Source organism: Pseudomonas sp. IPO3747 (assembly GCF_013385245.1).
GTDB lineage: Bacteria > Pseudomonadota > Gammaproteobacteria > Pseudomonadales > Pseudomonadaceae > Aquipseudomonas > Aquipseudomonas edaphica.
In genome coordinates this window covers 113,218-153,744 of sequence record NZ_JACAQL010000014.1, presented here as the reverse complement: position 1 = coordinate 153,744, position 40,527 = coordinate 113,218, and the positions used below count along the sequence as shown (strand labels likewise).

General features: G+C 61.4%; 34 protein-coding genes (1 of these 34 only partly in view). 23 read left to right on the top strand and 11 right to left on the bottom strand.

Annotated elements, in window-relative coordinates; all coding sequences use genetic code 11:
• Window positions 1-269: 269 nt before the first annotated feature.
• Both HX790_RS19150 and HX790_RS19145 read right to left on the bottom strand, forming a co-directional pair.
• Window positions 270-947, bottom strand: a complete 678-nt coding sequence (locus HX790_RS19150; protein WP_026013668.1) for a LuxR C-terminal-related transcriptional regulator — start codon at window positions 945-947, stop codon at window positions 270-272.
• Window positions 948-1,180: 233 nt separating this feature from the next.
• Window positions 1,181-2,425: a methionine gamma-lyase gene (locus tag HX790_RS19145; RefSeq protein WP_176991932.1), complete on the bottom strand. Its 1,245-nt coding sequence runs from the start codon at window positions 2,423-2,425 to the stop codon at window positions 1,181-1,183.
• A 123-nt stretch (window positions 2,426-2,548) separates the two neighbouring features.
• Between HX790_RS19145 and HX790_RS19140 the strand changes: the two genes are divergently transcribed.
• On the top strand, window positions 2,549-3,019 hold the full coding sequence (locus HX790_RS19140; RefSeq protein WP_017136655.1) for an Lrp/AsnC family transcriptional regulator: 471 nt from the start codon (window positions 2,549-2,551) through the stop codon (window positions 3,017-3,019).
• Between the two features lie 19 nt (window positions 3,020-3,038).
• On the opposite strand, the gene HX790_RS19135 is transcribed toward HX790_RS19140, so the two are convergent.
• A complete protein-coding gene (locus HX790_RS19135; protein WP_176991931.1) occupies window positions 3,039-3,809 on the bottom strand; it encodes a helix-turn-helix transcriptional regulator in 771 nt (256 codons plus the stop codon).
• 99 nt (window positions 3,810-3,908) lie between these two features.
• On the opposite strand from HX790_RS19135, the gene HX790_RS19130 reads away from it, so the two are divergent.
• Window positions 3,909-5,039 carry an MFS transporter gene (locus tag HX790_RS19130; protein WP_176991930.1) on the top strand — a complete coding sequence of 377 codons (1,131 nt, stop codon included), beginning with the start codon at window positions 3,909-3,911 and terminating at the stop codon, window positions 5,037-5,039.
• Here HX790_RS19130 and HX790_RS19125 read toward each other — a convergent pair.
• The gene (locus HX790_RS19125) at window positions 5,029-7,176 is read right to left on the bottom strand and encodes a TonB-dependent siderophore receptor (protein WP_176991929.1); all 2,148 of its coding nucleotides are present in this window, start codon (window positions 7,174-7,176) and stop codon (window positions 5,029-5,031) included. The two genes, HX790_RS19130 and HX790_RS19125, sit on opposite strands and share 11 nt — an antisense overlap.
• A 539-nt stretch (window positions 7,177-7,715) precedes the next feature.
• A complete protein-coding gene (locus tag HX790_RS19120; RefSeq protein WP_099550140.1) occupies window positions 7,716-8,612 on the bottom strand; it encodes a helix-turn-helix domain-containing protein in 897 nt (298 codons plus the stop codon).
• Between the two features lie 139 nt (window positions 8,613-8,751).
• On the opposite strand from HX790_RS19120, the gene HX790_RS19115 reads away from it, so the two are divergent.
• Genes HX790_RS19115 through HX790_RS19105 form a run of 3 tightly spaced genes read left to right on the top strand, consistent with a single transcriptional unit; the run spans window position 8,752 to window position 12,511 of the window.
• On the top strand, window positions 8,752-10,110 hold the full coding sequence (locus HX790_RS19115) for a glutamine synthetase family protein (protein ID WP_017135352.1): 1,359 nt from the start codon (window positions 8,752-8,754) through the stop codon (window positions 10,108-10,110).
• 23 nt (window positions 10,111-10,133) lie between these two features.
• Window positions 10,134-11,222, top strand: coding sequence for a polyamine ABC transporter substrate-binding protein (locus tag HX790_RS19110; protein WP_169987705.1), 1,089 nt, complete (start codon window positions 10,134-10,136; stop codon window positions 11,220-11,222).
• Window positions 11,219-12,511 (top strand): FAD-binding oxidoreductase, encoded by a 1,293-nt coding sequence (locus HX790_RS19105; protein WP_017135353.1) that lies wholly within the window; start codon window positions 11,219-11,221, stop codon window positions 12,509-12,511. The genes HX790_RS19110 and HX790_RS19105 overlap by 4 nt, the downstream gene beginning before the upstream one ends.
• A 116-nt stretch (window positions 12,512-12,627) precedes the next feature.
• On the opposite strand, the gene HX790_RS19100 is transcribed toward HX790_RS19105, so the two are convergent.
• Entirely contained in the window at window positions 12,628-13,518 is an 891-nt protein-coding gene (locus HX790_RS19100) for a LysR substrate-binding domain-containing protein (protein ID WP_017135354.1), read from the bottom strand.
• Between the two features lie 114 nt (window positions 13,519-13,632).
• Here HX790_RS19100 and HX790_RS19095 point away from each other — a divergent pair, with 114 nt between their 5' ends.
• From HX790_RS19095 to HX790_RS19085, 3 genes are read left to right on the top strand one after another with little or no spacing between them, the layout of a single operon-like run.
• Window positions 13,633-14,637, top strand: a complete 1,005-nt coding sequence (locus HX790_RS19095; protein WP_017135355.1) for an aldo/keto reductase — start codon at window positions 13,633-13,635, stop codon at window positions 14,635-14,637.
• A 17-nt stretch (window positions 14,638-14,654) separates the two neighbouring features.
• A complete protein-coding gene (locus HX790_RS19090; RefSeq protein ID WP_138452549.1) occupies window positions 14,655-15,452 on the top strand; it encodes an SDR family NAD(P)-dependent oxidoreductase in 798 nt (265 codons plus the stop codon).
• A 28-nt stretch (window positions 15,453-15,480) separates the two neighbouring features.
• Window positions 15,481-15,891, top strand: coding sequence for an SRPBCC family protein (locus HX790_RS19085; protein ID WP_017135357.1), 411 nt, complete (start codon window positions 15,481-15,483; stop codon window positions 15,889-15,891).
• Window positions 15,892-16,129: 238 nt separating this feature from the next.
• On the opposite strand, the gene HX790_RS19080 is transcribed toward HX790_RS19085, so the two are convergent.
• Together HX790_RS19080 and HX790_RS19075 are read right to left on the bottom strand one after the other, a co-directional pair.
• Window positions 16,130-17,524 (bottom strand): HAMP domain-containing sensor histidine kinase, encoded by a 1,395-nt coding sequence (locus HX790_RS19080; protein ID WP_099550136.1) that lies wholly within the window; start codon window positions 17,522-17,524, stop codon window positions 16,130-16,132.
• On the bottom strand, window positions 17,502-18,185 hold the full coding sequence (locus tag HX790_RS19075) for a response regulator transcription factor (protein WP_003219726.1): 684 nt from the start codon (window positions 18,183-18,185) through the stop codon (window positions 17,502-17,504). Before HX790_RS19075 ends, HX790_RS19080 begins: the two co-directional genes overlap by 23 nt.
• A gap of 411 nt (window positions 18,186-18,596) precedes the next feature.
• Between HX790_RS19075 and HX790_RS19070 the strand changes: the two genes are divergently transcribed.
• Window positions 18,597-19,502 (top strand): hypothetical protein, encoded by a 906-nt coding sequence (locus HX790_RS19070; RefSeq protein WP_017136412.1) that lies wholly within the window; start codon window positions 18,597-18,599, stop codon window positions 19,500-19,502.
• 161 nt (window positions 19,503-19,663) lie between these two features.
• On the opposite strand, the gene HX790_RS19065 is transcribed toward HX790_RS19070, so the two are convergent.
• Window positions 19,664-20,905: a multidrug effflux MFS transporter gene (locus HX790_RS19065; protein WP_176991928.1), complete on the bottom strand. Its 1,242-nt coding sequence runs from the start codon at window positions 20,903-20,905 to the stop codon at window positions 19,664-19,666.
• Between the two features lie 94 nt (window positions 20,906-20,999).
• On the opposite strand from HX790_RS19065, the gene HX790_RS19060 reads away from it, so the two are divergent.
• From HX790_RS19060 to HX790_RS19040, 5 genes are all read left to right on the top strand, one after another.
• Window positions 21,000-22,421 carry a PLP-dependent aminotransferase family protein gene (locus tag HX790_RS19060; RefSeq protein ID WP_176991927.1) on the top strand — a complete coding sequence of 474 codons (1,422 nt, stop codon included), beginning with the start codon at window positions 21,000-21,002 and terminating at the stop codon, window positions 22,419-22,421.
• A 26-nt stretch (window positions 22,422-22,447) separates the two neighbouring features.
• Window positions 22,448-22,786, top strand: coding sequence for a hypothetical protein (locus tag HX790_RS19055; RefSeq protein WP_138454360.1), 339 nt, complete (start codon window positions 22,448-22,450; stop codon window positions 22,784-22,786).
• Between the two features lie 96 nt (window positions 22,787-22,882).
• A complete protein-coding gene (locus tag HX790_RS19050; protein ID WP_176991926.1) occupies window positions 22,883-24,121 on the top strand; it encodes a TolC family protein in 1,239 nt (412 codons plus the stop codon).
• The gene (locus tag HX790_RS19045; protein ID WP_176991925.1) at window positions 24,114-25,343 is read left to right on the top strand and encodes an efflux RND transporter periplasmic adaptor subunit; all 1,230 of its coding nucleotides are present in this window, start codon (window positions 24,114-24,116) and stop codon (window positions 25,341-25,343) included. Before HX790_RS19050 ends, HX790_RS19045 begins: the two co-directional genes overlap by 8 nt.
• Window positions 25,340-28,450, top strand: coding sequence for an efflux RND transporter permease subunit (locus HX790_RS19040; RefSeq protein WP_017136417.1), 3,111 nt, complete (start codon window positions 25,340-25,342; stop codon window positions 28,448-28,450). The genes HX790_RS19045 and HX790_RS19040 overlap by 4 nt, the downstream gene beginning before the upstream one ends.
• Before the next feature lie 194 nt (window positions 28,451-28,644).
• On the opposite strand, the gene HX790_RS19035 is transcribed toward HX790_RS19040, so the two are convergent.
• Both HX790_RS19035 and HX790_RS19030 read right to left on the bottom strand, forming a co-directional pair.
• Window positions 28,645-29,553 carry a MurR/RpiR family transcriptional regulator gene (locus tag HX790_RS19035; protein ID WP_017136418.1) on the bottom strand — a complete coding sequence of 303 codons (909 nt, stop codon included), beginning with the start codon at window positions 29,551-29,553 and terminating at the stop codon, window positions 28,645-28,647.
• Window positions 29,554-29,635: 82 nt separating this feature from the next.
• Entirely contained in the window at window positions 29,636-29,839 is a 204-nt protein-coding gene (locus HX790_RS19030) for a hypothetical protein (protein WP_138450968.1), read from the bottom strand.
• Here HX790_RS19030 and iolC point away from each other — a divergent pair.
• The 9 genes from iolC to HX790_RS18985 all read left to right on the top strand — a co-directional run.
• Window positions 29,838-31,775: a 5-dehydro-2-deoxygluconokinase gene (iolC, locus tag HX790_RS19025; protein WP_176991924.1), complete on the top strand. Its 1,938-nt coding sequence runs from the start codon at window positions 29,838-29,840 to the stop codon at window positions 31,773-31,775. The genes HX790_RS19030 and iolC overlap by 2 nt on opposite strands.
• Window positions 31,776-31,951: 176 nt before the next feature.
• Window positions 31,952-32,842, top strand: coding sequence for a myo-inosose-2 dehydratase (gene iolE, locus HX790_RS19020; RefSeq protein ID WP_176991923.1), 891 nt, complete (start codon window positions 31,952-31,954; stop codon window positions 32,840-32,842).
• Entirely contained in the window at window positions 32,842-33,630 is a 789-nt protein-coding gene (iolB, locus tag HX790_RS19015) for a 5-deoxy-glucuronate isomerase (RefSeq protein ID WP_099550127.1), read from the top strand. Before iolE ends, iolB begins: the two co-directional genes overlap by 1 nt.
• A gap of 26 nt (window positions 33,631-33,656) precedes the next feature.
• On the top strand, window positions 33,657-34,478 hold the full coding sequence (locus HX790_RS19010) for a TIM barrel protein (RefSeq protein WP_138450970.1): 822 nt from the start codon (window positions 33,657-33,659) through the stop codon (window positions 34,476-34,478).
• A 164-nt stretch (window positions 34,479-34,642) separates the two neighbouring features.
• Window positions 34,643-36,574 carry a 3D-(3,5/4)-trihydroxycyclohexane-1,2-dione acylhydrolase (decyclizing) gene (gene iolD / locus HX790_RS19005; protein ID WP_176991922.1) on the top strand — a complete coding sequence of 644 codons (1,932 nt, stop codon included), beginning with the start codon at window positions 34,643-34,645 and terminating at the stop codon, window positions 36,572-36,574.
• A gap of 18 nt (window positions 36,575-36,592) precedes the next feature.
• On the top strand, window positions 36,593-37,603 hold the full coding sequence (locus tag HX790_RS19000) for a Gfo/Idh/MocA family protein (RefSeq protein ID WP_056859439.1): 1,011 nt from the start codon (window positions 36,593-36,595) through the stop codon (window positions 37,601-37,603).
• Window positions 37,604-37,696: 93 nt separating this feature from the next.
• A complete protein-coding gene (locus HX790_RS18995) occupies window positions 37,697-38,725 on the top strand; it encodes a Gfo/Idh/MocA family oxidoreductase (protein ID WP_176991921.1) in 1,029 nt (342 codons plus the stop codon).
• A gap of 352 nt (window positions 38,726-39,077) precedes the next feature.
• Window positions 39,078-40,007, top strand: a complete 930-nt coding sequence (locus tag HX790_RS18990) for a sugar ABC transporter substrate-binding protein (protein WP_099550124.1) — start codon at window positions 39,078-39,080, stop codon at window positions 40,005-40,007.
• A gap of 63 nt (window positions 40,008-40,070) precedes the next feature.
• Window positions 40,071-40,527, top strand: partial view of a sugar ABC transporter ATP-binding protein gene (locus HX790_RS18985; protein WP_176991920.1) — the 5' end (the start) only. Its footprint extends 1,097 nt past the window's final position; only the first 457 of its 1,554 coding nucleotides appear in the window; its start codon is at window positions 40,071-40,073; its stop codon lies beyond the right edge, outside the window.

Sequence of the window (40,527 nt, the reverse complement as noted above, 5' to 3'; positions counted from 1 at the left end):
AATCTGACAGGGATTTGGGGGGGTAAACCGGCAGGGATGCCGGTTTAGCGGCGCTGGGCCAAGGATGGCCCATTGCGGCGGCCCCCCAAATCACTGGCGGATTGCGGGCATGCCGAGCCACAGCGAGGCACCGAGTGTTGGGGCGAAGACTTTTTGGTTACTTTTGTGTCTCTCTCTACAAAAGTGACCCGCTGTAAGAGCGGAACCATAGGCAGCCGTTACCGCAGCAACGGATATGTACACCACCAAAAGACAACCCACAGCCTGATCTAGAGAGCCGTGGCGACGCCCTCATCACCCGCATACATCCACCGCAACAACGAATGCCGCCCGCTGATCCCAAGCTTGATCGCCGCCCGCTTGAGGTAGCTTTCAATAGTGTTGACCTTCAACGCCAACTGCTCCGCCAACTCCGGTGCAGTCCGCCCGGCCAGCAAACCCACACACACATCCAGTTCTCGATTGGACAAGGTCAACCCCGATTGCACCAGACGTTCTTCAATGCGCCGACGCAAGGTTTCAAGCCCTTGATTTTCCGCGACCACAGGCGATCCGCCCTGGCGACATGGCTGGATCGCAGTGATGTGTTTCTCGACCATGGGCAGAAGCAGCGTCGAAAAATCCTCCAGCATGCTGCGTTCCTGTGGCGAAAAACTTTCCGACTGATGCGAGCGATACACCGACAACACATAACGCACATCGTCCTTGCGGCGTGTGAGGTGCAATTGGGCAGCGGGTTGTTCTTCGCCCAGCGCCGTCACCGAGTCGGTGTAGACCGGGCTGATCCGGCGTCGGGTGTGCCCTTCGGCACTGACCTGCAGTTGGGTGATATGGGTAGCGTCCACTGCCAGCTGGGTCAGGATCAAGTCATGCAGCATGCGCGGGAAATGGCGGCTGCCGGTGCTGGCGATGACCTTGCCTATATGAGGGAACAGGTGTGAGTTCATCAGTTCGTCCATGAATGTTGAGTGCAGGTATTCATCCTTATAGCGACGGGGTTTAACAAGGTAACCAATGTGAATAACCTACAGTGATAATGCACCCGCCGAGCACCTATGCTAGTACAGCCAGGGAAATGCATGGGGATCCAATCGGCAAAAAAAACAGATTAAAAACGCATAACGGCGGTCGGACCAGTCCGACCACCGTCTGTAGGAAAGGATTACCTCAACCGTAGGCCCTATTTCACGGCGTGTTCTTCCACCACGGCGCGGCCCGGTGCCGCACGGGTGCATTTGACCAGGGCCTGGTGGATATCGGCCAACAGGTCGGCGATGTCCTCAAGCCCGACCGACAAGCGCACCAGGCCTTCGCTGATACCGTGTTGTGCGCGTTCTTCGGGGGTGTAGGTGGAGTGGGTCATGCTCGCCGGGTGCTGGGCGAGCGACTCGGCGTCACCCAGGCTGACGGCGCGGGTGAACAGGTTGAGGGCATTCATAAAGCGCCGGCCGGTGTCGATGCCGCCCTTGAGTTCAAACGCGATCATGCCGCCGGACTGCTTCATCTGCCGCGCCGCCAGGGCGTATTGAGGGAAAGAGCGCAGGCCCGGGTAAGTGACCCACTGCACGGCAGGGTGGGCCTGCAAGGCTTCGGCCACCGCCTGGGCGTTGCTGCAATGGCGGTCCATGCGCAGGGCCAGGGTCTTGAGGCCGCGCATCAGCAAGGATGCGTCCTGTGGCGACATCACCGCGCCGGTCAGGTCCTTGAGGCCTTGCAGGCGAATACGTTGTGCCAGCGCCTGGTTGCTCACGGCGATACCGGCGGTGATATCGCCATGGCCGCTGAGGTACTTGGTGGCCGAGTGCACCACCACATCGGCCCCCAGTTCCAGTGGCCTTTGCAGGTAGGGGGTGCAGTAGGTGTTGTCGACCACCACGGTGACATTTGGCTGTTGGTGCGCCAGCTCGGCCACGGCGGCGATGTCCACCAGACGCAGGTTGGGGTTGGCCGGGGTTTCGCAATAGACCATGCGGGTGGCAGGGGACAATGCCGCGCGCAGGGCGGCCAGGTCGGTGAGGTCGACGTGTCGCACCCGGATGCCGAACTCAGCAAGGCCATGGTGCAGCAGGGCAAAGGTGCAGCCATACAGGGTCTGGCTGACGATCACTTCATCGCCCGGGCGCAGCAGGGTCCAGAACGTTGCGGCAATCGCACCCATGCCGGAGCTGAAGGCCACGGCAGCTTCGCCGTTTTCCAGGGTTGCCATGCGTGATTCCAACAGTGCCAGGGTCGGGTTGGAAATGCGTGTGTAGAAGTGGCCGCTGACTTCCCCGGCAAAACAGGCAGCGCCATATTCGGCGGTGGGGAACGCGAAGGTGGCAGATAAATAGATCGGCGGTACGAGGGCGCCGTGATGGTCCTTGGGGTCGTAACCATGGTGGATGGCGCGGGTAGAAAAGCCGAATGTATTGTTTTTGTTGTTCATATCGGACGCTCCTTATTTCCTACAATGCTATGCTCATAACTAGAGTTGAACATTGCAAAAAACCCAGGAAAATCCCGGATTTCGGGGCGAATAATCGACAAAAACAACAAATAGAGGCACGTTATGCCCGTGAGTCTGGACCGCACCGACAAAGCCCTTTTAAACGCCTTGCAAGGTAATGCCCGCTTGACCGTGGCCGAACTTGCCGACCGCGTCGCCCTGACCACCTCGCCGTGCTGGCGACGGGTGCGCAACCTGGAGGAGAGCGGGGTGATCAGCGGCTATCAGGCGATTCTGTCGCCCAAGGCGCTGGGGTATGGCGTGACGGCGTTTGTCAGCATCATGATGGAAAGCCACACCCAGGAAATCGCCCGGGCATTCGAGCAACGGCTGCTGGAGATTCCCGAAGTTGTCGCCTGCCACAACGTGTCGGGGCGCTATGACTTTTTGCTCGAGGTGGTGGCCAAAGACCTGGAGTCGTTTGGCGAGTTTGCGCGTGAGGTGTTGCAGACGTTGCCCTGTGTTAAAGAAATCTACTCAAGTTTTTCCTATAAGTCGGTGCGGCCTTTACGGGTGATTCCGCTACCGGGCTGAAGCGGCCTCATGCACGCCCTCAGTCGACTTTCAAATACCCGCGTGGCGTGCTGCCGGTCATGCTTTTGAAGAAGGCGATCAACGCGCTGTCGCTGGCAAAGCCCAACTCGAACGCGCAATAGCCCTGGTTGCGTCCGATGGCAAGCAGTTCGATGGCCCGCATCAGGCGCCACTGCTGGCGCCATTGCTGATAGCCAAGGCCGGTTTCCCGCAGGAAAATCCGGCCGATGGTCTTGGTGCTGGCACCTATCTGTTTTTCCAGGGCTTGCAGGGTCGGCGGTAACCTTTCCAGATCGGCGAGCAAGGGCGCCAGGCGTTTGTCCTGGGGCAAGGGCAGGAGCATCGGTTGTGCGGTGGCCGCCTGGATTTCATCCAGGCACAACGCCAGCAAATGCGCGTAGCGGCCCGTTTGCCAATCGGTGTCGAAGGGCGCCATCGCTATGGGTTCCAGGACTGCGCGAAGCAATGGGCTGACCTCGATCACCCCCACCTGTGCAGGCAATTGATCGGCCAGTGCCGGGCTCAGATACACCGAGCGATAGTCCACGGTTTTGTGCATCACCGCGCGATGCGGCACGCCGCACGGTATCCACGCGGCGCGCGAAGGCGGCAGCAGGCACAGTTGGTTGTCCAGGGTGATACGGGTGCAGCCTTGGCGCGTGAACAGCAGTTGCCCGCGCTGGTGGCGGTGCAGGCCGGAGTCGTGATCACCGAGCAGGGCGGCGATGCCGATGACCGGCGCTGCCAGGTGGTCGGGATCGAAAGGGGCGTCGGCGGTGAGCCAGGCCATAGGTTGTCCGATTTGATGGGTAAATTGTCAAAGTCTGGATAATACCCCAATCCACAGTCCTTACACTTCTTGCGCTGTTTCAAGCAAAGGAGTTGGGGAATGAAGATTAGAATTTTTTTGCCACTGACCGTGGCCTTGCTGATGTTCCCGCAACTGGCCCAAACGCTCTACAGCCCAGCGCTGGAAGATATCGGCCGGGCGTTTGCGGTGGGGCCGGAGCGGGCCGGGCAGACGTTGTCGGTGTATTTCCTGGCGTTCGCTTTTGGCGTGGTGGTGTGGGGCCGGCTGTGTGATCGTTGGGGGCGGCGGCCGGTGATGCTGGCCGGGTTGGCTCTGTACGTGGCTGCCTCGGTGCTGGCCTTGGGCATGACCAGCTTCAACGGTTTGCTGCTGGCTCAGGCGTTGGCGGCGTTTGGCGCGGCGGTCGGTTCGGTGGTGACGCAGACCGTGCTGCGTGACCGTTTCAAGGGCGTGCAATTGGCCCAGGTATTTTCGCTGATGGGCATTGCCCTGGCCGCCAGCCCGGCCGTGGGCCTGTTCACGGGCGCCAGCCTGGTGCAGTTCTTCGGTTATCGCGGTGTGCTCAGTGGTTTGTTGCTGCTCTCGCTGAGCTTATGGGCGTGGTGCGTGTGGGCGTTGCCCGAGACGCGTCCAGCCTCGATGCCGACGGCCGCGCTGGGCCAGACGTTGCGGTTGCTGCTCAGGGATGCCGGGATCTGGCGTTCGGTGGGGCTGGTGGCGGCGTTCAATATTGCGCTGTTCAGCTATTACAGCGTGGGGCCATTCATCTTTTCGCGGCTGGGTTTGTCTGCCGCCGACTTCGGCTACAGCGGCGTCTTGCTGGCGCTGGGCTCCGGGTGTGGTGCGTGGCTGAACAAGCGACTGCTCAAGCGTGGGGTAAACGGCGAGCGATTAGTGCTGATCGCCGCCGGTGTCGCAGTGCTGGGTGGCTTGCTGGTCGTGCTGCTGCAACACAGCGGGTTATTTGTCTGGCCGATGCTGTTGGTGGTACTGGCATTCGGCATGGCCATCCCCAATGTGCTGGGGGCCGCGCTGGTGGCCTACCAAGATCGTCTGGGCACTGCCGCCGCGCTGTTTGGTTTGTTGTATTACCTGGTGATCGGCGCTGGGTTGACCCTGGTCGCCTGGGCCCAGGACCTGGGTTGGAGTCTGTTGGTCTGTGGTTTGGCGGCGCTGTGGCTGGCAGCGCCGCGCAGGCTCAGAAGTTAACCGAAGCACTCAGGCGCGCGGTCAAGGGTGCGCCCTGGAACAGGTAGTCGTCGCCCAGGTATTCACCCGCATCGCGCCAGTAGCGTTTGTCGAACAGGTTATCGACGCTGAGGCGGAACACGGTCTCATAGCCGTCGATTTTGGTGGTGTAGCGGCTGCCGACATTCACTACGGCGTAGTCGCCCACTTGCACATTGCCGGTGCGGTCGGCGTACTTCTTGGCGCTGTATTGCACGCCGCCCAACACGGCCAGCCCATTCATCCATGGCAGGGCGTAATCGGCATACAGGCTGGCGCGCAGTTTGGGGACGTTGAGCGCCTGGTGGCCTTCGTAGTCTGGCGTGCCGCTGTTGTTCACGCGGGCACGAATCGCCGCGACGCTGGTGGCGATCTGCAGGCGGTCGGTGGCCCAGCCGTTGGCGGAGAGTTCCAGGCCGGTGTTTTTTTGTTCGCCTTGTTGGACGTAGATAAACTCGAGGCCTTCGGGTTTTGCGTATTGATAGGCCTGGCGGGTCTGGAATACGGCGGCGGCGAAGCTGATGCGGTGCCAGTCGTATTTCACGCCGGCTTCGATTTGCCGGGACACGGTTGGGGCCAGGGTTTCATCGGGAATTCGGGCAAACCACGGTGCCGTGCCGCCCAATGACAAGCCCTTGCTGTAGCTGGTGTACAGCGAGATATTTTCCACGGGTTTATAGATCAACGAAGCTTGAGGCAGGAATACGTATTGCTGGGTGTGGCGCGCCTGGTTGCCTTGGTCATCGTAGGCTTTTTCATCCAGACGCACTTCGCGCCCACCAATGATGGTTTGCCATTGCTCGTTGAAGCGGATGCGGTCGGTGACGAACAGGCCGTACTGACGGCTGTCGAGGTTGCGATGGCTTGGGTTCAGCGGCTTATCAGTAGGCTCGAAGGTCGGTGCGTCTTGGTTGATATTACCGCTGCCGATGTATTCGTTGACGGACTTGCGCTTGTCGATCACCCGGCGAAACGCGCTGGTGCCGAAAGTCAGTTCATGGCCCAGGCTGCCGGTGTCGAACAGGCCTGTTATTGCCGCCTGTACTTCATCATCACGGCGGGTGTCGTCGGGGCTGCGGTAGTCGTAGACGTCGTAGTCGCCTTCCGGGCTGAAGGTGTTGGCGTTGCAGCTACCGACGTAGTAACAGCCCCAGGCAAACGAGCTGTAATCATCAATCACCACTTTGCTGTGGGCGGCACTGAGGCTGCCTTTCCACTGATCACTGAAGCGGTATTCAAACTTGCCATTGAGGTTCAGCGAATCGATGCCGACCTGATGGGAACCACTCTGGTGCCCCAGCAATTTCTTCGGTGACGCGTCATGGGGCACTTCGGTGCCGCCCAGCAGTTGATAACCCGGCACGGAGCGCTGTTGCTTGTTCTGGTATTCCGCGTCCAGTTGCAGCACCGCGTCGGGGCTGATGTTCCAGTCGAAGGCCAGAGACACAAAATCGCGCTGGCCATCGGCGTGCTCGACATACGAATTGAGGTCTTCGTGGGCGACGTTGGCGCGCAGGCCGAATTGCTGCTCGCTGCCAAACCAGCCACCCACGTCGGTGGCTATGTAACCGCTGCCTCGGTCATCGGTGGACACGGTAACCGAGCGCACATCTTCCGGGCGTTTTGTCACGTAGTTGATCACGCCGCTGGGTTCGGAAATACCGCTTTGCAAACCCGCCAGGCCCTTGAGCACTTCGACCTGCTGCTTGTTTTCCAGGGCGACGTTTTGCTCGCCAGTGATGGTGCGGCCGTTGATTTTGTAGCTGCTCGCGGTGTTCAGTGAGAAGCCGCGGATCACGAAGTTTTCGTAGTAGCCGATGGGGGCGTAGCTGTCGCCTACCGAGGCGTCGTTGCGTAGCACTTCGCTGAGCAGCCGCGCCTGCTGGTCTTTGATCAGTTCGGCGTTGATCACGGTGATTGATGCCGGAGTGTCCAGCAACGGCGCTTCGTTGAAGCCGCCGACCGAGGCGCTGTTGGTGCGATAGCCGGAGTCTTCCTGGCCCTGGACGTTTACCGCCGGTAGTTCGATTTCAGCGGCCATGCTGTTGCCCAGGCTGCCGCTGAGTAGCAGGCCAAGGGCGAAACGTGAGGTAACGACGGGACGAAAACGCACAACCATGGGGGTAGGGCCTTAAAGCGCAGGGCGGGGGGCGCATAAGCTAGGGGGATGTGCTGGGATTTACAAGTTATTGAGAATGGTTGTGTTGTGTACATATCCGTTGCTGCGGTAACGGCTGAGTAGGGTTCCGCTCTTACAGCGGGTCACTTTTGGCAAACGCCCGGAATGCCGGCCCAGCCAAAAGTAACCAAAAGGTCTTCGCCCCACCACTCGGTGCCTCGCTTAGGCTCGGCATGCCCGCACTTCGGCTTGAATCCGTGGTTAACGGGGCGCCTCAGATCAAGATCAAAATCTACAGCACGGCGGCCTAGTAGCCGACCTGAGTGGTTGAATCAAAAGCGAAAGGCGGATTTGCATACACTGAAGAGCTGCTTTTCTGTGGGAGCTGGCTTGCCTGCGATGCAGACACCTCGGTACATCAGGTACACCGAGTTGACGCTATCGCAGGCAAGCCAGCTCCCACCTTTGACCGAGTATGGCTCTGCTGTTGCTGCGGCTCTTACATCCTTTGGCCCCCAGGTCAGTACCAAAAACACCCGTCAACCCAAACGCCTGAGCGTCTCACTGGGCAACTCCCGAAACAACGCCCGATAACTCTGGGAAAACCGCCCCAAGTGCCAGAACGACCAGTTCATCGCCACCTCAGCCACCGTGGCCCGAGTCGAGCTCAACAACTCACGCCGCGCCCCGTTCAACCGGCGCAAGCGCAACCACTGCGCCGGGCTCATTCCGGTGTAGGTCTTAAAGCCTTGCTGCAATTGGCGTAACGGCACACCGGCGATCTGCGCCAGTTCCAGCAGGTTGGCGGTTTCATCCGGCGCATCCGCCGCCCATTCACCGATACGCGCCATCAACAGGCGCTCGTCGCTGCGCCGCTGCAACGAGCTGCGGTCCAGGCACACACAAGCGTTGTCGAGAATAAACAGGCAGTCATCAAGCAATTGCTGGGTGAGGGCATCACGGCTGATAGGGTCAGTCAGCGCAGACAGCCGTGTCAGCGTGCCACTGAGCCATCGGGTGAACAGCGCGTTCTGCTGGCACGTCAGCGGTGCCATGAACAACCCCTCAAGTTTCGCCACATCCAAACCATGGCGCTGCACGAACTGCGGGCCGAATACCACCGCGACTTCGCGGTAGTTTTCCGGGGTGATCCAGGTGTTGCGGCTCTCGCCATTGAGCATGTACAGCGCGTTGTCGCTGCCATCGAAACAGAACGCCAGGGAGCCCGGTGGCGCATTGAAATGCTGCTCCACGCGAGTGTTCATGCACTCTTCGTAAACCTCGACGCCGTGCAGGTCGAGGTAGCGGATCTGCCCGGCAAAATGCCCTGGGGACATCTGCTGGTACTGCTGCACCCAACCGGGTGTCGCACTGCATTGAGCGGCCACATCACCGGTGGTGAAGGCCTGTACGCGCAAAGCTGTTGCCTGTGTCATGGGTAACCTGGGCGCACTCTATTGGTGCGTTATGGTTCGTGCAAAGTGGATAGATGCCGTTTGAAGGCTGGCCCAAGATAGACCTCAATGCGCCGGGAGTACAAGTCGGCGCGTGCAACCAACCTATGACGAGGTCCTTATGAACGCCCCCTTCGATCAGCTGTCCGCCTGGCTGAAAGAACACAAGATTACCGAAGTCGAGTGCGTGATCAGTGATTTGACTGGCATCGCACGCGGCAAAATTGCGCCCACCAACAAGTTCCTGCATGAGCGAGGCATGCGCCTGCCGGAGAGTGTGCTGCTGCAAACGGTGACCGGGGACTTTGTCGACGACGATATCTACTACGACCTGCTCGACCCTGCCGACATCGACATGATCTGCCGGCCGGTGTCCAACGCCACTTACGTGGTGCCGTGGGCGATCGAACCCACCGCCATCGTGATCCATGACACCTTCGACAAGCAGGGCAACCCCATCGAGTTGTCGCCGCGTAACGTGTTGAAAAAAGTCCTGCAACTGTACACCGACAAAGGTTGGCAGCCGATTGTCGCGCCAGAAATGGAGTTCTACCTGACCCAGCGCTGCGAAGACCCGGACCTGCCGCTGAAAACCCCGGTGGGCCGTTCGGGCCGGGCCGAAACCGGGCGCCAGTCGTTTTCCATCGACGCCGCCAACGAATTCGACCCGCTGTTCGAAGACGTCTATGACTGGTGTGAACTGCAGGGTCTGGACCTTGACACGCTGATCCACGAAGACGGCCCGGCGCAGATGGAAATCAACTTCCGCCATGGCGATGCCCTCGACCTGGCCGACCAGATCACCGTGTTCAAACGCACCCTGCGTGAAGCCGCGCTCAAGCACAACGTGGCCGCGACCTTTATGGCCAAGCCAGTGGCCGACGAACCGGGCAGCGCCATGCACCTGCACCAGAGCGTGGTGGAGATCGCCACCGGCAAGCCGGTGTTCGTCGACGCCGACGGCAAGATGAGCCAGCTGTTCTTGCATCACATCGGCGGCTTGCAAAAGTACATTCCCAAACTGCTGCCGATGTTCGCGCCGAACGTGAACTCGTTCCGCCGCTTTTTGCCGGACACCTCGGCGCCGGTCAACGTGGAGTGGGGCGAAGAAAACCGCACCGTCGGCCTGCGTGTGCCGACCTCCAGCCCCGACGCGATGCGCGTGGAAAACCGCCTGCCGGGCGCGGATGCCAACCCCTACCTGGCGATTGCCGCGAGCTTGCTGTGCGGCTACCTGGGCATGATCGAGCAAATTGAGCCGAGCGCGCCGGTGGAAGGCCGCGCCTATGAGCGCCGCAACCTGCGCTTGCCGTTCACCCTCGAAGATGCCTTGGCGCGCATGGAGGACTGCGACACGGTCAAGCAGTACCTGGGCGATAAGTTCGTGCGTGGCTATGTGGCGGTCAAGCGCGCCGAGCACGAGAATTTCAAGCGAGTGATCAGTTCCTGGGAGCGTGAGTTCCTGCTGTTGAGCGTCTAAAAAACCAATAAAGGGGTGTCGATATGCGTCTTGTGAAAAAGCTTCTCCCGCTGGCTCTTGTCGCGGCGTTCAGCAGCAGCGGCCAGGCCGCCCAGACGGTCAGCGTCTATAACTGGACCGACTACATAGGCGAGACCACCTTGGCCGATTTCCAGGCCAAGACCGGGATCAAGGTGATCTATGACGTGTTCGACTCCAACGAAACCCTGGAAGGCAAGTTGCTCGCCGGGCGCACCGGCTATGACGTGGTGGTGCCGTCCAACCACTTCCTGGCACGCCAGGTAAAAGCCGGTGCGTTCTTGAAACTCGACCGCTCGCAGTTGCCCAACTTCAAGAACCTCGACCCCAAACTGCTCAAGCTGCTGGAGAAAAACGACCCCGGCAACGCGCACTCGGTGCCGTACCTGTGGGGCACCAACGGCATCGGCTACAACGTCGACAAGGTCAAGCAAGTGCTGGGGATCGACCACATCGACTCATGGGCGGTGCTGTTTGAGCCCGAGAACATCAAGAAGCTGCACGAGTGCGGCGTGGCTTTTCTCGATTCAGCCGATGAGCTGTTCCCGGCGATTCTCAATTACATGGGCAAAGACCCGCGCAGCGAAAACCCCGAGGACTACAAACAGGCCGAAGCCAAGCTGCTGACGTTGCGCCCGTACATCACCTACTTCCATTCGTCCAAGTACATCTCGGACCTGGCCAACGGCGATATCTGCGTGGCCTTCGGCTATTCAGGCGACGTATTTCAAGCCGCCAACCGCGCCAAGGAAGCCAGGAACGGCGTGAACATCGCCTACTCGATTCCCAAGGAAGGCTCCAACCTGTGGTTCGACTTGCTGGCGATTCCTGCCGACGCCGGGAACCCGAAAGAGGCCCACGCCTTCATCAATTATTTGCTCGACCCAGAGGTGATCGCCAAGGTCAGTGCCGCGGTCGGTTATGCCAACGCCAACCCGGCGGCCAAGCCCTTTATGGCGCCGGAGCTGGTCAACAACCCTGAGGTGTACCCGTCCCAGGAAGTGCTCGACAAACTCTATATTTCCACCACGCCGACCCCGGCGACCATGCGCCTGATGACCCGCGCCTGGAGCAAAGTGAAGACCAACAAATGATCCCGTCCAATGACCACGCCCGGTCCTACTACCGGGCTTCGGCCAATACCATGCCGGAGCGCCCGTCACTGGGCGCCGACCTGAGCGCCGATGTGTGCGTGATAGGCGGCGGGTTCACTGGCGTCAACACCGCCATCGAACTGGCCCAGCGCGGGCTCTCGGTGATCCTGCTGGAGGCCCGGCGCATCGGCTGGGGCGCCAGTGGGCGTAATGGCGGGCAACTGATTCGTGGTATCGGCCATGATGTGTCGGGGTTCGCCAAGTATGTGGGTGAGGAGGGCGTGCGTTACCTGCAGCACGCCGGGATCGACTCGGTGGCGCTGGTGGGCGAGCGTATCGCCCAGCACAATATTGACTGCGATTTGCGTTGGGGCTTTTGCGAACTGGCCAACACCCCGGCGCAGTTTGCCGCGTTCAAGGGCGAGCAGGCCGGCCTGGCAGCGCTGGGTTATGCCCCTGAAACCCGCCTGGTCGGCCCGCAAGACATGGCGCAGGTGGTGGGCTCCAGCGTCTACGCTGGCGGCCTGGTGGACATGGGCTCCGGGCACTTGCACCCGTTGAACCTGGTGCTGGGCGAGGCGCAGGTGGCCGAGTCGCTCGGGGTGAAGATTTTCGAACAGACCCAGGTGCTGGAGCTTGTACACGGCGATACGGTGCAGGTGCGTTGCGCCGGCGGCACGGTGCGCGCGGCTAATCTGGTACTGGCTTGTAACGCGCACTTGGAGGAACTGGAACCGCGCTTGAGCGGTAAGGTACTGCCGGCGGGCAGCTACATCATCGCCACCGAGCCTCTGTCGGTCGAATTGGCCCAGCAGTTGATTCCGCAAAACCTCGCCCTGTGCGATCAGAAAGTCGGGCTCGATTACTACCGGCTCTCGGCTGACCGGCGCCTGCTGTTCGGCGGCGCCTGCCATTACTCGGGGCGTGACCCTGCGGATATTGCCGCGTATATGCAGCCCAAGTTGCTCAAGGTGTTCCCGCAGTTGGCAGGCACCGCCATCGAGTTCCAGTGGGGCGGCAAGATCGGCATCACCGCCAACCGCTTTCCCCAGGTCGGGCGCCTCAAGCACTACCCGAATGTGTTCTACGCCCAAGGCTATTCCGGGCATGGCCTGAACGTGACCCATTGGTGCGCGCGCCTGCTTGCCGAAGGCATTCACGCCGGTGCAAGCCACGGCCTGGATATCTTCAGCCAAGTGCCACACATGACCTTCCCCGGCGGCAAGGCCCTGCGCTCGCCGCTGCTGGCGTTGGGGATGCTGTGGTATCGGTTGCGGGAAATGCTCTGACTGGCAGCCGCGTTTAACCGGATGAGCCTGAGGGGGAAAGATTGAGGTAAGGGCGTGAGTGGCTGACATTGGACCGAGTATGTCCGGGGCGATGAGGTTACCCGTTGCCCTGGCCTTCACAGGCTTTCAGTCAGCACCTTCCTGAACGTTTCCACCAAAGGCCGCAAGTTAACCCGGTGCCATGCCGCCCACAGCGGCGTGGTGTAGGTCAGCCATGGCAATTCACGCAACACCACCCCAGGCGGCGCATTGCGGCTCAGCCCCTTTTGCACCATCGCCACACCCAAACCCGAGGCCACCAACCCCAGGGCGGTAAACGGCTCACTGGCTTCCATAGGGATTTGCGGCGTAAAACCAGCACGAATGCACGCAGCCACAAAGTCATCCGCCGGGTTGGCGCCAGGCTTGCGTTGCACGCCGATCCACTCCTGATCAGCCAGATGCTCGGGTAACAACTCGCTGTGGCGCGCCAATGCATGATGTTCCGGCAGCGCCAGCAGCATCGGGTCGTCCAGCACCTGCAGCGCCGTCAGGTCCGGGTCATCGGTGGCCGGTGGCTCGCCGACCAGGGCAATGTCGAGGCTGCGTTGACGCAAGCCTTCGAGCTGTTCCAGCGACGGCAAGTTGTACAGCTTGATATGCACGGTAGGCCGGTCATCCCTCAATACGCGCAACGCATTGGGCAGCACGCCGGCGTGCATGGCGTTTTCGATGTAGCCGATGCACAAGCCGCCTTCTTCGCCGCGTCCCAGGCGTTTGCCCAGGGATTCCAAGCGATTGGCGTGGGTCAACAGCGCCTTGGTTTCCGCCAGGAACGTCTGGCCATCGCGGGTCAGGCGGATGCGCTGCTGGCTGCGTTCGAACAAGGTCAGGCCCAGGCGCTCTTCAAGCTGGGCGATCTGGCGGCTCAGCGGTGACTGCGAGATATGCAGGCGCTCGGCGGCACGGCCGACGTGTTCTTCTTCCGCGACCACTTCGAAGTAGCGCAGTTGGCGAAGATCAATCATGTGTAAGACCTTTCAGGACTCAAGTTGGTCGCAGTATGTCTTGGACGGTCCGATCTATGCAATCTAGGATCTGCTCAACGGTCACAGCGACCCACAACCGATTGAGGACCCACCATGAGCTTGAAAGACAAATTGCCCGGCCCGCTGGGCTTCGGCACCGCACCGCTGGGCAATATGTTCCGCGCAATTGCCGAAGACGAAGCCCAGGCCACCGTCGAGGCTGCCTGGAGCCACGGCGTGCGTTACTTCGACACCGCTCCCTTTTACGGCTCGGGCCTGTCGGAAATCCGCCTGGGCCAGGCGCTGTCTCAGTACAACCGCGATGACTTCGTGCTCAGCACCAAAGTTGGCCGGGTGATTCTCGATGAAGTTGAAGAAAGCGCCCGCGACCTCGGCGAAAAAAGCGGCGTGTTCGAACACGGCCGCCCCAACAAGATGCTCAATGACTACAGTGCCGACGCCACCTTGCGTTCCATCGAAGACAGCCTCGAGCGCCTGCAAACCGACCGCCTGGACATCGTGTGGATTCACGACATCGCCCAGGACTTTTACGGCGACCAATGGCTGGACTACTTCAACCAGGCCCGCACCGGCGCCTTCAAGGTGCTGACCCGCCTGCGCGAAGAAGGCGTGATCAAGGCCTGGGGCCTGGGCGTCAACCGCGTTGAACCCTGCGAGTTGACCCTTGACCTCAGCGAAGCCCGGCCCGATGGCTTCCTGCTGGCCGGCCGCTACACTTTGCTGGACCACGAACGTGCCTTGCAGCGTTTGATGGACGCAGCCTTGGCGCAGAATGTCGAGATCGTCGTCGGCGGGCCTTACAGCTCCGGCATTCTGGCCGGTGGCGCGCACTTCGAATACCAGCAGGCGAGCCCCGCGATCATCGATAAAGTCGAGCAGATCAAGGCGATTGCCCAGGCGTTTGGGGTAAGTATAAAAGCCGCAGCCCTGCAATTTTCCCTGGCGCATCCGGCCGTGGCGGCGGTGATTCCAGGTGCCAGTCGTCCGGGGCGGATTGCCGAAGACGTTGCGGCGTTGTCAGAGAAGATCCCGGCAGCCTTCTGGCAGGCGCTGCGCGAGGCCCGGTTGATTTCGGCCCGTGCGCCTCTGCCGCTCTAACTTCAGGAGTACCACCGATGAACATTGATGTAAGCGGCAAAGTAGCTATCGTCAGCGGCAGCACCGCCGGTATTGGCCTGGGCATCAGCCAGGCGCTGGCCGCCTGCGGTGCCACCGTGGTGGTGATCGGGCGCGAATCGGGCAAGGTCGACGATGCGCTGGCAAGCATTCGCCAGGCGGTGCCGGGCGCTGATCTGCGCGGGCTGGTGGCGGATCTTGGCACCGCCGAAGGCGCCGCGAAACTGTTCGCCGCCGAACCGCGTGCCGACATCCTGGTCAACAACCTCGGCATCTTCAACGATGTGGATTTCTTTGATGCGCCCGACAGCGAGTGGACGCGCTTCTATGAGGTCAATGTGATCTCCGGCGTGCGCCTGGCACGGCATTACACGCCCGGCATGGTCGAGCAGGGCTGGGGGCGGGTGATCTTCGTGTCGTCGGAGTCCGGCGTGGCCACACCGGCCGACATGATCAACTACGGCGTGACCAAAAGCGCCAACCTCGCGGTTTCCCATGGCCTGGCCAAGCGCTTGGCGGGCACCGGGGTGACGGTTAACGCAGTGCTGCCGGGGCCGACTTTTACCGACGGCCTGGAGCAGATGCTCAAGGACTCCACACAAAAGTCCGGGCGCAGTGCGCGGGACGAGGCCGACGTATTTGTACGTAACGCACGGCCGACCTCGATCATCCAGCGCGCGGCAAATGTGGATGAAGTGGCGAACCTGGTGGCGTACATTGCTTCACCGCTGTCCTCTGCAACCACAGGCGCTGCGCTGCGGGTCGACGGTGGTGTGGTCGACAGCATGGCGATCTGAAGTCTTTATTTTTCCTGGAGTATTTAGTGTGGCGACAGCTTCTTCTGTAATTGAAATCCCGGTTTCGGCCGATCAGGTCTGGCAATTGGTCGGTGGCTTCAACGCGCTGCCGGATTGGCTGCCGTTTATCGTCAAGAGCGAGCCGAGCGAGGGCGGGCGCGTGCGCCACCTGCAAACCGCAGATGGCGGTGTGGTGGTCGAGCGTTTGCAGCGTTTTGATAACGTGGCACGCAACTACAGCTACACCATCGAGCAATCGCCGTTTCCGGTGAGTGCTTACCTTGCGACCTTGCAGGTTGAGGCGCTCACCGACAGCTCGGCGAAAGTGACCTGGTCCGGCGTGTTCACCCCGGCAGCCGGGACCACGGACGCGGCGGTGGAAGAGTTGTTCACCGGAGTGTACAGCGGCGGCCTCGAAGCGCTGCGCGCCAACTTCTAACTAACTGGCAAAGCCGTTTCAATGTGGGAGCTGGCTTGCCTGCGATAGCGGAGTGTCAGGCACTGCAAATTTGCCGGGTACATCGTCATCGCAGGCAAGCCAGCTCCCACACGGTTTTGTAGCGCCTGGAGATGATCGTTCCCACGCTCTGCGTGGGAATGCCTCTTGTGACGCTCCGCGTCACGCTGTGGGACGCGGAGCGTCCTGGGCTGCATTCCCACGCGGAGCGTGGGAACGATCAGGCTTCGGGCATCAACTGCTGCCGACACTCCAGCACCAACCGCGCACCGCCACGCTGGCTGCTGCCAACCTCCAGCTTGAACCCGTGCAAGTTGATGATCGCCGCCACAATCGACAGGCCCAAACCGAAGCCGCCTTGCTGGTCGCTTTCATCCACGCGATAAAAACGCTGGAACACCGCATCACGTTCCGCCGCCGGAATACCCGGCCCGGAGTCGTGCACTTCGATACGCGTGCTGCCGCCATCATTCACACCACGCAAGATCACCTCGCCACCGGCGGGCGAGAATTTTATCGAGTTGCTCAGCAGGTTGGCCAACGCTTCGAATAACAGCGCACGGTCGCCGGTGATCCACGGCAGCGCTTCGGGCACTTCGAGGCGCAACTGCAATTCGCCTTCCTCGGCCAACGGCAGATAAAAGTCATGCAGCTCGCGCAGCAGTGGCAACGGGTCCATTACCAGGAAACCCGAGCGGCGCTGGTGGTCTTCCAGCTCCGAGATGCGCAATAGCCCGCGAAAGCGCGCCATCAGCGTGTCGGTCTCGGCGATGGCGTCGTCGAGCTTCACCGCGTACACCGAGTTTTCCTCGGCTTCCTGCTTGATGCGGTAAAGCTGCGCGCGCAAGCGTGTCAGCGGGGTGCGCAGGTCGTGGGCAATGTTGTCGCACACGCCCTTGACCTCGTTCATCAGCTTCTCGATGCGGTCGAGCATGGCGTTGACGATGGCCGCGAGCATGTCCAGCTCATCACGGCGATTCGACAGCGGCAAACGGTGGGTCAGGTCGCCGGCGACGATAGCCTCGGCGCTGGCCTGGATCCCGCGAATACGCCGCAGCGGGCGGCGGCGCAACAAATGCCAGCCGGCCGCGCCGGGAATAATCGTCAACGACAGCGCCCACAGCAGTGCATGCCAGATGATCCGGGTGACGCCGAACAGCGAACCGTTGGCCCGCACCAGCACCAGCCAGCGGCCGTCTTCGGTGTGGGTGGCGACGGCGTCGCAGCTGTCTTTGGGCAGTTTGGGGTCGTCGGACTCGACGCAATTGGCCAGCGCGTGGATCTTGCCGTCCAGCGGCAAGTCCGGTGGCACGGCGCGAATTGGCCCGCTCAGGGGGCGAAATTGCTCATCGAACAGGCCATAGGCGTCCACGCCCTTCATGTCGAAGGTCATGCTGGTGGTCAGGGCTTCCACCAGTTCTTCGCCGTCGAAACGCTGAAACAAGTGCTGGCGCTGCATCAGCGAGTGGCGGGACAGGTCGCCCAGGTAACCCGAGACTTCGAAATACAGCACCCCCATGAGGATGCAACTCCAGGCCACGAACAGCGAACTGTAGAGCGCCAGCAAGCGGCTGCTGGAGGAGCGCCAGCCCTTAGAGGGGTTCAGCAATGACATAACCGGAACCTCGTACCGTGCGGATCAGCGGTGTGAGGCCCGGTGGATCGATTTTCTTGCGCAGGCGACCGATATGCACATCGATCAGGTTGGTGCCCGGGTCGAAGTGATAACCCCAGACTTCCTCGAAGATCATCATCCGCGACAGGATCTGCCCGGTGTTGCGCATCAGAAACTCAAGCAGTTTGTATTCGGTGGGCAGCAGGCTCAGCGGCTGCTCGGCACGGCTGGCTTCGCGGCTGATCAGGTTCAGTTCCAGGTCGGCCACGCGCAGGGCGGTTTCGAACTCCTTGACCGTGCTTTTGCGCCGCAGCAGCACTTCGACACGGGCAGCCATTTCGTCGGAGGCGAACGGCTTGGTCAAGTAGTCATCACCACCGGCCCGCAGGCCGCGCACGCGTTCGTCGACATCGGAGAGGGCGCTGATCATCAAGATCGGCGTCGACACCCCGATGGTGCGCAGGGTCGTGACGATGGCCAAGCCATCCAGCTCCGGCAGCATCCGGTCGAGGGTGATCAGATCGTAATCACCACTCACGGCGCGGACCAGGCCTTCGCGGCCGTTGTCCACCCAATCCACGTCCAGTCCATGGCTACTCAGCTCGGCGACGATCTCGCGGGCCGTTACGGCGTCATCCTCGATGGTCAAAATACGGGTCATAGGATTACCTGGTGAGCGATTCACACTAGAAGTGGGGTCATTTTGCCAAGAAGTAGCTGAATGTTTCCTAAATTAAACTTCATCTTGGCAAAACCACCACAAATTTCCGGGTTGCACACAATCATTGTGGGAGCTGGCTTGCCTGCGATAGCGGTGTGTCAGAGACAAAATATCAACCTGGAAGACCGCTATCGCAGGCAAGCCAGCTCCCACAGTGAGCGGGTTTGCAGGGATATTGCATAAAGCACGCCCGCCACTGCTGTTTCTTGCAAGTTGCACGGTCCTGCGAAGTTCAAATTACTTAACTCGTTGAAATAACATGATTTTAATTTTTTGCCCGGCTGGCACGCTGCCTGCACTGTCCCTTTTGAGACTTGTAACACTATTTTTCCTGCCGGGAGCAAAACAACAATGATCACATCGTCATCCACGCTGCAAGAGTCAAGCGCGCGCTCTGGGGTTTCCTGGGGCGCAATCTTTGCCGGGGCCGCTGCGGCGGCTGCACTGTCGCTTATCCTGGTGCTGTTGGGCTTCGGCCTGGGCTTTTCGGCGGTGTCGCCGTGGGCCGACAGCGGCATGAGCGCCAAGGGGCTGGGTATTTCCACGATTATCTGGCTGGCATTCACCCAAATCGTCGCTTCGGGCCTGGGCGGTTACATTGCCGGCCGGTTGCGTGTGAAGTGGGCGAATATGCATGGCGATGAAGTGTACTTTCGCGATACTGCCCATGGTTTCCTCGCCTGGGCCGTCGCCACTTTGGTCACCGCGGTACTGGTGGTCGGTTCGGTCAGCAGCGTGGTCAGTGGCGGCGTGAAAGCCGGTGCCAGTGTGGCGGCAGGTGCCGCCAGCGGCATCAGCCAGGCCGCCGGTAGCGCAGCCAAGGGCGCCAACAGCGGCGACTTCGACTACTACGTCGACAGCCTGTTCCGCGATGACCGCCCAGCTGCCGTCAGCGATGACGCGGTACACGGCGTGGTCGCACGCATCCTCACCCGCACCCTGAGCAACGACGGCCAATTGGCACCGGAGGACCGTACCTACCTGGCCCAGTTGATCAGCCAGCGCACCAACCTCAGCCAGGCCGACGCCGAAGCGCGTATCGACAAGGTCTACGGCGAAGCCCGTAAAGCCATTGACGATGCCAAGCTCAAAGCCAAGCAAGCGGCCGATACTGCCGCCAAAGTCGCTGCCTACACCTCGCTGTGGACCTTTGTGGCCCTGTTGATCGGCGCGTTCTTTGCCAGCTTCGCAGCAACCTTCGGCGGTCGTCGTCGGGATGCTGTGGTGTACGTCGAAACCGAAAACTACGTTCGTTAATTCAAGGAGAACATCATGCGCTCATTACTACTGTGGTTCCTCGGCGTGCCGATTCCGGTGATCATCCTGATCGCGATTTTCATGCACTGATTCAGGTTAACTGTGGGAGCGGCGGTGCGACGACTCGACTTGCCCGCGATGACGGAGTGTAAGTTGATGGTTTATCTAACTGACACACCGCTATCGCGGGCAAGTCGAGTCGTCGCACCGCCGCTCCCACATTTGGTTTTGTGTAATGTCAGCCAAGTTGTGATCAGCAAGGCGCTGGCCGCTGCGGTCATGATCACCAAGGGCAGTGAAGTGCCATCCGACAACAACCCCGTCACCCAGCTGCTCACCGCCGTCAGAATCATCTGGATAAAAAAGAACAACCCCGACGCCGTCCCCGCAATCGCGCCATAGGGCTGCAGCACCGACAGCTGGCAGGCCGGAATCACCATCCCCACCGACACCATGATCACCACCATCGGCAGCACAATCGCCAGCCATTCTCCCGGCAGCGCGAGGGTCGCCATCGCCAGCAAAACGCTGCCCAGCACATTCAGGCCGATCCCAGCGTTGATCAAGTGGTCGGGCTCGAAGCGCAATACCAAACGGCGAAACAGGTTCGCCCCGAGCATGTAGCCGCTGATCGTCGCGGCGAATACCAGCGCGTATTCCGTGGCCGTCAGTTGGTAGCCGCGCTGCAACAGCGAAGACGACTCGCTGATAAACGGAAAATACGTGCTGTACACACAGCCGATGGCCAAGGCGTACCGCAGGAAATAGCGGTCGCGCAGCAGTTGGCCATACACGCGCAGCAGGTTGCTCGGCGGCGCAGCGGCAACTTCGGTCGGGCGGGTTTCCGGCAGGCGGCGGTAAACCACCAGGCACAGCACGGCGCCGATCACGGCCAGCAGCCCAAACAAGCCACGCCAGTTGATCAAGGGCAGCATCAGGCTGCCAAGTACCGGCGCGGCCATCGGCGAGATCGCCATGGCCATGGAGATCAGGCCGAGCAGACGCGCCTGTTCGTGGCGGTCGAAGTAATCGCGCACGATCACCCGACCGATCACCGTGGTACAGCAACCGCCTAGGGCCTGGAACAGCCGGGCGATCACCAGCACGCCGAGGCTGTTGGCCTGGGCGCAGGTCACCGTCGCCACCACGTACAGCAGCAGCCCGGCCAGCAAGACCGGGCGCCGGCCGAAGCGGTCGGTCAACGGGCCGCTGACCAGCAGGGAAATCGCCGAGCCCAGGGTGTACAGCGTGAGGGTCAGTTGCAGTTGGCTGTCGCTGCTGTGGAAGTAGTCGGCCATGGCGGGCAAGGCTGGCAGGTGCAGGTCGAGGGTGAGGCGGGGCAGGGCGATCAGCACGGTCAGCAGGACCAGCCAGAACCCGGTGGAGAGGGCGCGTTGAGTCATGGGAAGCTTCTTTGCTAACGAGTAGAGCCTGAACTCTAACGACTTTGTGGTTTAATTCTTTGAGCCGCTTATGGCTTAAAACACTGGACCACTTATGCGCCGAGGAAAAACCGCCGCCATCTTGGACTTGCCGCGCCCGGATACGCTGGACGTCAGCAAGCAGCAGGGTGCCTATGACGCGTTGCGCGCCGCCATCCTCAATCGCCAGTTGCCGGTGGGCAGCCGCTTGCCCTCGACCCGCAGCCTGGCCGAGCGTTGGTTGGTGTCGCGTGGCACCCTGGAGGCGGCGTTCGAGCGCTTGCACAGCGAGGGGTATGTCGAGCGCGTGGCGGGCTCCGGCACGCGGGTGAGTGCAGTGATCCCCGAGGAGTTTATCGCGGCCCCGGCGCCGAGCAGCAAACCGCGCCGCCTGGCCGTGCCTGATCAGCCCGACGCCGGCGTGCAAAGCCACGTGCCTTTTGTGGCCCGGCGCCCGGATGCCAGTCTGTTCGACTTGAAAACCTGGGCACGCTGTATTTCCCGTGGCTTACTGTCGGCGGGGCCGGGTGCGCTGGAGGCCGCGCACCCGGCCGGGTTACCGGCATTGCGCGAGCAAATCGCCGACTACCTGCGCAGTTACCGCGGCATGCACTGCGAGGCGGATGAGGTGATTGTCACCACGGGCATTCGTCACGCCCTCGACCTGATCGCGCGCACGCTGCTCAAACCCGGCGACACGGCATGCGTCGAAGACCCAGGCTATAAGCCTGCGCGGCGCCTGTTCAGCCTGGCTGGCGCGCAGGTTCAATCGATCCCGGTCACGGCCGAAGGCCTCGACACCGACCAACTCCCAGCCACGGCGCGGTTGGCTTACGTGTCGCCTGCCCACCAGGCGCCCTTGGGCATGACCTTGTCGGTCTCGCGCCGCCTGGCATTGCTGGACTGGGCCGCACGCGCTGACGCCTGGGTGGTCGAAGACGATTACGACAGCGAATACAACTACAACAGCGCGCCGCTGGCCGCGCTCAAATCCCTCGATTCCGGCGACCGGGTAATCTATTGCGGCAGCTTCAACAAGAACCTGTTTCCCGGCTTGCGTGTGGGTTTCATGGTGGTGCCCAGGGCGCTGCGGCCTGCGTTATTGCACACTTCACAATGGACCGGGCATTCGGTGGGCGCCACGGATCAATTGGGCCTGGTCGAATTCCTGGGCAGTGGGGCGTTTGTGCGTCATTTGCGCGCTTCACGTCAGGCTTATCAGGCGCGCCGCGATGCATTGCTCGCCTGCCTGCCGGACGGCTGCACGGTCAGCGGCCAGCAGGCCGGGTTGCATTTTGTGCTGTGGTTGCCGGCAGGCGTCTGCGAGGCGGATTTTTGTAGCCGCGCTGCCGCCGTCGGCCTGACTTTTCAGCCGTTGGGCAAGTTCTGTGACGAGGCCAGCCTGCCGCCTGCGGTGATCATCGGCTACACCGCGCTGACCCTGGCGCAGATTCGCTTTCACGGCCGAGTTCTCACGAAATTGTTAATGGCGGCTTAACCGCCCCTTGGCTAGACTCGCGCCCCATGAGCCGCCTCCTGCGTTTAATCCTGGTCATGCTGTTAAGCCTCACGCTTCCCCTGACCGGGATGGCGGGAGTGCCGTCGAGCACCGAGCCGTGCCCGATGAAGATGGCAGACATGCAGGTGATGACCGACATGAGCCCCGACTGCTGCCAGGACGGCTTTGATCACGGCAAAGTCTGCAAGCCGGGCCAGGAATGCAAGACCGGCGGCCTGCTGCAATTGTCCCTGGCGGTGCTCAAGGCACCGCTGGCACGCGCTCATCCTTTGGCCATCGGCCACACATCTGATTTTATCCCCGACCGCACGCCCTCCGGCGTCTGGCGCCCGCCGCGTAGCTGATTCCTGTTGCATCTGAAAACCCATCCCCACTGCGGGATGGCCTTGCTGTGGGCCGCATAACGCGGCGAGCAGTGGAACAGATCAGGAATCTTTACGATGAATTCCCTCTATGTGCGCGCCCTGGTGGTGGGCGTGCTGGTGTGGCCGGTGCTCGCCTCGGCGCTGACCCTGGATGAGGCCCTGCGCCTGGCGCAGAACAACGCGCCTTCGCTGGTGGCTGAATCCGCCAAGCTGCAAGCCACGACACACGCGGCGATTCCGGCCGGCGAATTGCCCGACCCGAAACTGCTGGTGGGCCTGCAGAATTTTCCCATCGGCGGGCCGAATCGCGGCACGTTGTATGGCGATGACATGACGCAACAAATGATCGGCCTGCAGCAACAGGTGCCCAGCCGCGACAAGCGCAAAGCCCGGGTCGAGCTGGCTGATGCAACCATAGAACGCACCGCCGCCGAAGGGCGCATCGAGCGCCTTAACGTGCGCCAGGCCACCGCCCAGGCGTGGATCCGTGCTTACGCGGTGGAGCGCAAAGAGGCCTTGTTCAAAGACTTCTATCAGCAGAACCGCCTGCTGCAAGACAGCGTGCGCGCGCAGTTGGCCGGCGGGCGCGGCCAGGCGTCCGATGCGGTGATTCCCAAACAGGAAGCCGCCGAATTGGCGGGCCGTGAGGACGAGCTGACCCAGCAACGTGCCCAGGCCCGCGCCGCCCTCAAGCGCTGGATCGGCGCCGCCGCCAATCAAGCCCCCAGCGGCCAGTTACCCAATTGGAGCATCGACAGCCACGGCTACAGCCACAACCTGCATCAACACCCCGAACTGCAAGCCTTCGTGCCGCGCACCCGCGAGGCTCAGGCGCGCGTGCAGGAGGCCAAGGCGCAAAAGACCTCGGACTGGAGCTGGGAAGTCGACTACGGGCACCGCAGCCGTGAGTACGGCGACATGGTCACGCTGCAATTGAGTTTTGACCTGCCGATCTTTCCCGGTCGCCGACAAAACCCAGGCATCGCGGCCAAGCAGGCCGAGTTGGACCAACTCGACGCCGAACGCGAAGCCGCCACCCGCGAACACACGCAGATGCTCGACGACGACCTGGCGGTTTACCAGCGCCTGGACCGCGCCGTGCAGCGCAGCCAGGACAGCCTGGTGCCGCTGGCCGAAGAAAAAGTCACCCTCAGCCTGGCCGGTTATCGCGCCGGCAAGGGCGATTTGCTCACGGTGGTCGGCGCTCGCCGTGAGCTGGTCGAGGCCCGCTTCAAGCAAATTGATGCCATCGAACAGCGCGCCCTGATCGGCGCCCAGCTGTATTTCGCTTACGGGGAACCCAGCCATGAATAATCCAATTGTCGCAGCACTGGTGCTGCTGGGGCTGGGCGCGGGCTATGGGCTGGCGCAATTTCACTCGGTGGCGTCTGTTGCACCCAAGGACGACAAACCGGCGCTGTACTGGTACGACCCGATGTACCCGCAGCAGAAGTTCGATAAACCCGGCAAGTCACCGTTTATGGACATGCAACTGGTGCCGCGTTATGCCGAAGGCACGGCGGCTGCGGATACGCCGGCAGTGCAGATTGACCCACGGCAAACCCAGAACATCGGCGTGCGCCTGGCGAGCGTCAGCCGGGGTGTGCTGATGTCGACCCTGGAGCTGTCGGGCATCCTCGCGTTCAACGACCGTGATGTGGCGGTGGTACAGGCGCGGGCTGCCGGGTTCGTCGAGCGCGTCTATGCGCGGGCACCGGGTGATGTGCTCAAGGCCGGCGCGCCGTTGGCAGACCTGTTGATCCCCGAATGGGCGCCAGCCCAGGAAGAATTTCTGAGCCTGCGCCACAGCGGCGACAGTGGGTTGATCGCGGCAGCCCGGCAACGGTTGCGTCTGAGCGGCATGCCGACCGGGTTGATCCAGCAGATGGAGCGCAGCGGCCGGGTGCAGTCGGTGTTGACCGTCACCAGCCCGTTGAGCGGCGCCCTGCAAAGTTTGGAGGTGCGCGAAGGCATGACGCTGGCGGCAGGGCAGACCCTGGCGCGTATCAATGGCCTGGATCAGGTGTGGCTGCAGGTTGCCGTGCCCGAAGCCCAAGGCTCGACCTTGGCCGTGGGGCAAACCGTGCAGAGCCGTTTTGTCGGTTTGCCGGGCAAAACCGTCGACGGCACCATCAGCGCGATTTTGCCGGCCACCGCCATGGACAGCCGTACTGTGCAAGTGCGTGTCGAGTTGCCCAACCCCGACGGCAACCTGCGTCCCGGCATGACCGCGCAGGTGCGCCTGGCGCAAACCAGCGGGCAAGCGGTGTTGCAAGTGCCCAGCGAAGCCTTGATCCGCACCGGCAAGCGCGTGCTGGTGATGCTGGCCGAGGAGGGCGGGCGCTATCGCCCGGTAGAGGTTGAAGTGGGCGTAGAAAATCAGGACCAAACCGTGATCCTCGGCGGCTTGCAAGAAGGCCAGCAGGTGGTCGCCTCCGGCCAATTCCTGCTCGATTCCGAAGCCAGTTTAAGCGGCATAACCGCGCCAACATCCGACATGTCGGGCATGAGCATGCAGCCAGGAGCCCAGCCATGATCGCCTTGCTGATTCGCTGGTCGGTGGCCAACCGGTTTCTGGTGCTGCTCGCGACCTTGTTCATCACCGCGTGGGGCGTGTGGGCGGTGCAAAATACGCCGGTGGATGCCTTGCCGGACCTCTCGGATGTGCAGGTGATCATCCGCACGCCGTACCCGGGCCAGGCGCCGCAAATTGTCGAAAACCAGGTCACTTACCCGATGACCACCACCATGCTGTCGGTACCGGGCGCCAAGACCGTGCGCGGTTTTTCGTTCTTCGGCGACAGCTATGTGTACGTGCTGTTCGACGAAGGCACTGACCTGTATTGGGCGCGCTCGCGGGTGCTGGAATACCTCAGCCAATTGCAGGCGCGGCTGCCCGCATCGGCCAAGCCATCGTTGGGGCCGGACGCCACCGGGGTGGGCTGGATCTACCAGTACGCCTTGGTGGACCGCAGCGGCCAGCAGGACTTGGCGCAACTGCGTGCGCTGCAGGACTGGTTCCTCAAGTTCGAACTCAAGACCCTGCCGAATGTGGCCGAAGTGGCGACCATCGGCGGCCAGGTCAAGCAGTACCAGGTACAGCTCGACCCGCTGGCCATGGCGAGTCGCGGCGTTACCCAGGCGCAGGTCAAAGAGGCTATCGACAAGGCCAACCAGGAAACCGGCGGCTCGGTGCTGAACATGGGCGAGTCCGAATACGTGGTGCGCGCCTCCGGCTACCTGAAAACCCTGGCGGATTTTCGCGCGATTCCCCTGCGGCTCGGCACCAACAACGTGCCGGTGAGCCTTGGCGACGTGGCAAACATTCAACTTGGCCCGGACCTGCGTCGGGGCATCAGTGAGCTGGACGGCGAGGGCGAAGCCGTCGGCGGCGTGGTGATCCTGCGCAGCGGCAAAAATGCGCGTGAGGCCATTGCAGCGGTCAAGACCAAGCTGGAACAACTGAAAAGCAGCCTGCCGCCCGGCGTGGATATTGTCACCACCTACGATCGCAGCAAGTTGATCGACCGCGCCGTGGATAACCTCAGCCACAAGCTGTTGGAGGAGTTTTTGGTGGTGGCGCTGGTGTGCGGGATTTTTCTCTGGCACCTGCGTTCATCTCTGGTGGCGATTATTTCGCTGCCGGTGGGCGTATTGATCGCCTTTATCGTCATGCGCTTTCAGGGCATCAACGCCAACATCATGTCGCTCGGCGGCATCGCGATTGCCATCGGCGCAATGGTGGATGCGGCGGTGGTGATGATTGAAAACGCCCACAAGAAAATCGAGGCCTGGCACCACGCCAATCCTGGCCGGGAACTGAAAGGTGAGGACCACTGGAGGGTCATGACCGACGCGGCGGTGGAAGTAGGGCCTGCGCTGTTTTTCTGCCTGCTGATCATCACGTTGTCGTTTATTCCGGTGTTCACGTTGCAAGCCCAGGAAGGCCGGCTGTTCGGCCCGTTGGCTTACACCAAGACCTACGCCATGGCGGCAGCGGCCGGGTTGTCGGTGACCTTGGTCCCGGTGTTGATGGGCTACTGGATTCGCGGGCGCATTCCCGATGAGCAGCGCAACCCGCTCAATCGTGGCTTGATCAAACTCTACCAGCCGGCCCTCGATGCGGTGCTGCGCTGGCCGCGCCTGACCTTGCTGGTGGCGCTGCTGATGGTGGCGAGCGCGCTGTGGCCGGTGACGAAACTTGGTGGTGAGTTCCTGCCGCCGCTGGACGAGGGCGACTTGCTCTACATGCCGTCGGCGCTGCCGGGGCTGTCGACGCAAACCGCCGGTGAGTTGCTGCAACGTACTGACCGGCTGATCAAGACCGTACCGGAAGTGGCGCACGTGTTCGGCAAGGCCGGTCGCGCCGAAACCGCCACCGACCCGGCACCGCTGGAGATGTTTGAAACCACGATTGAGTTCAAGCCCAAGGACCAATGGCGCCCCGGCATGACCCCGGAAAAACTGGTGAAGGAGCTGGACCGTGTGGTGCAGGTGCCGGGCCTGACCAATATCTGGATCCCGCCGATCCGCAACCGCATCGACATGCTCGCCACCGGCGTCAAAAGCCCGATTGGCGTGAAGGTCGCGGGCGCCAGCCTGATGCAGATCGACGCGGTGACCCAGGCTGTGGAGAAGGTTGCCAGGACCGTGCCCGGTGTGAGTTCGGCACTGGCTGAGCGGTTGACCGGCGGGCGCTATATCGACGTGGATATCGACCGTTCGGCCGCTGCGCAATATGGGCTGAATATCGCCGATGTGCAGTCGATTGTGGCGGGCGCGATTGGCGGTGAAACCATTGGCGAAACGGTCGAAGGCCTGGCCCGTTTTCCCATCAGCCTGCGTTACCCCAAGGCGTGGCGCGACTCGCTGCAGGCGCTGGGCAGCCTGCCGATCTACACGCCGCAGGGCAGCCAGATCACCCTCGGCACGGTGGCCAGGCTCAAGATCAGTGACGGCCCGCCGATGCTCAAAAGCGAAAACGCACGGCCTTCCGGCTGGGTGTATATCGACGTGCGTGACCGTGACCTGGCTTCAGTGGTGAAGGACTTGCGTGCGGCGATTGAGCAGCAGGTGCACTTGCAGCCGGGCATGAGCCTCAGTTATTCGGGGCAGTTCGAGTTTCTGGAGCGGGCCAATGAGCGCCTGAAGCTGGTGGTGCCGGCTACCTTGCTGATCATCTTTGTGCTGCTGTACCTGACCTTTCGCCGCGTGGATGAGGCGGTGCTGATTTTGGGCACCTTACCGTTCGCACTGACTGGCGGTGTGTGGTTGCTCTACTGGCTGGGCTTCAATTTGTCGGTGGCCACGGGCGTGGGGTTTATTGCGCTGGCGGGGGTGTCGGCTGAGTTTGGGGTGATCATGCTGTTGTATCTGAAAAACGCCTGGGCTGAGCGTAAGGATGGTGATTTGCTGGCGGCCATTACTGAGGGGGCGGTGTTGCGGGTGAGGCCCAAGGCGATGACCGTGGCCGTTATCATCGCCGGGTTGTTGCCGATTCTGCTTGGAGGTGGGACTGGCAGCGAAGTCATGAGCCGCATTGCTGCGCCGATGATTGGTGGGATGTTGACGGCGCCGTTGCTGTCGCTGTTTGTGATTCCGGCAGCCTACCAACTGATGCGCCGCCCAAAAGCCAAGCGCTGAACAAAATGTGGGAGCTGGCTTGCCTGCGATAGCATCACCTCGATGTATCAGACACACCGAGTGTGATCGTTCCCACGCTCTGCGTGGGAATGCAGCCCTGGACGCTCCGCGTCTGCTTTGAAGAGTCGTGACGCGGAGCGTCACAGGAGGCATTTCCACGCGGAGCGTGGGAACGAACGTTCAGTATCGGCACGTCAGTCGTCAAACCCGACCTGTTCATGAATCTCATCCACCTTCAATTCCAACCGATACGCCACGGCAATAAACAACGCCTGGCACAGGCACAACGTGGCGCTCAAGGAGCGGAAGGCGAACGAAGAACCCTCATTCACCAACAACACCGCGTTCGCCCGCTTGGCCAGGGGCGACAGGTTGCTGTCGGTGATGATCAAGGTCTTGGCCTGATGATGCTGGGCGATGCGCAGGCAATGCTGGGTCTCTTTGCCGTAGGGCGTAAAGCTGATCGCAATCACCAGGTCGTTGGCCCGCACGCTGCGCATCTGTTCGCGATAACTGCCGCCCAGGCCCGAGATCAGGTGGATGCGCTTGTTGGTGTGCTGCAGGTTGTAGACCAGGTAATCGGCCACGGCAAACGAGCGGCGCACGCCGACCACGTAGATATTGTCGGCGTTGACCACCAGGTCCACCGCCTTCTCAAACGCCACATCATCCAGTTCCAGCCCCAGGCGCTCGATGCCGGAGAGGGTGGCATTCACGCACTCACGCGCCAGGTCGCCGCCGCTGGCCTTCTGCGACTTGTTGGCGATCATGCTGCGGATGCGCTGCTGGTAGTTCTGCACCGGCGTGGTTTTGTGGGTGTAGGCCTCGCGAAACAGCGCCTGCATCTCGCTGAACCCACTGAAACCGAAGCGCTGGGAAAACCGCACGATGGCCGAAGGGTGCACTTCGCATTCGCGGGCGATGTCGCTGATGCGGTCGACCATGATGCGGTCGCTCTGCTGGCTCATGTAGCTGGCAATGCGTTTGAGCTGGCGCGGCAGGCTTTCGTATTCGTCCGTGATCAGCTGCAACAGGCGTTCGGCATTGATCGGAGGGCTGGCGATCGTATCTTCCAGGGTGGTCTCGGGATCGGTGCGGGACATGGGCAATCCTTCTGGCGTGTTCGTCTGATGCGCTGATGGGTGACGCAAGTCTACAGGGTAGGCGCAAAAAAATACCTCGGCATCACGGCGTCCGTGGGCTGCTGAAACGATGCACGGCGGCTGGCATGCCATTATGCTGGCTTATTGGAAAAAATATTCCACTAAAAATAATTATGGAATAAATATTGATTGCCGCCGCTGGACGTTCTAGTCTGCTTGCACCAAGAGCGTGTGCCGTCACCACGGCGGCACCACGCAGGCTGATAAAAATAACAGGAGCCAGCATGGGCCAGACTCGTTTTGCCAGTGGGCGTCAATTGGATCTGATTTGCCTCGGGCGCCTGGGCGTCGACCTCTATGCACAGCAAGTCGGTGCGCGGCTTGAGGACGTGTCCAGCTTTGCCAAGTACCTCGGCGGTTCCTCCGCCAACATCGCCTTCGGCACGGCGCGGCTGGGCCTCAAGTCGGCGATGTTGAGCCGCGTGGGCGATGACCATATGGGCCGTTTCCTGCTCGAATCCCTGGCCCGTGAAGGCTGTGATGTGAGCGGTATCAAGGTCGACCCGGAGCGCCTCACCGCCCTGGTATTGCTGGGGCTTAAAGACCGTGAAACCTTCCCGCTGGTGTTCTACCGCGAAAACTGCGCCGACATGGCACTGCGCGCCGAAGACATCAGCGAAGCCTTTATCGCCTCCAGCAAAGCCTTGCTGATCACCGGCACACATTTCTCCACCGATGGCGTGTACAAGGCCAGCATCCAGGCGCTGGATTACGCCGCCAAGCACAACGTCAAGCGTGTGCTGGATATCGACTATCGCCCGGTGCTGTGGGGCCTGGCGGGCAAGGCGGATGGCGAAACGCGGTTTGTCGCCGATCAGAACGTCAGCCAGCATGTGCAGAGCATCCTGCCGCGTTTCGACCTGATCGTCGGCACGGAAGAAGAGTTCTTGATCGCCGGTGGCAGTGAAGACCTGCTGACCGCGCTGCGCACCGTGCGTGAACTAACCCCGGCGACCCTGGTGGTCAAGCTCGGCCCGCAAGGTTGCACGGTGATTCACGGCGCCGTCCCGGCGCGCCTGGAAGACGGCGCGATTTACCCCGGCGTGCGGGTTGAAGTGCTCAATGTACTGGGTGCTGGTGACGCCTTCATGTCCGGCTTCCTCAGCGGCTGGCTCAATGACGCCAGCGATGAGCGTTGCAGCCAGTTGGCCAACGCCTGCGGCGGCCTGGTCGTGTCCCGCCACGCTTGCGCGCCGGCCATGCCCACGCCCGCCGAACTGGATTACCTGTTCAACAGCCCGGTGCCCATCACCCGGCCGGACCAGGACGTAACCCTGCAACGCCTGCACCGCGTCACGGTGCCACGCAAAACCTGGAAGCAGCTGTTTGTGTTTGCCTTCGACCATCGCTGGCAACTGGTGGACCTGGCGCAAAAAGGTGGTCAGGACCTGAGCCGTATCAGTGATATCAAGCAGCTGTTTATCCAGGCCATCGAACGTGTGGAAACCAAGCTGGCGCAGCAGGGCATCGACGCCGATGTGGGCCTGCTGGCCGACCAGCGCTTCGGCCAGGACGCATTGAATGCCGCCAGCGGCCGTGGCTGGTGGATCGCCCGCCCGGTGGAGGTGCAGAACTCACGGCCACTGGCGTTTGAACACGGCCGCTCGGTGGGCAGCAACCTGATTGCCTGGCCCCAGGAGCAAATCATCAAGTGCCTGGTGCAGTTCCACCCGGACGACGAGCCGATGCTGCGCCTGGAGCAGGAGGCGCAACTCAAGGCGGTGTACGAGGCGTCCCTGGTCAGCGGCCATGAACTGCTGCTGGAAGTCGTGCCGCCCAAGGATCACCCGTCGACCTATCCCGATGTGCTCTATCGCAGCCTCAAGCGCCTGTACAACCTGGGCATATATCCTGCGTGGTGGAAGATCGAGGCGCAGTCGGCTGAAGACTGGAAAAAGCTCGACGAACTGATCCACGAGCGTGACCCGTACTGCCGTGGTGTGGTGCTGCTGGGCTTGAATGCTTCGGCGCAGTTTCTGGCCGATGGCTTTCAGCAAGCCAGCCAAAGCACCACCTGCCGTGGGTTCGCGGTGGGCCGTACGATCTTCCAGGAGCCAAGCCGTGCGTGGATGGCGGGGGAGATTGATGATGAAGGGTTGATTGAGCAGGTGCAGCAGACGTTCGAGCAGCTCATCAATGCCTGGCGCAGTTCCAGAAATTAAACACGGTCAAATGTGGGAGCCGCTTGTGTGGGAGCCGGGCTTGCCCGCGATGGTATCGCCTCGGTCTAGCAATGAAACCGAGGTGATGCTATCGCAGGCAAGCCAGCTCCCACACAAGCCAGCTCCCACATAAAGCAGATCTCAGTGCTATCTGAAAAAAAATAAAAGGTGCAGCCATGCCCGCAATCCGAATTGGCATCAACCCGATCTCCTGGAGCAACGACGACCTGCCGGCCCTCGGCGGTGAAACGCCGCTGAGCACCGCGCTCAGCGAAGGCAAGGAGATCGGCTACGAAGGTTTCGAACTCAACGGCAAGTTCCCCAAGGACGCCAAAGGCGTTGGTGATGTGCTGCGCCCCTATGACCTGGCGCTGGTCTCCGGCTGGTACTCCAGCCGCCTGGCGCGCCGTTCGGTGGCCGAAGAAATCCAAGCCATCGCCGGCCATGTCGAGCTGCTTAAACTCAATGGCGCTGACGTGCTGGTATACGGCGAAGTCGCTGACTCGATCCAGGGCTCGAAAGTGCGCCTGATCGAACGCCCGCGTTTTCACAGCGAGCACGCATGGCAGGAATACGCCGACAAGCTCACGGAGCTGGCGCGTTTCACCCTGTCCCAAGGCGTGCGCCTGGCGTATCACCACCATATGGGCGCCTACGTCGAATCCCCTGAAGACATTGACCAGCTGATGAAACGAACAGGCCCGGAAGTCGGCCTGCTGTTCGATTCGGGCCATTGCTACATGGGTGGCGGCGAACCACTCGAGGTCCTGCGCAAACACATCGACCGCGTCTGCCACGTGCATTTCAAGGACGTGCGCAAGCCGGTGGTGCAACTGGCGCGCAACCAGATGTGGAGCTTCCCTGACTGCATCGTCAACGGCACGTTCACCGTGCCCGGCGATGGCGACATCGATTTTGCCGAGTTGCTCGATGTGTTGTTGGCTGCCCACTACAAGGGCTGGCTGGTGGTCGAAGCGGAGCAGGATCCGGCCGTGGCGCCTAGCTATATCTATGCCAAAAAAGGCTACGACACCTTGCGTGCGCTGCTCAACGAGAGGACTAAGTGATGAGCTTGTTGGTCAAAAGCAGCAAACGCGGGCAAACCATGGTGGCCCTCGAAGACGGGCGCCTGGAGTACGTGGGTTTTGCCGCGTATCGCTTGAGCCTGGGCGAAACCCTGCCGGTCAGCGCCGGCGATAAAGAGCTGTGCCTGGTGCTGCTCAGCGGGCGCGTCAATATAGAAGGCGAAGGCTTCAATTGGCAGAACCTTGGCGACCGCCAGTCGGTGTTCGAAGACAAATCCCCCTTCGCCGCGTACCTGCCGCCCGGCACCGATGCGCAGATTACCGCCTTGAGCGACGTGCAGATTGCCGTCTGTGCCGCGCCCGGCGCGCCTGGCTTTGAACCGCGCCTGATTCGCCCCGAGCAGTGCAAGCGCAGCGTGCGCGGCAAAGGCGCCAACACCCGCTACGTGTGCGACATCCTGCCTGACAGCGAGCCGGCCCATTCGCTGCTGGTGGTGGAAGTACGCACGCCGTCCGGGCACTCGTCGAGCTACCCGCCGCACAAGCACGACACCGACGACCTGCCGCACCAGAGCTTTCTGGAAGAAACCTATTACCACCAGATCAACCCGCCGCAAGGCTTTGTGTTCCAGCGCGTGTACACCGACGATCGCAGCATCGACCAGGCCATGGCCGTGGAGAACAGCGACCTGGTGGTGGTGCCCAAGGGGTATCACCCGGTCAGCGTGCCGTATGGCTACGAATCGTATTACCTCAACGTGATGGCCGGGCCAAAACGCGCCTGGCATTTCCATAACGACCCGCAGCACAGCTGGCTGCTGGACCTTTAAACGGTTTTGGACGGAGAACAACAACAATGAAGTCGCCGCTACGTTTTGCCCTTAACCGCATGGTCGCCCCCAACCTGTCCCTGCCGGACTTTATCCAGCTGGCCGCGGCCCTCAAGTGCGATGCCATCGAGATCCGCAACGACCTTAAAGGCCATGAAATCGAATACGGCACCCCGGCCAGCCGCGTGCGAGAGTTGTGCGCAGTGCAGGGCATCACGGTGCTGTCGATCAATGCGCTGTACCCCTTTGATGTGTGGAATGACGAGCGTCGCACCCAGGCCATCAAGCTCGCCACCTACGCCCGTGAGTGCGGCGCGCAGGGCTTGGTGATGTGCCCGTTGAATGAGCGCGGCGATACGCGCAACGAGGCCCAGCGTGCCGCCGGTTTGCGCACGGCGCTGAGCGAGCTGGCGCCGATCCTGCGCGAGTACGGCATCCTCGGGTTTATCGAGCCGCTGGGCTTTGAAGAATGTGCCCTGCGCCGCAAGCGCGTTGCTGTGGATGCAATCCAATCCATCGGCGGCCTGGATGTGTTCCGCCTGGTGCATGACACCTTCCACCACCACCTGGCGAGCGAGCAGGAGTTCTTCCCGCAACTGACCGGCCTGGTGCATATCTCCGGGGTAGAAGACGCCGAAGCGCCGCTCAATTCGATTCGTGACGGCCACCGCGTGCTGGTGGGCGAGGGCGATATCCTCGGCAACGCCGCGCAGATCGACACCTTGCTCAGCAGCGGGTACGGCGGTTACCTGTCGTTTGAGCCGTTTGCCGAAAGCGTGCATGGGTTGGCGGATATCCAGCAGGCCATTGGGGCCAGCATCGCCCACCTGCAAAACCCCCGAACCTGACGCCGATTAACCTGTGGGAGCTGGCTTGTCGAATCGTCGCACCGCTGCGATGGCGGTCTATCAGTGAAAGGTACATTGCCTGACACATTGCTATCGCAGGCAAGCCAGCTCCCACATTGAAGCAGTGTTAATCAACCCAATTGCATTCACACAAGGTGCAAGTGATGACCACAACAAGACTGACCATGGCCCAGGCCCTGGTGAAGTTCCTGGATAACCAATACATCGAAGTCGATGGCGTGCAGAGCAAGTTTGTCGCCGGTGTGTTCACGATTTTCGGCCACGGCAATGTGCTGGGCCTGGGCCAGGCGCTGGAGCAGGACAGCGGCGACCTGGTGGTGCATCAGGGCCGTAACGAGCAAGGCATGGCCCACGCCGCCATCGGTTTCGCCAAGCAGCACCTGCGCCGCAAGATCTATGCGTGCACCGCCTCGGTAGGCCCCGGCGCGGCGAATATGCTCACCGCGGCGGCGACCGCCACGGCCAACCGGATCCCGCTGCTGCTGTTGCCCGGTGATGTGTACGCCAGCCGCCAGCCGGACCCGGTGTTGCAACAGATCGAGCAATTCCACGACCTGAGCATCAGCACCAACGATGCCTTCCGCTCGGTGAGCAAATACTGGGACCGTATCAACCGCCCTGAGCAACTGATGACGGCGGCGATCCATGCCATGCGCGTGCTCACAGACCCTGCGGAAACCGGCGCCGTCACCCTGGCGCTGCCGCAGGATGTGCAGGCCGAAGCCTGGGACTACCCGGATTATTTCCTGCAAAAACGCGTGCACCGTATTGAGCGGCGTCCGGCCACTGCGGCAATGATCGGCGATGCGCTGGCAGCCTTCCGGGGTAAGCGCAAGCCGTTGATCATCTGTGGCGGCGGTGTGAAGTATTCCGGCGCGAATGCGGCCCTGCAAGCGTTTGCCGAGCGTTTTGAGATTCCCTTCGCCGAAACCCAGGCGGGCAAGAGTGCGGTGGTGTCCAGCCACCCGCTGAACCTGGGTGGCATCGGTGAAACCGGCTGTCTGGCGGCGAACCTGCTGGCGCCCGAGGCGGACCTGATCATCGGCATCGGCACGCGTTATACCGATTTCACCACCTCGTCCAAGTCGCTGTTCAAGCATGCCGAGGTGAAGTTTCTTAACCTCAATATCAGCCCGTGCGACGCGTTGAAGCTTGACGGCGTGCAAGTGCTGGCCGATGCGCAAGTGGCCCTTGAGGCATTGGCTGACGCCTTGGGCGACTACCGCGCCGGCTGGGGCGAGCAGGTCCGCGATGCCAAGGCGCAGTTGGACGCGGAAGTGGAACGCGTGCACCAGGTGCAATACCACGGCGACGATTTTGTGCCGGAGGTGGATGACCACCTGGACCGCGCCGTATTGCGCGAATTTATCGAGCTGACCGGGTCGTGCCTGACCCAGGGCCGTGTACTCGGCGTGTTGAACGACACCCTGGCAGACGATGCGATCATCGTCGCCGCCGCCGGCAGCCTGCCCGGCGACTTGCAACGCGCCTGGCGCAGCAAGGGCGTCAACACCTACCACGTCGAATACGGCTATTCATGCATGGGCTACGAGATCAACGCCGCCCTCGGTGTGAAGCTGGCCGAGCCGAGCAAGGAGGTGTATGCGCTGGTCGGCGATGGCTCTTACATGATGCTGCACTCGGAGCTGGCCACCTCGATCCAGGAGCGGCGCAAGATCAACGTGGTGTTGCTCGACAACATGGCCTTCGGCTGCATCAACAACCTGCAAATCGGCAACGGCATGGACAGCTTCGGCACCGAGTTCCGCTTTCGTAACCCCGAAAGCGGCAAGCTCGACGGCGGCCTGGTGCCGGTGGATTTCGCCATGAGCGCGGCGGCCTATGGCTGCAAGACCTACAAGGTCAGCAGCGTGGAACAGCTTCAGGCGGCGCTGGCCGATGCGCGCACGCAAACGGTGTCCACGCTGATTGATATCAAGGTACTGCCCAAAACCATGGTCCACGGCTACCTGTCGTGGTGGCGGGTGGGCGTGGCGCAAGTGTCCACCAGTGAACGCACGAATGCCGCCGCGAAAAAACTCAACGAACAGCTGGCCAAGGCCCGGCAGTACTAATAACAAGAGGAGTTGTGTATGTCGTTAAAGCTTGGAGTGATTGGCACCGGCGCTATCGGCCGTGACCATATCCGTCGTTGCAGCCAGACCTTGCTCAATAGCCAGGTGGTGGCGGTAACCGACATTAACCTTGAGCAAGCCGCCAAGGTCGTCGCTGATTTGAAGCTTGCCGCCGAGGTCTACGCCGATGGCCATGCGCTGATCAACTCGCCGCAGGTTGAAGCCATTCTCGTCACGTCCTGGGGGCCGAGCCACGAAGAGTTCGTGCTGGCCGCCATCGCCGCCGGCAAGCCGGTGTTCTGCGAAAAACCGTTGGCGGTGACGGCGCAAGGCTGCCGCAAGATCGTCGACGCCGAACTGGCCTACGGCAAGCGCCTGGTGCAAGTGGGCTTTATGCGCCCGTATGACGAAGGTTATCGCGCCCTCAAGGCCGTGATCGACAGCGGCCAGATCGGCGAGCCACTGATGCTGCATTGCGCGCACCGCAACCCGACAGTGGGCGAGAACTACAAGACGGATATGGCGATCACTGACACCTTGATCCACGAGCTGGATGTGCTGCGTTGGTTGCTCAACGATGACTATGTGTCGGTGCAGGTGGTGTTCCCGCGTAAGTCGAGCAAAGCCCTGGCCCACCTGCGCGACCCGCAGATCGTGCTGTTGGAAACCGCCAAGGGCACGCGCATCGACGTGGAAGTGTTCGTGAACTGCCAGTACGGCTACGACATCCAGTGTGAAGTGGTGGGGGAGACCGGCATTGCCAAACTGCCGGAGCCTTCGCAGGTGCAAATGCGCAGTGGCGCGAAGCTGTCGAATGCCATTTTGATGGACTGGAAGGACCGCTTTATCGGGGCCTACGACGTGGAGTTGCAGGCATTTATCGACAGCGTGCGTGCGGGCCAAGTCGGCGGGCCTTCGGCCTGGGACGGTTTTGCGGCGGCGGTGGCGGCGGATGCATGCATCGAGGCGCAGAACAGTGAGCAGATCGTGAAGGTGAGCTTGCCGGAGCGTCCGCACTTTTACGGCTAATCACAATCTGCCAGGTGGAATGCAGTCAGTGTGGGAGCTGGCTTGCCTGCTCCCACACTTGATTGGGTTTGCAATTCAACAAGGAAACAACTTATGCGAATCGGACTAGTCGGCTACGGCCACGGAGGGCGTTTCTTTCATGCACCGCTGATTGCAACCTTGCCCGGTGCGACCTTTGTTGGCGTGGTGACCCGTTCAGCGGAGCGCCGCCAACAGTTGAACGCCGACCTTCCGGGCGTAAAGGCCTTTGACAGCATCGGCCAGATCGTCGAGGCCGGTGTCGACGCGCTGGTGATCTCCACCACCCTCAAAGGCCGCCCGGCGCTGGTGCTGGAAGCCATCGAGCACGGCGTGGCGGTGGTCAGCGACAAACCCTTCGCCAGCAACGCCGAACAGGCCCAGGCGCTGATCACCGCCGCCGAGCGCCAGGGCTCGCTGCTCAGCGTCTACCAGAACCGGCGCTGGGATTCGGATTACCTGACCCTGCGCAAGCTGATCGACGCCGGTGCCTTGGGTGAGATCACACGTTTTGAATCCCGCGTCGAACGCTACAGCCCGCAAGCGGTGGGCAATGCCAGTGGCGGCGGCTGGCTGCGTGACCTGGGCAGCCATCTAGTGGACCAGGCGCTGCAATTGTTCGGCCCGGTGGACCGGGTGTTTGCGCAATTGCAGTTCACACCGCAACACCCCACCCTTGATCATGGTTTTTTCGTCTCCCTGACCCACACCAATGGCGTGATTTCGCACCTGTGGGGCAGCGCCCTGCAAAACAGCCAGGCACCGCGTTTTCGGGTCAGTGGCACCCTGGGTTGTTACACCGTCGATGGGCTGGACGGCCAGGAAGACGCGCTGATGGCCGGCAAGTCGCCAAAAACCGAAGGCGAGCACTGGGGCGCCGAGGAGCATCGACGCTGGGGCTGGTTTGAGCAAGGCGAGGAACGCGAACGGGTGCCGTCCGAGAAGGGCTGCTGGACGCAGTTCTATCGCCAGTTGCAACTGGCCGTGCAAGGGCAGGGGCCATTGCCGGTAAGCGCCTATGACGCGCTGGAAACCACCCGTATATTGGACGCCGCACGCCTCAGCGCCGAGCGCCAGCAGGTGGTTTCGACAAAAATAGAATAAAATTCTAAAACATGTTGATATGGAAATTATTTTCTAATACAGTCTTTTCCAGGTTGCATAAAGTACGTTCGAACTCGATTCGCGCGGCTCAACAAAAACAAGATCAAAAACAACCAGGTACCGTCAGATGAAAATCTTCAACGCTGTACTGCGAGTTTTACGCCCTGCCTCAGCGCCACGCGGTCTGCCCCGCGCCCGGCCGTTTTACTTCTCCTTCCTTAATGTGCTGTGTGTCGAAAACCACGGCGCGCTGGTCTGCTGCATCCCGGGGGCACCGGTGGTTCGATTGCCCGCCGAGCGCTGATAAACGCAACGTCCAAAAAACCAACAAGAAAGTGGAGACAGACCGTTCATGAAGACCCCGATCCGTTTTACCGCGCTGGCCCTGTCCATGTTGCTGGCCAGTGGTGTTGCCTCGGCCGCCGACCTCAAGATTGGCGTGACCATGTCCGCCTTTGATGACACCTTCCTGACCTACCTGCGTGAAGACATGGACAAGCAAGCAAAGTCCTATCCCAAGGGCGATGGTGTGCAATTGCAGTTTGAAGACGCTCGGGCCGATGTGGTCAAGCAACTGAGCCAGGTCGAGAACTTCATCAGCCAGAAGGTCGACGCGATTATCGTCAACCCGGTGGACACCGCCTCGACCGCCAACATCATCAAGGCCGCCACCGCTGCGAAAATCCCGCTGGTGTTCGTCAACCGCCGCCCGGATAGCCCAACCCTGGCCCCAGGCGTGGCAGCGGTGGTGTCCGATGACGTCGAGGCCGGCAAACTGCAAATGCAATACATCGCCGACAAACTCGGCGGCAAGGGCAACATTGTGATTCTGTTGGGCGACCTGGCGAACAACTCCACCACTAACCGTACCAAGGGCGTGAAGGAAGTCCTGACCAAGTATCCCGGCATCAAGATCGAACAGGAACAGACCGGTATCTGGTTGCGTGACAAGGGCATGACCCTGGTTAACGACTGGCTGACCCAGGGCCGCGATTTTGACGCGGTACTGGCCAACAATGACGAGATGGCCATTGGTGCATCCATGGCGCTGAAGTCGGCAGGCAAAAAAGGCGTGTTGATCGCCGGTGTCGACGGCACGCCGGACGGCCTTAATGCGATCACCAAGGGCGACATGACCGTGTCTGCCTTCCAGGATGCCAAGGGCCAGGCCGACAAGTCGGTGGAGACTGCGCGCAAGATGGCTAAAAACGAGCCCATCGAGCAGAACGTGGTGATCCCGTTCAAGCTGATCACGCCGGATAACGTCAAAGACTTCAAGTAGCCCTTCATAACAACAATAAGCAAGCAGGGCGGCCACGGTCGCTCTGCTGATGGAGTACCCGATATGCTTGCTCAAGCCACTGTCTCGCAGCCTCCCGGTCTCCAGCCCGCGCTGCTGGAAGAACCCTACCTGCTGGAAATCGTCAACATCAGCAAAGGCTTTCCCGGCGTTGTGGCCCTGGCCGATGTGCAACTGCGCGTGCGCCCAGGCTCGGTACTGGCGCTGATGGGCGAGAACGGTGCGGGCAAGTCGACGTTGATGAAAATCATCGCCGGCATCTACCAGCCCGACGCCGGGGAAATTCGTCTGCGCGGCAAGCCGATTGTGTTTGAAACACCGCTGGCGGCGCAGAAGGCCGGGATCGCGATGATCCACCAGGAACTCAACCTGATGCCGCACATGAGCATCGCCGAGAACATTTGGATCGGCCGCGAGCAGCTCAATAGCCTGCACATGGTCAACCACCGCGAAATGCACCGTTGCACCGCCGAGTTGCTGGCCCGTTTGCGCATCAACCTGG

Bases quoted from the DNA above. Each gene is read 5' to 3' on its own strand.
- HX790_RS19150 (WP_026013668.1), bottom strand. From the start codon at position 947: ATGAACTCACACCTGTTCCCTCATATAGGCAAGGTCATCGCCAGCACC.
- HX790_RS19145 (WP_176991932.1), bottom strand. From the start codon at position 2,425: ATGAACAACAAAAACAATACATTCGGCTTTTCTACCCGCGCCATCCAC.
- HX790_RS19140 (WP_017136655.1), top strand. From the start codon at position 2,549: ATGCCCGTGAGTCTGGACCGCACCGACAAAGCCCTTTTAAACGCCTTG.
- HX790_RS19135 (WP_176991931.1), bottom strand. From the start codon at position 3,809: ATGGCCTGGCTCACCGCCGACGCCCCTTTCGATCCCGACCACCTGGCA.
- HX790_RS19130 (WP_176991930.1), top strand. From the start codon at position 3,909: ATGAAGATTAGAATTTTTTTGCCACTGACCGTGGCCTTGCTGATGTTC.
- HX790_RS19125 (WP_176991929.1), bottom strand. From the start codon at position 7,176: ATGGTTGTGCGTTTTCGTCCCGTCGTTACCTCACGTTTCGCCCTTGGC.
- HX790_RS19120 (WP_099550140.1), bottom strand. From the start codon at position 8,612: ATGACACAGGCAACAGCTTTGCGCGTACAGGCCTTCACCACCGGTGAT.
- HX790_RS19115 (WP_017135352.1), top strand. From the start codon at position 8,752: ATGAACGCCCCCTTCGATCAGCTGTCCGCCTGGCTGAAAGAACACAAG.
- HX790_RS19110 (WP_169987705.1), top strand. From the start codon at position 10,134: ATGCGTCTTGTGAAAAAGCTTCTCCCGCTGGCTCTTGTCGCGGCGTTC.
- HX790_RS19105 (WP_017135353.1), top strand. From the start codon at position 11,219: ATGATCCCGTCCAATGACCACGCCCGGTCCTACTACCGGGCTTCGGCC.
- HX790_RS19100 (WP_017135354.1), bottom strand. From the start codon at position 13,518: ATGATTGATCTTCGCCAACTGCGCTACTTCGAAGTGGTCGCGGAAGAA.
- HX790_RS19095 (WP_017135355.1), top strand. From the start codon at position 13,633: ATGAGCTTGAAAGACAAATTGCCCGGCCCGCTGGGCTTCGGCACCGCA.
- HX790_RS19090 (WP_138452549.1), top strand. From the start codon at position 14,655: ATGAACATTGATGTAAGCGGCAAAGTAGCTATCGTCAGCGGCAGCACC.
- HX790_RS19080 (WP_099550136.1), bottom strand. From the start codon at position 17,524: ATGTCATTGCTGAACCCCTCTAAGGGCTGGCGCTCCTCCAGCAGCCGC.
- HX790_RS19075 (WP_003219726.1), bottom strand. From the start codon at position 18,185: ATGACCCGTATTTTGACCATCGAGGATGACGCCGTAACGGCCCGCGAG.
- HX790_RS19070 (WP_017136412.1), top strand. From the start codon at position 18,597: ATGATCACATCGTCATCCACGCTGCAAGAGTCAAGCGCGCGCTCTGGG.
- HX790_RS19065 (WP_176991928.1), bottom strand. From the start codon at position 20,905: ATGACTCAACGCGCCCTCTCCACCGGGTTCTGGCTGGTCCTGCTGACC.
- HX790_RS19060 (WP_176991927.1), top strand. From the start codon at position 21,000: ATGCGCCGAGGAAAAACCGCCGCCATCTTGGACTTGCCGCGCCCGGAT.
- HX790_RS19055 (WP_138454360.1), top strand. From the start codon at position 22,448: ATGAGCCGCCTCCTGCGTTTAATCCTGGTCATGCTGTTAAGCCTCACG.
- HX790_RS19050 (WP_176991926.1), top strand. From the start codon at position 22,883: ATGAATTCCCTCTATGTGCGCGCCCTGGTGGTGGGCGTGCTGGTGTGG.
- HX790_RS19045 (WP_176991925.1), top strand. From the start codon at position 24,114: ATGAATAATCCAATTGTCGCAGCACTGGTGCTGCTGGGGCTGGGCGCG.
- HX790_RS19040 (WP_017136417.1), top strand. From the start codon at position 25,340: ATGATCGCCTTGCTGATTCGCTGGTCGGTGGCCAACCGGTTTCTGGTG.
- HX790_RS19035 (WP_017136418.1), bottom strand. From the start codon at position 29,553: ATGTCCCGCACCGATCCCGAGACCACCCTGGAAGATACGATCGCCAGC.
- iolC (WP_176991924.1), top strand. From the start codon at position 29,838: ATGGGCCAGACTCGTTTTGCCAGTGGGCGTCAATTGGATCTGATTTGC.
- HX790_RS19030 (WP_138450968.1), bottom strand. From the start codon at position 29,839: ATGCTGGCTCCTGTTATTTTTATCAGCCTGCGTGGTGCCGCCGTGGTG.
- iolE (WP_176991923.1), top strand. From the start codon at position 31,952: ATGCCCGCAATCCGAATTGGCATCAACCCGATCTCCTGGAGCAACGAC.
- iolB (WP_099550127.1), top strand. From the start codon at position 32,842: ATGAGCTTGTTGGTCAAAAGCAGCAAACGCGGGCAAACCATGGTGGCC.
- HX790_RS19010 (WP_138450970.1), top strand. From the start codon at position 33,657: ATGAAGTCGCCGCTACGTTTTGCCCTTAACCGCATGGTCGCCCCCAAC.
- iolD (WP_176991922.1), top strand. From the start codon at position 34,643: ATGACCACAACAAGACTGACCATGGCCCAGGCCCTGGTGAAGTTCCTG.
- HX790_RS19000 (WP_056859439.1), top strand. From the start codon at position 36,593: ATGTCGTTAAAGCTTGGAGTGATTGGCACCGGCGCTATCGGCCGTGAC.
- HX790_RS18995 (WP_176991921.1), top strand. From the start codon at position 37,697: ATGCGAATCGGACTAGTCGGCTACGGCCACGGAGGGCGTTTCTTTCAT.
- HX790_RS18990 (WP_099550124.1), top strand. From the start codon at position 39,078: ATGAAGACCCCGATCCGTTTTACCGCGCTGGCCCTGTCCATGTTGCTG.